The 57,671-nt window shown below is 37.2% G+C and carries 54 protein-coding genes (2 of these 54 cut by a window edge); 22 read left to right on the forward strand and 32 right to left on the reverse strand.

What is annotated here, in order from left to right:
• From KO521_RS09245 to KO521_RS09260, 4 genes are all read right to left on the reverse strand, one after another.
• Nucleotides 1-230 carry the 5' portion of a DUF6428 family protein gene (locus KO521_RS09245; protein WP_215939643.1) on the reverse strand. 238 nt of this gene lie to the left of the window's left edge, so 230 of the gene's 468 nt are visible here — the first part of the coding sequence; the start codon lies at nt 228-230; its stop codon lies off the left edge, out of view.
• 46 nt (nt 231-276) lie between these two features.
• A complete protein-coding gene (locus KO521_RS09250) occupies nt 277-606 on the reverse strand; it encodes an ArsR/SmtB family transcription factor (RefSeq protein ID WP_215939644.1) in 330 nt (109 codons plus the stop codon).
• A gap of 106 nt (nt 607-712) precedes the next feature.
• Nucleotides 713-1,642, reverse strand: a complete 930-nt coding sequence (locus KO521_RS09255; protein ID WP_215939645.1) for a DUF6929 family protein — start codon at nt 1,640-1,642, stop codon at nt 713-715.
• A 146-nt stretch (nt 1,643-1,788) separates the two neighbouring features.
• Nucleotides 1,789-2,319, reverse strand: coding sequence for a GNAT family N-acetyltransferase (locus KO521_RS09260; RefSeq protein ID WP_215939646.1), 531 nt, complete (start codon nt 2,317-2,319; stop codon nt 1,789-1,791).
• A gap of 213 nt (nt 2,320-2,532) precedes the next feature.
• On the opposite strand from KO521_RS09260, the gene KO521_RS09265 reads away from it, so the two are divergent.
• Entirely contained in the window at nt 2,533-3,138 is a 606-nt protein-coding gene (locus KO521_RS09265; protein ID WP_215939647.1) for a DUF4337 family protein, read from the forward strand.
• A gap of 49 nt (nt 3,139-3,187) precedes the next feature.
• Here the strand turns inward: KO521_RS09265 and KO521_RS09270 are convergent, their stop codons facing one another.
• Complete coding sequence (locus KO521_RS09270) at nt 3,188-4,222, reverse strand: MBL fold metallo-hydrolase (protein WP_215939648.1); 1,035 nt, start codon at nt 4,220-4,222, stop codon at nt 3,188-3,190.
• 57 nt (nt 4,223-4,279) lie between these two features.
• The gene (locus KO521_RS09275; protein ID WP_215939649.1) at nt 4,280-6,739 is read right to left on the reverse strand and encodes a M14 family zinc carboxypeptidase; all 2,460 of its coding nucleotides are present in this window, start codon (nt 6,737-6,739) and stop codon (nt 4,280-4,282) included.
• A gap of 151 nt (nt 6,740-6,890) precedes the next feature.
• On the opposite strand from KO521_RS09275, the gene bshC reads away from it, so the two are divergent.
• Entirely contained in the window at nt 6,891-8,492 is a 1,602-nt protein-coding gene (gene bshC / locus KO521_RS09280) for a bacillithiol biosynthesis cysteine-adding enzyme BshC (protein WP_215939650.1), read from the forward strand.
• Between the two features lie 10 nt (nt 8,493-8,502).
• Here the strand turns inward: bshC and KO521_RS09285 are convergent, their stop codons facing one another.
• The 3 genes from KO521_RS09285 to KO521_RS09295 form a co-directional block, all read right to left on the reverse strand.
• Nucleotides 8,503-9,048, reverse strand: a complete 546-nt coding sequence (locus tag KO521_RS09285) for a pyridoxamine 5'-phosphate oxidase family protein (protein ID WP_215939651.1) — start codon at nt 9,046-9,048, stop codon at nt 8,503-8,505.
• A gap of 192 nt (nt 9,049-9,240) precedes the next feature.
• Complete coding sequence (locus KO521_RS09290) at nt 9,241-10,122, reverse strand: DUF4249 family protein (RefSeq protein ID WP_215939652.1); 882 nt, start codon at nt 10,120-10,122, stop codon at nt 9,241-9,243.
• Between the two features lie 3 nt (nt 10,123-10,125).
• Nucleotides 10,126-12,597, reverse strand: a complete 2,472-nt coding sequence (locus KO521_RS09295) for a TonB-dependent receptor (RefSeq protein ID WP_252729996.1) — start codon at nt 12,595-12,597, stop codon at nt 10,126-10,128.
• 597 nt (nt 12,598-13,194) lie between these two features.
• Here KO521_RS09295 and guaA point away from each other — a divergent pair.
• The 4 genes from guaA (at nt 13,195) to KO521_RS09315 (ending at nt 17,932) form a co-directional block, all read left to right on the forward strand.
• The gene (guaA, locus tag KO521_RS09300; protein ID WP_215939653.1) at nt 13,195-14,727 is read left to right on the forward strand and encodes a glutamine-hydrolyzing GMP synthase; all 1,533 of its coding nucleotides are present in this window, start codon (nt 13,195-13,197) and stop codon (nt 14,725-14,727) included.
• Nucleotides 14,718-16,916, forward strand: a complete 2,199-nt coding sequence (locus KO521_RS09305; RefSeq protein WP_215939654.1) for a LysM peptidoglycan-binding domain-containing protein — start codon at nt 14,718-14,720, stop codon at nt 16,914-16,916. The genes guaA and KO521_RS09305 overlap by 10 nt, the downstream gene beginning before the upstream one ends.
• Nucleotides 16,917-17,009: 93 nt before the next feature.
• Nucleotides 17,010-17,414 (forward strand): OsmC family protein, encoded by a 405-nt coding sequence (locus KO521_RS09310; RefSeq protein WP_215939655.1) that lies wholly within the window; start codon nt 17,010-17,012, stop codon nt 17,412-17,414.
• Nucleotides 17,402-17,932, forward strand: a complete 531-nt coding sequence (locus tag KO521_RS09315; protein ID WP_215939656.1) for a DUF922 domain-containing protein — start codon at nt 17,402-17,404, stop codon at nt 17,930-17,932. Before KO521_RS09310 ends, KO521_RS09315 begins: the two co-directional genes overlap by 13 nt.
• 55 nt (nt 17,933-17,987) lie before the next feature.
• On the opposite strand, the gene KO521_RS09320 is transcribed toward KO521_RS09315, so the two are convergent.
• Nucleotides 17,988-18,518: a hypothetical protein gene (locus KO521_RS09320; protein ID WP_215939657.1), complete on the reverse strand. Its 531-nt coding sequence runs from the start codon at nt 18,516-18,518 to the stop codon at nt 17,988-17,990.
• A 346-nt stretch (nt 18,519-18,864) separates the two neighbouring features.
• Nucleotides 18,865-19,734, reverse strand: a complete 870-nt coding sequence (locus tag KO521_RS09325) for a hydroxypyruvate isomerase family protein (RefSeq protein WP_215939658.1) — start codon at nt 19,732-19,734, stop codon at nt 18,865-18,867.
• 48 nt (nt 19,735-19,782) lie between these two features.
• Here KO521_RS09325 and KO521_RS09330 point away from each other — a divergent pair, with 48 nt between their 5' ends.
• The 3 genes from KO521_RS09330 to yidC all read left to right on the forward strand — a co-directional run bounded on the left by KO521_RS09330 (nt 19,783) and on the right by yidC (nt 23,664).
• Nucleotides 19,783-20,016, forward strand: coding sequence for a DUF3820 family protein (locus KO521_RS09330; protein ID WP_215939659.1), 234 nt, complete (start codon nt 19,783-19,785; stop codon nt 20,014-20,016).
• A gap of 58 nt (nt 20,017-20,074) precedes the next feature.
• On the forward strand, nt 20,075-21,691 hold the full coding sequence (locus tag KO521_RS09335) for a CTP synthase (RefSeq protein WP_215939660.1): 1,617 nt from the start codon (nt 20,075-20,077) through the stop codon (nt 21,689-21,691).
• A gap of 119 nt (nt 21,692-21,810) precedes the next feature.
• Complete coding sequence (gene yidC, locus KO521_RS09340) at nt 21,811-23,664, forward strand: membrane protein insertase YidC (RefSeq protein WP_215939661.1); 1,854 nt, start codon at nt 21,811-21,813, stop codon at nt 23,662-23,664.
• A gap of 392 nt (nt 23,665-24,056) precedes the next feature.
• Here yidC and KO521_RS09345 read toward each other — a convergent pair whose 3' ends face one another.
• On the reverse strand, nt 24,057-25,418 hold the full coding sequence (locus KO521_RS09345; protein WP_215939662.1) for a fasciclin domain-containing protein: 1,362 nt from the start codon (nt 25,416-25,418) through the stop codon (nt 24,057-24,059).
• A 228-nt stretch (nt 25,419-25,646) separates the two neighbouring features.
• On the opposite strand from KO521_RS09345, the gene mnmA reads away from it, so the two are divergent.
• The gene (gene mnmA / locus KO521_RS09350; protein WP_215939703.1) at nt 25,647-26,837 is read left to right on the forward strand and encodes a tRNA 2-thiouridine(34) synthase MnmA; all 1,191 of its coding nucleotides are present in this window, start codon (nt 25,647-25,649) and stop codon (nt 26,835-26,837) included.
• A 27-nt stretch (nt 26,838-26,864) separates the two neighbouring features.
• Nucleotides 26,865-27,806: an NAD(P)H-dependent flavin oxidoreductase gene (locus KO521_RS09355; protein WP_215939663.1), complete on the forward strand. Its 942-nt coding sequence runs from the start codon at nt 26,865-26,867 to the stop codon at nt 27,804-27,806.
• A 64-nt stretch (nt 27,807-27,870) separates the two neighbouring features.
• On the opposite strand, the gene KO521_RS09360 is transcribed toward KO521_RS09355, so the two are convergent.
• The 10 genes from KO521_RS09360 to KO521_RS09405 all read right to left on the reverse strand — a co-directional run bounded on the left by KO521_RS09360 (nt 27,871) and on the right by KO521_RS09405 (nt 39,684).
• Nucleotides 27,871-31,281 (reverse strand): HEAT repeat domain-containing protein, encoded by a 3,411-nt coding sequence (locus KO521_RS09360; RefSeq protein WP_215939664.1) that lies wholly within the window; start codon nt 31,279-31,281, stop codon nt 27,871-27,873.
• 69 nt (nt 31,282-31,350) lie between these two features.
• Nucleotides 31,351-31,584: a putative signal transducing protein gene (locus KO521_RS09365; RefSeq protein ID WP_215939665.1), complete on the reverse strand. Its 234-nt coding sequence runs from the start codon at nt 31,582-31,584 to the stop codon at nt 31,351-31,353.
• Between the two features lie 98 nt (nt 31,585-31,682).
• The gene (locus tag KO521_RS09370; protein ID WP_215939666.1) at nt 31,683-32,198 is read right to left on the reverse strand and encodes a DinB family protein; all 516 of its coding nucleotides are present in this window, start codon (nt 32,196-32,198) and stop codon (nt 31,683-31,685) included.
• A gap of 547 nt (nt 32,199-32,745) precedes the next feature.
• Complete coding sequence (locus KO521_RS09375; protein ID WP_215939667.1) at nt 32,746-33,279, reverse strand: hypothetical protein; 534 nt, start codon at nt 33,277-33,279, stop codon at nt 32,746-32,748.
• A gap of 298 nt (nt 33,280-33,577) precedes the next feature.
• Complete coding sequence (locus KO521_RS09380; protein WP_215939668.1) at nt 33,578-34,909, reverse strand: DUF58 domain-containing protein; 1,332 nt, start codon at nt 34,907-34,909, stop codon at nt 33,578-33,580.
• A 2-nt stretch (nt 34,910-34,911) separates the two neighbouring features.
• Entirely contained in the window at nt 34,912-35,910 is a 999-nt protein-coding gene (locus KO521_RS09385; protein ID WP_215939669.1) for an AAA family ATPase, read from the reverse strand.
• On the reverse strand, nt 35,900-37,123 hold the full coding sequence (locus tag KO521_RS09390) for a DUF4350 domain-containing protein (protein WP_215939670.1): 1,224 nt from the start codon (nt 37,121-37,123) through the stop codon (nt 35,900-35,902). Before KO521_RS09390 ends, KO521_RS09385 begins: the two co-directional genes overlap by 11 nt.
• Nucleotides 37,116-37,856, reverse strand: a complete 741-nt coding sequence (locus KO521_RS09395; RefSeq protein ID WP_215939671.1) for a DUF4129 domain-containing protein — start codon at nt 37,854-37,856, stop codon at nt 37,116-37,118. The genes KO521_RS09390 and KO521_RS09395 overlap by 8 nt, the downstream gene beginning before the upstream one ends.
• 2 nt (nt 37,857-37,858) lie before the next feature.
• Entirely contained in the window at nt 37,859-38,728 is an 870-nt protein-coding gene (locus KO521_RS09400) for a hypothetical protein (protein ID WP_215939672.1), read from the reverse strand.
• Nucleotides 38,725-39,684 carry a stage II sporulation protein M gene (locus KO521_RS09405; RefSeq protein ID WP_215939673.1) on the reverse strand — a complete coding sequence of 320 codons (960 nt, stop codon included), beginning with the start codon at nt 39,682-39,684 and terminating at the stop codon, nt 38,725-38,727. The genes KO521_RS09400 and KO521_RS09405 overlap by 4 nt, the downstream gene beginning before the upstream one ends.
• Nucleotides 39,685-39,716: 32 nt before the next feature.
• On the opposite strand from KO521_RS09405, the gene KO521_RS09410 reads away from it, so the two are divergent.
• Nucleotides 39,717-40,433 carry an RDD family protein gene (locus KO521_RS09410; RefSeq protein WP_215939674.1) on the forward strand — a complete coding sequence of 239 codons (717 nt, stop codon included), beginning with the start codon at nt 39,717-39,719 and terminating at the stop codon, nt 40,431-40,433.
• A 69-nt stretch (nt 40,434-40,502) separates the two neighbouring features.
• Complete coding sequence (locus KO521_RS09415) at nt 40,503-41,114, forward strand: trimeric intracellular cation channel family protein (protein ID WP_215939675.1); 612 nt, start codon at nt 40,503-40,505, stop codon at nt 41,112-41,114.
• A gap of 19 nt (nt 41,115-41,133) precedes the next feature.
• Here KO521_RS09415 and KO521_RS09420 read toward each other — a convergent pair whose 3' ends face one another.
• Nucleotides 41,134-41,841: a peptidylprolyl isomerase gene (locus KO521_RS09420; protein ID WP_215939676.1), complete on the reverse strand. Its 708-nt coding sequence runs from the start codon at nt 41,839-41,841 to the stop codon at nt 41,134-41,136.
• On the opposite strand from KO521_RS09420, the gene KO521_RS09425 reads away from it, so the two are divergent.
• Together KO521_RS09425 and KO521_RS09430 are read left to right on the forward strand one after the other, a co-directional pair.
• Entirely contained in the window at nt 41,840-42,484 is a 645-nt protein-coding gene (locus tag KO521_RS09425) for an NUDIX hydrolase (RefSeq protein WP_215939677.1), read from the forward strand. The two genes, KO521_RS09420 and KO521_RS09425, sit on opposite strands and share 2 nt — an antisense overlap.
• 25 nt (nt 42,485-42,509) lie before the next feature.
• Nucleotides 42,510-43,325 carry a lysophospholipid acyltransferase family protein gene (locus KO521_RS09430; RefSeq protein ID WP_215939678.1) on the forward strand — a complete coding sequence of 272 codons (816 nt, stop codon included), beginning with the start codon at nt 42,510-42,512 and terminating at the stop codon, nt 43,323-43,325.
• Here KO521_RS09430 and KO521_RS09435 read toward each other — a convergent pair.
• Nucleotides 43,322-43,972 (reverse strand): hypothetical protein, encoded by a 651-nt coding sequence (locus KO521_RS09435; RefSeq protein ID WP_215939679.1) that lies wholly within the window; start codon nt 43,970-43,972, stop codon nt 43,322-43,324. The two genes, KO521_RS09430 and KO521_RS09435, sit on opposite strands and share 4 nt — an antisense overlap.
• Before the next feature lie 9 nt (nt 43,973-43,981).
• Nucleotides 43,982-44,476, reverse strand: coding sequence for an RNA polymerase sigma factor (locus KO521_RS09440; protein WP_215939680.1), 495 nt, complete (start codon nt 44,474-44,476; stop codon nt 43,982-43,984).
• Nucleotides 44,477-44,798: 322 nt separating this feature from the next.
• On the opposite strand from KO521_RS09440, the gene KO521_RS09445 reads away from it, so the two are divergent.
• Nucleotides 44,799-46,124: an NAD(P)/FAD-dependent oxidoreductase gene (locus KO521_RS09445; RefSeq protein ID WP_215939681.1), complete on the forward strand. Its 1,326-nt coding sequence runs from the start codon at nt 44,799-44,801 to the stop codon at nt 46,122-46,124.
• On the opposite strand, the gene KO521_RS09450 is transcribed toward KO521_RS09445, so the two are convergent.
• Nucleotides 46,109-47,803 (reverse strand): glycoside hydrolase family 13 protein, encoded by a 1,695-nt coding sequence (locus tag KO521_RS09450; RefSeq protein ID WP_215939682.1) that lies wholly within the window; start codon nt 47,801-47,803, stop codon nt 46,109-46,111. The two genes, KO521_RS09445 and KO521_RS09450, sit on opposite strands and share 16 nt — an antisense overlap.
• A gap of 221 nt (nt 47,804-48,024) precedes the next feature.
• Between KO521_RS09450 and KO521_RS09455 the strand changes: the two genes are divergently transcribed.
• On the forward strand, nt 48,025-48,528 hold the full coding sequence (locus tag KO521_RS09455) for a hypothetical protein (RefSeq protein WP_215939683.1): 504 nt from the start codon (nt 48,025-48,027) through the stop codon (nt 48,526-48,528).
• Between the two features lie 5 nt (nt 48,529-48,533).
• On the opposite strand, the gene xerD is transcribed toward KO521_RS09455, so the two are convergent.
• Entirely contained in the window at nt 48,534-49,430 is an 897-nt protein-coding gene (xerD, locus tag KO521_RS09460; protein ID WP_215939684.1) for a site-specific tyrosine recombinase XerD, read from the reverse strand.
• A 235-nt stretch (nt 49,431-49,665) separates the two neighbouring features.
• On the opposite strand from xerD, the gene KO521_RS09465 reads away from it, so the two are divergent.
• The 3 genes from KO521_RS09465 (at nt 49,666) to KO521_RS09475 (ending at nt 51,461) form a co-directional block, all read left to right on the forward strand.
• The gene (locus KO521_RS09465) at nt 49,666-50,253 is read left to right on the forward strand and encodes a porin family protein (protein WP_215939685.1); all 588 of its coding nucleotides are present in this window, start codon (nt 49,666-49,668) and stop codon (nt 50,251-50,253) included.
• A gap of 94 nt (nt 50,254-50,347) precedes the next feature.
• Nucleotides 50,348-50,764: a type II 3-dehydroquinate dehydratase gene (aroQ, locus tag KO521_RS09470; protein ID WP_215939686.1), complete on the forward strand. Its 417-nt coding sequence runs from the start codon at nt 50,348-50,350 to the stop codon at nt 50,762-50,764.
• 178 nt (nt 50,765-50,942) lie between these two features.
• Entirely contained in the window at nt 50,943-51,461 is a 519-nt protein-coding gene (locus KO521_RS09475) for an outer membrane beta-barrel protein (RefSeq protein WP_215939687.1), read from the forward strand.
• 17 nt (nt 51,462-51,478) lie between these two features.
• Here KO521_RS09475 and KO521_RS09480 read toward each other — a convergent pair whose 3' ends face one another.
• From KO521_RS09480 to KO521_RS09500, 5 genes are all read right to left on the reverse strand, one after another.
• On the reverse strand, nt 51,479-51,769 hold the full coding sequence (locus KO521_RS09480) for a DUF3817 domain-containing protein (RefSeq protein WP_215939688.1): 291 nt from the start codon (nt 51,767-51,769) through the stop codon (nt 51,479-51,481).
• Between the two features lie 110 nt (nt 51,770-51,879).
• Entirely contained in the window at nt 51,880-53,271 is a 1,392-nt protein-coding gene (lpdA, locus tag KO521_RS09485) for a dihydrolipoyl dehydrogenase (RefSeq protein ID WP_215939689.1), read from the reverse strand.
• A 164-nt stretch (nt 53,272-53,435) separates the two neighbouring features.
• Nucleotides 53,436-53,963, reverse strand: coding sequence for a DUF1572 family protein (locus KO521_RS09490; RefSeq protein ID WP_215939690.1), 528 nt, complete (start codon nt 53,961-53,963; stop codon nt 53,436-53,438).
• A gap of 51 nt (nt 53,964-54,014) precedes the next feature.
• The gene (gene msrB, locus KO521_RS09495) at nt 54,015-54,512 is read right to left on the reverse strand and encodes a peptide-methionine (R)-S-oxide reductase MsrB (RefSeq protein ID WP_215939691.1); all 498 of its coding nucleotides are present in this window, start codon (nt 54,510-54,512) and stop codon (nt 54,015-54,017) included.
• A 170-nt stretch (nt 54,513-54,682) separates the two neighbouring features.
• Complete coding sequence (locus KO521_RS09500) at nt 54,683-55,246, reverse strand: collagen-like triple helix repeat-containing protein (RefSeq protein WP_215939692.1); 564 nt, start codon at nt 55,244-55,246, stop codon at nt 54,683-54,685.
• A 190-nt stretch (nt 55,247-55,436) separates the two neighbouring features.
• Here KO521_RS09500 and glgB point away from each other — a divergent pair, with 190 nt between their 5' ends.
• Both glgB and KO521_RS09510 read left to right on the forward strand, forming a co-directional pair.
• The gene (gene glgB, locus KO521_RS09505) at nt 55,437-57,335 is read left to right on the forward strand and encodes a 1,4-alpha-glucan branching protein GlgB (RefSeq protein ID WP_215939693.1); all 1,899 of its coding nucleotides are present in this window, start codon (nt 55,437-55,439) and stop codon (nt 57,333-57,335) included.
• A 101-nt stretch (nt 57,336-57,436) separates the two neighbouring features.
• Nucleotides 57,437-57,671, forward strand: partial view of a glycoside hydrolase family 31 protein gene (locus tag KO521_RS09510; protein WP_215939694.1) — the 5' end (the start) only. 2,165 nt of this gene lie beyond the right edge of the window; 235 of the gene's 2,400 nt are visible here — the first part of the coding sequence; its start codon is at nt 57,437-57,439; its stop codon lies off the right edge, out of view.

Here is a 57,671-nt window from a genome sequence, read left to right on the forward strand (position 1 = left end):
ATATGGACTAATTTCTCTGGGTGTAATCTATGATCGTAGTCATCTGCATTCCAAAGTTGAAAATTCACCACCTCTTCATTACGGACAGTACCACCACAATCAATAAAATTCTTGGTAATCTTACCTACTTCCGTTACATGAAAGTGATTTGGGACTAACTCTCCGTTTGGCAACTGGAAGGCTATTTTATCTAATTTAGAAAGTTCGGATTTAATTTCTGATAATCTCATAACAGTTTATTTATTGTATTTTTACGATTAAATAACATAAATTTTTTTAACAACAGTCGGATTTAGGTAGGTCTTGATTTAAAAATTTAGACATTACCTCCTTCATGTTTGTCCAGTTTTCTTTGTGAATGCAGTAGCAAACACTAGTACCATCAACCGTACCTTTAATAAGGCCCAAATTCTTAAGTTCTTTTAAATGTTGGGAAATTGTAGGTTGGGCAAGGCCAATTTCATTTACCAGATCACCACATATACAAGCATCAATTTTAAATAAATACTCTAAAATGGCGACTCTTGCCGGGTGACCAAAGGCTTTGGCAAAAAGTGCGATTTCATTTTGTAAATCGGTAAATATTTCAGTTTTTGCTAATCCCATTTATTTGTCATGATAAGTACATTGCAATATTACGATTAATATTTTAATTGAAGAGTGTTTCTTAAATATTTTTAAAGCTACCCAGAATAGTTAAGAAGTAACTAAACTATAATTTCAATAAGCAGCTCAACCGCAGGGAGTTTCCCTGGTCATCGTCAGTAACTAGAGCTATTCTTATTTTGTTACTAGATAATTTTTCGGTAACTGTAACAGATTCAACTTTTAACGGTGTATCTATGTTGGGTATAGCTACAACGCTATATTTTTTAGAAAAGGCGTTATTTATGATAGGAATAGTGCCAATAAAACTTCCTGCTATTTCCCCGTCATTATAAGCAGTGCCGGTTTTTTCTACGGATGCGGTAAAGATGACTAGATTTTCTTCTTCAAGAATTGTAGCTCCTGAAAATCCGGATTGAAATCCATCTATTTCAGGTAATGTATATGCTATGGTTTTAGATTTTTTAAAAGGTTTTTTTCCTTCTAAATAATCCATGAGGTCTGAGTAATCAAAACTGAAAATTACATTTTTTCCTCTATTAAAAAGATATATCGTGTTGTGATACAATGCAACGCCCTCTATGTTTAGATGTTCCCCGTTAAGGATATTATCTTTCCTTAAATTTTCATAAAACTTAGTAATTTGACAGGTTTTTATACTCATACTATCTTTTGTAGAAATATGAAGAAAGATATCTCTTTCTGGAGATTTTGCTCCAGAACCAAAGGCAATAATTTCGTTGCTATTTATAGTTTCTAAAGCTTCAAAATCGGGTTTTTTTATTTTGTCCAACCTATTTCCACTTAATGAAACTGTGGAGTAAATGGTAGTTTCATTAACTACTTGTCCGTTTTCAGTCACTTTAAAAAGGTATGGAGAATCGTCTCCCACTATATAAAAATAGTTGTCTACTTTTGTTATACCAGAAGCACTTGGAACATTTTCTAGCAATACAGTGTCTATAACTTCAAGTTCTAGTTGTTTGTTACAAGTAGTTGCTAGCGTGGTTAATAGGAATAGAACAACAATTTTCATCAGAATAATAGCTTAAATTTAAGGAAGTACATTAGTGCTAAAAGACTCTAAGAACCTATTTAAGAGGTTCTTTTAAATTTTGGATTGCAAATTTAACGAGTCTTGCTGAAAGAGTTTTCTTCTTTTTAAAGTTTAACGTCTTGGTTTTAATTTTCTGAGCTTCTAAGACTGGGATCGGTCATTGTAAAGCACATTAGAACGTTGGTCTCACCAGGCAAAACAATCGTTCCGTTATAGTGAAAACCCAATTTCAGTAGTAATTTTTGTGATAGTTTATTATCTGTGGTGGTAATACCGCAAAGTTCTTTAAGCTTAAATTGGTTAAAAGCCACCTCTTTTAATTTATTTGCAGCTTCATGAGCATACCCTTTTCGGCCATATTCAGGAAGAAATGCAAAGCCAATATCGGTACACGGAAGACCTTTTCGGTCAGATAAACCACATGTGCCCATTTTTACATTATCTGATTTACGGATTATGGTATAATTTCCATACCCTAAATTTTCAAATTGAGGTGTCATTTTGGTTTTTATATACTGTTCGGCTTCAGTGGGGCTATATACTTTTCTTTCACCAATAAATTTTAGCCAAGCTGGAGAGTTAAATAATTTACAAATGAAGCGAGCATCATCTTCAGAAGTTGGTTTTAATAATAATCTTTTGGTTTCATAAATCATCAAAAACAATTTAGTAAGAAATGATTGTTAATTTTTGTAGGTCTTAATAACTAATAACTATCTAATTTCCTATGAATTAGGAGGTTTCATTAAAAGTGTTGAAGATAACCTTTGCTCGCCAACTTTAATGGCCTTTTTTACGTATAATAAATGGGATTAGTCTTTTACGAGAATAATTCTGACCGAAACCAAATCAGTCTTTAATACAAAGTAATGTCTAAAACTAGCAAAATAGAGAATAGAGGGGGCGTAATAATTATAGTTCTTGTAGCGTTGTTGGCCGTTATGAAAGTTGTCAATAGTAAGTTGGAAGAAAAGATTGCCAGGGCCAACTACAAACATGTAAGTTACTCCAGCTGGTACAATGCCAAGAGTATTAAGCAAATTATGAAAGAGAACCAGCGCGATTATTTAGAATCATTGCGGGGTACAGGGCTGGTAGCTGAAGAAAAGTTGGAGCAATTGGATTTTAGAATAGAAATGACTGACGACCTTATCAAAAAATACGAAGAGGAAAAAACCGAAATCTTACTTGGGTCCAATAATATACCTCGTGCCGGATGGTCTCAAGATCTTGATGGGGAAATGGGAAAAATCATTGGTTTGCGAACATGGGAAGAAATAGGCCTTTCCACAAGAAGCTTGGTGTCACAAATAGAAATAGGTATTTTATTTCTTCAGATTAGCATATTGTTTGGAGTATTAGGCCTTATTATTAATGAAAATAGACGCCTTCAAGAAGCTTTTACGGCATTTATGATTGGTGTAGCCTTTATAGGTCTTGGAGTCTGTTTCTACGGATACTACTCAACTCTGTAACATTTAAACATCACTTACGGGAATATAAAAGATGTGATTGAAGTTGAAGTTACCACCATGGGCCATTGGTATCTGCAATAGTGTGTAGTTCTCCTAATTTAGGGAAAGTTGCTTCCAACTGTTTTCTTTTTGCCTCTTCTTTGAATTGTTCCGCAGGTTCAGTCCAGTCGTGTTGTGCCAAAGCAAAACCTGCCCAATGAACGGGCATAGACTTTTTGACTCTACCGTCAATAGCAGCTTGGATACTCTCATTGGGAAACATATGTATCTGATGCCACTTTTCATTATACTGGCCATTTTCTATAAAACCAAAATTAAATGGCCCCAATTTTTTTCCAATTTCTTTAAAGTGATTACCATAGCCACTGTCACCACTAAACCAGATATTAGCAGTGTCGGTTTTAAAGGCCCAGCCTCCCCAAAGAGATTTGGAACGGTCTGTTAATCCTCTTCCTGAGAAGTGTCTGCTAGGAGTAAAGGTAATGTTGATATCTGAAATTACACTTTCATTCCACCAATCGAATTCCGTGATTAATTCTGCGTCTATTCCCCAACTTACCAAATGACGTTTAACGCCCAAAGCCACAAAATACTGTTTCGTTTTACTTTTTAATTTTTGAATACTATCATAATCAAGATGGTCATAGTGGTCATGACTCATTAACAACAGGTCTATTTCAGGAAAATCATCAATTAAGTCCAATGTATTTTCTGAAAAGCGTTTGGTTTTAAAAGGTGCTATAGGAGATGCATTTGGACCAAGCATAGGGTCTATTAAAATGGTTTTGCCATTCATACGCATTAATAAAACGGAATGCCCATACCAAATGTATTTGAAGCTTACATCATCCAATAAGAATGCGGCTTTATCAAATGATGCAATAGGTAGGGGTTTTGCGGGTTCTCTCTTTTCTTTGTCCGTAAACTGTTTGTACAGCAGTTTGGGAATATCCCAAAAATTGACGGACATGCTGGTTTCTTCAAGATTAAGAAACTTGTCTTTTTTCCAGTTTTTGGATTGATTGTATCGTTCGGTAAGTTCGTTTGTTAATTTACCTCCAAACTGCTTTTTTAACTTTTTCATTTTGATTATCTGCCATGAGATGTAAAGGTAAGTGTTTGGCAGTGATGAGGGGTGAAATTAGTTTACCATAAATAGGGCATTGGCAAAGAATAGTTTGCCATTCTCCCAAAAACCTCTGAATAAAGGATTGTCAACAAAGTAAATTAGCTGACCCTTTCCATATTCTTCAACACCGAATACTAAGGTCTCCCCAATTTTATCTTGGGCATCAACCCCTGCAAAACCTGCGGCAGGAACCGTACTGTTAGCATCCAGATAGGCTACCGTGCCGTTTTCCAGGTAGTTGTATGCGGCACCACCTAATTTTAAGCTAAAATAAGAATCACCATAACCGTATGCTAATGGATGAGTAGGGTCTACCTTGGTCTTGAAAATAGCACCGGTGATTTCGTTTCTGATTTGCTCGCGCTGGTTGTGGTCATAAATAGGAACCAGGGCAAAGCTATCTGCTTCAACGGTTTTTGGCTTCAGCTTAAATTTTTCTTCTTTGGAAAGTGGTTTTAGGGCACCACCAATGGCTATTAGTTTTCCGCCGTTTTTAATCCAATCTTTAAGGTCATTCATTCTATTGGGGTTGAAAAGCTTGTCATAATTATTCCCGTTCGGTAGAATAAGTATATCGTAATTGGAAAGGTTTACGTTTTTGTAGTATTCTGTATCCAGTATAGTAACAGGATAATTTAATTGTTGTTCAAAATAGTGCCAGATTTCACCAAAATTTAGCGTAGCGGTAGGTTTCCCGGAAAGTACAGCGACTTTTACCTGTTTTAATGGTTGTACAGAATGAGAACCAAAATCTTTACCATCTTCCACAAAGCCAGTATTGCTTGCTTTTAATGTCTTCTTATGTTTTGCGGCTATTTTTGAAAGCGTATTTAGGAAATCCGGAGCATTTTTGTTATCCGCTTTTGTAATAATAAGTGTTCCACGATCATACTGGATACCATCCAAAGAAAATGGAGCTTTTGCATGTCGTGTTTTTATATTGTTCTGTACTAGTTCCGCTAAAAATTGAGCGTCGCTAAAACTATTCCATTCCGCTATAAAAGCATAGGCCTTTTGATTAATCTGCTCTGGTTTTTGGACAGTTGCTTTATGCGTATCTAAAGTGGCATTCACCTTACTTTCCGATGCTACTGCTTCAAGTCCGTAAGCATACGGTAAGGACCATGCCGTAATATCATAGGTTAGTGAATCACTTAGTTTTGTACTTGGTTCAAAAAGGACTTTTACCAGAGTTGCTTTTTTCTGGTCGGTACCAACTACAAGTGTATGATTGGAAGTTTTAACGAGGCTGTTTTTTCCCGTGCTAAAGTTAAAGCCTTTTGCAGTTTTACCAGTAGCCCAACCGTATTCAATCTCGTGTTGCGCCAATAGATTGGTAAGAGCTTCAATTTTATTGGGGTTGCCATTTAGAACATAGCTTTTATACTTGTAATTTTTAGGTAAATAGAATTTTTTGAATTCCTTGTTCAGTTGAACAGCATTTTGTGATGCAATCTCTAGTGTAGAGAGTCCGGTGGTATGATGATGAAGTATTCTGTCCTTTAAGGTTAGTGTATCTCCTAAACTTGTAATTACACCCAGACCGGCACGGCCGCTGCCACCTTGTTCGTAGGTCATGCCAATACTTCCGTTATAAGTAGGGTAGGTATCTCCGTAACTTGGGTAAAGTAAATCAAAAACCTCTTTTGTAAAATAGAACCATCCGTTGGCATCAAAATACTTGGCGTGGTTTTTCCCCACTGTGGTTTGGAACTCTCTTTGAAAATCAGTTATCACCTCGTGAAAAGGTTCTGCTGCAGGAGCAAAATAATAAGGATTATCAACACCTTGCTCATGAAAATCCACATGTACGTGTGGTAGCCATTTGTTATAGACTTTTATGCGTTGTTGGCTTTCCGTTTGCGTTAGCCATGCCCAATCTCGGTTTAAGTCGAACATATAATGATTGGCTCTGCCGTTTAACCAAGGCTCATGATGTTCTTTGCTATTAGGGTCAACCGTATTAGGGGTGTTTTTGAATTGATAGTACCAGTTTACATAGCGTTCGCGACCATCAGGGTTTACACATGGGTCTATAATTACCACTGTATTTTTTAGGTATTCGGATTTTTTCGTTAGAAGTTCGTACACCGTCTTCATGGAAGCTTCTGTGCTAACACTCTCGTTTCCATGTACGTTATAGCTCATCCATACAATAGCAGTAGATGGGTTGCCTACACCTTCCGTATTTTTTATATGTTCTTGTTGTATAGTATCAAGATTTTTAATATTCTCGGATGATGAGATATAGGCTAAAACTAGAGGTCTTCCTTCATTTGTTTGCCCATAATTTTTTAACTGCAGTTTGGTAGGGTCGGACTTTGCTAGGTATTCATAATAATCTACTACGCGATGATGCCGGGTAAATTGAGACCCCAACTCATAGCCTAAAAATTCTGAAGGAGATTGTAGTTCTTGCGCCTTAAGATTTAGGCAGATAAATAAAATAACTAAAGATGTAAAAAACTTCATATGTAAGGTATTTCCTTGGGATGCTACCAAAGCTACTGAATTATGGCTAATAAAAGAGCGGATAATCCATTACTGGTGCGAAAATCAGGTTGAAGTAATTAACGTATTTTTAGGAAGCCGCATTGGCGAAGAGTTTTATATTTACACCCTTATGGAGATTGATTGTATACCCTTTTACAAAACCGGCTATTTTTCAGAATTTATTTGCGATTATCTTGCTGAAGAACCGCAGGTAGATAACTTTTATAACCGGTTTCCAAACCTTAAGAATTTTGAAGCTCAAATAGCCGAAAAGGCTACAAATTTTCCTGATGCGAACAGAGAAGTTCTATACGAGGCACTACAAAAACAATACAAAGGTTTTAATGTTACCAAGGAAACCCAGACGCACCTTAAAAAATTAAAGGAGCCCATTACTTTTACCGTAGTAACGGGGCATCAATTAAACCTTTTTACTGGACCACTATACTTTTTATATAAGATAGTTTCCACTATAAATCTTACCAAAGAACTTAAAAAAGCATATCCAAAATACAATTTTGTCCCTATATATTGGATGGCTACGGAGGACCATGATTTTGAAGAAATCAATTATTTTAATTTTAAGGGAAAGAAGCTAAGATGGAACAGGCCTGCGTCTGGAGCGGTCGGGCATTTGAACACTAAAGGGCTTGAAGAGATTTTTGAAGCCTTTTCCAATCAAATAGGAAATAGTACTAATGCTATAGCTCTAAAAGAGCTATTTAAGAAAGCATATTTAGAACATAATAATTTAACAGACGCTACACGTTATTTGGCAAATGAACTTTTTGGCAAGGAAGGTTTGGTTATTGTAGATGGTGATGACAAGAGCTTAAAAAGTCTTTTAGTGCCTTATGCCGAGAAGGATATTTTTGAACAATTAGCATATAAGAAAGTTTCCGAAACCATAGCGGAATTGGGTACGCTTGACGAGAAGTATAATGTACAGGTTAATCCTCGTGAAATAAATTACTTCTATTTAAAAGACGGACTTCGCGAACGCATTATAGAACAGAATGGGGCTTATTATGTGAATGATACGGAGATTAGTTTTACAAAAGAAGAACTTAAAAAGGAGCTAAGGGCATATCCGGAGCGGTTTTCACCAAATGTAATTGCCAGACCATTATATCAGGAAATTATACTGCCAAATCTGTGTTATATAGGTGGAGGCGGAGAAATAGCATATTGGTTGGAGCTCAAAACCATGTTTGAAGCCATGGAGGTGCCGTTTCCAGTCTTATTACTTAGAAATTCGGCCTTGATCAGTACGGAAAAGCAAACGGATAAGTTGGCTAAAATGAACCTTTCCGTGAAGGATTTGTTTTTGAAACAAAGTAGTTTCATCAATAAAAAGATAAGGGAAATATCTAACATCGATATTGATTTTTCGCGTCAGAAACATCTTTTGGAAGAGCAGTTCAAAGTTATGTACGAATTGGCAGAGCAAACTGATGCTTCGTTCCTGGGAGCTGTAAAGGCACAAGAAGTTAAACAAAAAAAAGGTCTAGACAATCTTGAAAAAAGATTGCTACAAGCACAAAAACGCAAACTAAAAGACCATGTCTTGCGCATGACCGAAATTCAGAACGAATTGTTTCCTAACAAATCACTGCAAGAACGAAATGTAAACTTCTCTGAACTTTATTTGGAGTTAGGTAAGGACTTGGTTCCTATACTTCTAGAAACCTTAAAGCCATTGCAACAGGAGTTTACAATAGTAAAAATGTAGTGAGCCGTTTTCAAGGAGCTAAAAACTGACTTTCCCAAGAATCTTTTGTTTTAGAAAAAAGTACTCTAATATGATTAGGGCGCTTTAGTTTTAGATATTCTATTGATAAAGGTTCTATTTGTATAGCGCAAAAATGATGGTTTTCGTTTAAATATTCCAAAGCATCAGGATTGTTCATGGGTGTGCCGGGTGCTGTTTGAGTGGTGTAATCTTTTTTATTGCCATCAGGTATATTACCCCAATATCGATCTAAAACCTCAGAATCTGTAATAACGGATGCTTTTCCTTTAACCGTAATCTGTAAAAGATTTTCTGGATGATAGAAAAGTAAACTAACGTCTGCATTTTTTTCAATTTCCTTTACTTTTTGGGAACGCGCATCTGTATAGAATACTAGATTTAAATTATCATTAAAGTGCCTAAAGACCACCGTGCGTAGGCTAGGGGTTCCTAATGCACTAATAGAAGCTAGTGTAAAAAGGCGAAACGGATGTCCTCTTTTAGTTATTCCTTTTTTTATTTCCGTGAGGGTTTCATCCCAAAAAGTAGAAGTCATTTGTATGCTTTTAAATAAAAGTAGAAAAAACTTTTAAAAGTGGGTAGGGTATTTTACAAGTAGGGTGTTATTAATAAAAATGCTATGAAAACGATTTTTAATTAAACCGTTTCATGTGTTTAGGTTGGTTTTTTTGATTTTGATGAAAAGTCCGGGTTTGGTATCCCGGACTTTTACTTTTTAGAGAGGTGTTTATTTTTTTATTTCATATTCAATTACCTTTTCAGTAAGCTGATAGCCAGCAAAGACACCCACTGCGTTTTCGCCTTCAATATTATTAGCAGCAATACTGTACTCCACAAATGGGTTTCCGTCATTGTAATCATTTAAAAAAGCAGCACGGCGGTTTAGATAGAGGTTTTCTTCAACATTGGTTACTTGCAGCGTTATTTTAGCTGTAATTCCTTCTTCCGGCTGCCAGAACGAAAAAAACGAATTCTGACTTAAAATTTCTCCATCTCCAATTGCATCGGTCAAAAAACTGTCCAATTCAAAATTCAATGGCCATTCATAAGGTTGACCCTGCTCTTCTGTTTCTATTTTACCGCCAATGAGGTAAAAGTTGTCTTTTCCTATGATATCTTGAAAAGCGATATCCAATATATATTTTAAAGAATATTCATCTTCATACTCCGGCGTTATCACTTCGGTAATCGAGTCTACCTTTTGCGGGATGGTACAGCTAGAGGTATATTCTTTATCATCCGTAGAAACCTTTAGAAAGTAGGTGTTACCTTCAATAATATCAAATTCTGACGCTGGTGCTTGGTAATTTCTTCGTTCAGCATTGTAAATCAATTGAACCTGGTTATCTTCTTCATCACTTATGATGACCAGAGCATCTTTAATAATAAACTTTTCAATGTCGGCCATCGGGTCATTACTATCGATTTGAGTACCTATTGCTGGTACTGCAGTTGAAACATGAACTGAAAGCAGTGTATCCGAAGGTGATAGATAGCCAACTATATAGGTACGGTCATCAATATTAAGGAGTTCATCAGGATCTACAGGGTCTTGACAAGCACTACACAGTAAAACGAACAATAAACTTATCTGAAGGTATTTATTCATGGACTAAAATTTAAAAGTGTAATTAACGGATGGTATCAGCATAAGTACAGAAGTTCGAATCAATTCCTTTTCATCGGGAGCATCAGGAGTACTGGGGTCATAATCTTTGTTTTCTACCGTGTATATAAACGGGTTTCTTCTGGCGTAAGAGTTGTAAAGAGAAACACCCCAAATACGTTCTCTATTCTTTTTTTTCTTTTTATGAAATTGGACTCCCAAGTCTAATCTGTGGCTTGTTTCCCCTCTAAAATTATTCCGTTGGGTGGTAAAATCTTCCATACCAGAATAGCTGCTGTACAAGTCGTTATTAAAAATCGGAAAATCTACAGGATTGTCTATACGCTGTTGGTTGGGCAAAGTATAGTTGTTGCCTGTGGATAGCACCCAAGTACCGGATAAGGTAATTTTCTCATTTGGTTTATAGATACCCACTAAAGATATATCGTGCCTACGATCATAACGGTCGTAAAACTTTTTGCCTAAGTTCAATTCATCAAACTGGCGTTCAGACCATGAAAGTGTATAGCCTAGCCAACCGGTAAACGGTCCGGTCTGCTTTCTAAATAGAAGTTCTGCACCATAAGCCCACCCTTGTCCTGAGGTAATATTCTCTTCCCAATTGGTGTTTTTTCCGGTTTCAAGGTCATCAATGGCCAAGAAGGAAGCCCCTTCTTTATAGGCAATAACGTCATCTAAGGTCTTGTAATAGCCTTCAAGCGTTACGGAATAGTCTTTGTCAAAGAAATCTTTGGCCACTCCAACGGCAAATTGTTGGGAGGTCTGTGGTTTTATATTATCTGTTGATGAAACCCATAAATCCGTTGGCAAACCAATTCCCGAGCTAGATAGCAGGTGAATGTACTGGTTCATTCTGGAATATGAAGCCTTAAAAGCAAGGTCCGGTTTTAAATTATAGGATAATGCTAATCTAGGTTCTGGGTTGATGTAATGTTTGTCCTTGTAATTAAAATAACTGAGTCTAAGCCCGGGAGATAAACTTAGTTTATCGGTTAGCTTCCAATCATCCTCTATATAGACGGCGCTTTCAAAAGAATTGAGTTCTTGTTCTTTGTTTATGTCCGAACTAAATTCATCCTTCACTAGTAGACGCTGGGGAGTAAAATTATGCCGAGTTGCATTGGCGCCAAATCTAACAGTGTGCTTATTATTAGGGTAATAATCAAAATCGGTCTTTAAGGTGTAATCATTAATACCAGAGCTACTTTTAAAGCGGTTTTGTTGGTCTTTGAAATCTTCTTCTATAAGCAGTTTAAATTTGTAGTTACTGAAAATAAGCGAAGTATTAGAGAAAAGCTTGTTGTTGAATTGATGGTTCCAGCGAAGGGTAGAGGTGATGTTTCCCCATTGCAATCGGGATTTATCTTTATCACCATCGCTATAAACACTGTTCTCATAGAATTTGTCCTGCCCCAAGTAGTTGCTCCAGAACAATTTATCCTTGGGACTAAAAATATGATGGATCTTAAAATTAAAATCCGTAAAATAATACCCGCTTCTGTTCCCTTTTTCACTATCTACAAAAGGCCGCACCATAATATCCGCATAAGTACGCCGTCCGCTGGCAATGAAAGAGGTTTTTCCTTTGTTTATAGGGCCTTCAAGTAAAGCGGAAGAGGATATAAGACCAATATTGACCTTTCCGGATAGCTTTTCTTTGTTGCCGTCTTTCATATCCAATTTAATAACAGAGGACAACCGTCCGCCAAACCTAGCCGGAAAACCACCTTTGAACGCTTCTACGGATTTAATGGCATCACCATTGAAAACCGAGAAAAAACCAAAAAGGTGGTTGGAGTTGTAAACGACCGCATCATCAAGTATAATAAGATTTTGGTCGGGAGTGCCGCCACGAACAAAGAAACCGGAACTACCTTCTGATCCACCTTGTATGCCAGGCATAAGTTGTAGGGTCTTTAAAACATCCTTTTCACCTAGTAAGGCGGGTATGTCTTGAATGTCTGCAGGTTTTATTTGAACGGTACTCATCTGGGTAATCTTGCTTTCTCGTATTCTTTCATCTGCAGTAACAACTACTTCTTCAAGGTTCTCGGTAGAAGGTTTTAATTCTACGGATAGAATTTTGTCTTCTGTCAAATTCAACTTCCGCTTTTCGTTACCATAACCAATGTATGAAATAACGACCTCGTGATTTCCTTGCGGAAGAGTCAAAGAGAAAAATCCGTAATCATTAGTTGTGGTTCCTAATTTTAATTCGGGAACATAAACCGAAACTCCCAAGAGATGTTCGCCACTTCCACTTTCCGTAATGTACCCACTAATGGTAAATTTATTTTCGGCTTGATCAAGACTTTGATGATTGTCTTTTAAAATTAAAAGTGCTCCAAGCTTTTTGTGAATTTCACTTTTAGGCTTGCAAGGAGGTCTGCTCAATTTTGCTTGACCTTGATGAAAAAGTACAAGAAAAAATGACGTGCAATAGATAGTTTTTTTCAAGATATGTTCGTTTTTTGATTGATGTAGATACTGCTTTTAAACACTGATGAAATGCTGATGCAACAGTAAATTCTTACGCAAGAAAGTCATAATCTTTAGAGGAAGCTGTTAACGAAAAGATAAATAAAAACGAGTCTAAAATAAGCTTTCGATTATAATTACTTTTTTGGAAGTTCAAAACTTTAAATCTCTTTTTTAAGAGCAAAATATGCCTTTTCAGGTTCAAATTAACATATTTTAACACTTTGTAGGAATCAAATTAAATAATTAAAAACCAGATTTTTATGATATTCTATATAATGTAATTATTTACATTTCGTGTTTTTCGGTTAAATCGCCTGTTTTAAGGTGATTTCCTTACGTAATCCTTGAAAAAAAATTTTCAAAATGGAATCTTGACTCTTTTTAAAATTAGAAAAAGTGATGGTTAAAGTTTTCATAACCGAACTATATTTTAAGGAATTTGTAGGAATTGGGCATTCATTTTGCCTTGTCCTCTATTTGTCTATATGTGTCATTTTGGAGTATTGTTAAAAACCTGATTATAAATATGTACAAAGAGTCTTTTTGAGAGAGTGGAATTTGCTATTTTTGGCCATGCAAAACAACGTCCTAATATTAGATTTCGGTTCTCAGTACACGCAACTCATCGCTAGAAGGGTTAGAGAACTCAATATTTTCTGTGAAATAAAGCCATATAACAAGCTACCAGAGGATTTATCGTCCTACAAAGCGGTAATTCTATCCGGTTCTCCGTTCTCGGTACGTGCAGATGATGCGCCGCATCCAGACCTGTCTGAGATTAGAGGAAAGAAGCCTTTATTGGCTGTTTGTTATGGTGCACAATATCTGGCTCATTTTGGAGGTGGTAATGTTGCGCCATCCAATACTAGGGAATATGGTCGTGCAAATCTATCCTATATCAAGTCAGATGAAGCATTTTTTGAAGGTGTTTCAGAGGGTAGCCAAGTGTGGATGAGTCATAGCGATACCATTCAGAAATTACCTGAAAAGGGAGTGGTTTTAGCTAGTACGCATGACGTTAAACACGCAGCATATAAAATTGAAGACGAGAGTACTTACGCTATTCAATTTCATCCAGAGGTTTATCATTCAAAAGATGGTAAGAAAATACTAGAAAACTTCTTGGTAAACATTGCTGGATTGGATCAATCTTGGACTCCGGACGCATTTGTGGACATGACGGTTTCTGACCTTAAGGAAAAGATAGGAAACGATAAAGTGGTACTTGGTCTGTCCGGTGGAGTTGATTCTACCGTTGCGGCGGTACTTCTTCATAAGGCTATAGGAAAAAACCTCTATTGTATTTTTGTGAACAATGGTCTTCTTAGAAAGAATGAGTTTCAAGACGTTTTAGATCAATACGAGCACATGGGGCTTAATGTTAAGGGTGTGGATGCTTCGGCACGCTTTTTGGATGAGCTTGCGGGGGAAAGTGACCCAGAAAAGAAACGTAAGATCATTGGCAAGGTGTTCATTGATGTTTTTGATGATGAAGCCCATTTGGTGCAGGATGTTAAGTGGCTGGCGCAAGGAACAATATATCCAGATGTAATTGAGTCGGTTTCGGCAACAGGTGGCCCTTCTGCTACTATTAAGAGTCACCATAATGTAGGTGGTTTACCAGATTACATGAAGCTCAAAGTAGTAGAGCCTCTAAAAATGTTGTTTAAAGATGAGGTAAGGCGCGTAGGCAAGAGTATGGATGTGGGAGATGAGCGCTTGGGAAGGCACCCATTTCCGGGTCCTGGGCTAGCAATTCGGATTTTGGGTGACATTACGCAAGAAAAGGTGTCTATATTACAGGAGGTAGATCATATTTTCATTCAAGGATTACGCGATTGGGGTCTTTATGACAAGGTTTGGCAGGCAGGAGCTATGCTTTTACCCGTTAATAGTGTAGGAGTAATGGGAGACGAGCGCACTTATGAAAAATGTGTAGCTTTACGGGCTGTAGAGAGTACAGACGGTATGACTGCTGACTGGGTGAATTTACCCTATGAATTTTTGCAAAAAACATCAAACGATATTATCAACAAAGTACCTGGGGTGAATAGAGTTGTTTATGACATAAGCTCAAAACCACCAGCAACCATTGAATGGGAATAAATATGAATCAGTTTTTTAAAGTTAGCCTAACACTTTTATTATTCATTTTTGTAGCAGGTAAAGTTTCTGCTCAGAAGTTTACAACGCATGCTGTAAAGAAGGGGGAAACCCTAGAAGGTATTGCAAAACAGTACCGAGTAGATGCCAAGACCATCCTTAAACTAAATAAAGAGGTAAAACGTAGTGATGACCTGAAAGTTAATACTATACTGGTTATACCAAAGGATAATAAAGCTAAGGCAGTGGCGGCGCAGTCTACTAGAAAAGTGGAGGGGTCTACTACTGCTGTTAGAACGGTTAAATATGAGGACGATGAAGAACAAGAGGAGCCTATTGGCTTTACTTCGTACCGCGTAAAGAAGAAGGAAACTTTATATAGTATTGCTAAGCGATTTCATATTACCGAAGAAGCCATTAAAAAATACAATCCCGAATTATACTCTTCGCAGCTGAAGAGAAAGATGACATTGAAAATTCCTAAGTACCGCAGGGTTAAACCAGATGAGGAAGTTGTGGTTGATGAAAATGATTTTGATACCTATACGGTTGCTCCCAAGGAAACAAGATGGAGTATTGCCTATAAATATGGGATAACCGTAGATAGTATGGTTGCCTTAAATCCTGAGCTTTCTAAATCCAATGATTACTTGGCAGTTGGTCAAGAATTGAAGTTGCCTAAGATTGCAGGTAGTTCTGTAGATAACCAAGAAACACAATTATTTAATTCATATACCGTTCCGGCAAAAATGAATTTCTTTCAATTGGAACAGAAGTTTGGTGTAAAATCAGATGAAATCGTTCGTTTAAATCCTGAAATTACCGAAAGGGGTGGGTTGAAAGAAGGTATGATAATTAGAATTCCAGAGAAAAAAGCGAATAGCGGAGTTATTAATACGGACAATTACAACTTTTATGAGGTAAAACCAAAGCAAACGGAATTCGCTCTAACTCGTAAATTCGGTATTACCTACAAAGAGCTTTTGGCACTGAATCCAGATTTGGCTCAAGGGTTAAAAGCAGGAATGATTCTAAAATTACCAAAAGAACAGGAAGGTAATTTTGAAGTTCGCAATTCGTTGGTTCTCGATAAAATTAATCTTTTAGATAGTATCAATGTAGGGAATAGACCAAAATTAATGTTCCTGTTACCTTTTAGATTGGATAAGCTAGATTTAAGTGATAAAGACCGTGTAGCCAATATCATTGATAAACGAAATAGTTTAAAATATAGCCTAGGCCTTTACTCCGGTGCTTTAGTGGCAATAGATTCAATAGCGGATTTAGGAATTTCTGTAGATGTCAAGACTTTTGATAATCAGTTGAATCTTGAAAAAACCAAAGAGATTTTGGGTAAAGAGAATCTTTCTGGTTATGGCGCTATTATTGGACCGTTAGATATGCCGTCTATGAAAGAAACTGCATTGAGGGCAAGCGGTAAGCAAGTATCACTTGTGGCTCCTATTCCTGCTAAGAGCGATTTAAGTCTTTCAAATGTATTCTACTCGTATACTTCTGATGAGGTGCTTCGTAATCGTATGATCGATTACGTGCAGAGTAAGCGTAATGCAGAACAGCATATCATCATAATTGCAGATGCCAAGCATAAAAATGTGAAAGAGCAATTGTTATTGAGTTTTCCGGGAGCGGATACTTTAAAAGTAACTCAGGAAGAGAAAAATATAGGTATCAATATTGAGATGCTGACGGAACTTCTTTCTCTTGAAACTGATAACTGGGTTTTTGTAGAGACGGATAATTTTAAATTGGTGTCTAGTGTTAGCTCTATTTTAAATTCAATGAATACAAAAGAGGTTAAGGTGCGTATGTTCACAACGAACAAGAATAATGCTTTTGACAATGACGTTATCAGTAATGCACATTTATCCAACATACACTTCACGTATCCGTCTGTTTATAAAGTAGCTGGTAATGATTCGTTTTCCAAGCGCTATGAAAAACGATTTGGTAGTACGCCGGATAGGTATGCGGTGCGTGGTTTTGATCTTACGTACGACCTATTGTTGAAGCTGGCTTACAAGAACAATCTTATTGAGGCTTCCAAAGTTATAGGAGAAACGGAATACTCTGGCAGTAAATTTGATTACGAGAAGGAAGGAGCTACGGGGTACTACAATCAGTCTTCGTATATTTTAACGTTTGAAGACTTGCGTATAAAAATGGCTGAGTAATTCTGCAAATCTTTAAAATTAATTTCTTTTTTGAATGAGGTAGTACTAACTTAGGGTTTCGAATAGAACTATTAATTCTAAACCCAATTTAGTATGACAGCAAAAGTAACCTACGACGGAGATTTAAGAACCACTTGTGAACATCTACGATCTGGTGATACTTTTATTACGGATGCTCCTGTAGATAATAATGGGCTTGGCCAAGCTTTCTCACCTACGGATACCGTAGCGACCGGATTGGGTAGTTGTATGATTACCATGATGGGAATCAAGGCCAAAGGTCTTGGGGTAAAACTAGATGGTTCTACAGTTGAAATCAAAAAACACATGGCCGCTGAGCCAAGACGCATCTCTAAAATCGAGGCAAAGTTAATTTTGCCTTCCAGTGCTTCAAGTAAGGAAAGAAAAATTTTAGAACATACCGCTATGACCTGCCCCGTGCATTATAGTCTACATCCAGATATAGAAAAAGTCATTACATTTCATTGGGAGCTTTAAAATACGTTCTCTGGGCATTTTGTCTGTGTATAATCAGTTCAGTTTCTTCGCAAGAGGAGGAGGTGATACTCTGGGATGCAGAGAGAAAGCTACAGTGGTCGGATTTTAAGGGGTCCTATTTTAAAACAGAATGGGCCGCAGCAACTACTGCAAGCGGTATAAGTTATTCATTCACCTCTTTTGAAAAAGAGGGTAGGTTGTACTTGGACTTTGTAGTACGGAGTGAGTTTTACCCTAATAAGTCCTGGTATCGTCCAGAACTCTGCAATACAAACATTCTTAGCCACGAACAATTGCATTTTGATATATCTGAGGTCTACGCCAGAAAAATGCGAGAGCGACTTGCTGAAGCCCAATTTACAATGAATGCGAAGGCAGAGGTTAGAGCTATATACAAGGGTATTCTAAAAGAGCTGAGTAACTTCCAGAACAAATATGATAGGGAAACCAATTTTTCTCAAGATCTACACCAGCAACAGCTTTGGAATAAAGAGATTGAGGAAATTTTAAAATATTAAAAAGCCTTCTTGGAATTAATTCCAAGAAGGCTTTTTAATATTTTAATCTGTTGTTCTAAAATCTGAAAGAAGCTCCCAGTGTTAGAAAAGCAACGCCATAACCAGCTTCTGCAAAACCGGCTATACTATCCGTAAAGTACCAACGTCCTCCAACAAAGGCAGTACCGCCTGGTCTGCTACTTATATCTCCAAATTCATCTCCTCCTAAAATTCTCATAGAAAGCATAGCTCCACCATACACATCAAGGTTGTCTATATCCAAACCGGTATAATGGTATGCGCCTCGAACTCCTATTGTGGTATATGACCAGCTGTAATCTGCATTTGCAAAAGCATAATCATAGGTAAAACGTTTGTATCCAATATAACCTCCTAAACTTACTACACCAGGACCTGGAACATCCCAAATACCTCTTTCGTAGCTGGCGCTAAATACAGGGCTAGCGGTAGAGGTGCTATATCCTCCATAATAGCCACCTAGGCCAATACCGGCGTTAATTACATTTGTTCCTGCTTCAAACTCTTGGGCGGAAGCAAATTGTATTAGGAACACAAAAGCCGCTAATAATGTAATTGGTTTTTTCATTTTAATAATGTTTAGTGTAAAGTCATTAATTTAAAAAATTGCTGGGGTAAAAATACACACATATTTTAAATAATATTCTTTATATCTCTCTTTTTTGATTTAGAAACTGTTTGCATTTCAAAGTGCCGTTCATGGTTAAAATATCATATGTTTTAGTATTTATAACCGTGGTTTCCTAAAAAATATAAAACTTAAATATGTAGAAATTTAAATTAAGGGAAAAGGTGGGTACGCACTCATGAACGATGGTTCACATATAGAAGTAGCTGTGCGTAGAAAAGAAGACTTTCTAAAAAAACTAATGGGATAAAAAAACCTCCCCGAAGGGAGGTCGGTATAAGTATTGTTATACATCACAAATGGTGACGCCCTCTTTTAAGGCTGCTATTTGATCGTCCCATGTGGGTATGAATTCTTGGGCAACATAGCCTTCGTAGCCAGTGGCAAGAATTGCTTTCATAATGGCAGGATAAAATAGCTCTTGTGTATCGTTGATTTCGTTTCTGCCGGGGTTTCCTCCGGTATGGTAGTGGCCAAAGTATTGGTGGTAGTCTTGAATGTTACGGATAATATCACCTTCCATAATCTGCATATGGTAGATGTCATAAAGTAATTTAAAGTTCTCGGAACCTATAGCTTTACATAGTTCAACTCCCCACGCGCTAGTATCGCACATATAATCTGGGTGGTTTACTTTGGAGTTCAAAAGTTCCATTTGTATTACAACTCCATGCTTTTCTGCAATAGGCATAATTTTTTTAAGGCCTTCAGCACAGTTTTTTAACCCTTCGGCATCATCCATTCCATTTCGGTTTCCGCTAAAACAGATAAGGTTGGTATAGCCTGCTTCAGCCACTTTAGGAATGTGTTGCGAATAATCTGCTATCAATTCCTCATGTAATGAAAGGTCGTTCCATCCTTTTTCGATACCAAAACCAGCACCCCAGCACATAGAGGCATGAATACCATATTTTTTCATCAAAGGCCAATCTTCCGGTCCGGTAAGATCCATTGCTTTAATACCAAGTTCGTTTAGGCTTTTAAGGAAGTCTTCCATTGGAATATCCTTGTAGCACCAACGGCAAACGCTATGGTGAATATTTTCTTTTAATTTTACGCTTTCAGTATTAGAAGGTGCCATGGCATTCGTAGTTTTGCAGGCAACCAATCCAACCGAGGCGGCGGCAGAGGTACCGATAAATTTTCTTCTTTTCATAATTTTTGGCTATTAAGCGAAATAAAGATAAAATATTTAGATTTAAAAATGAATATGGCACCAGATAAAGAAAAACTGATAGAATTGGCACATTATAGAATGCCCTTCGGAAAATTTAAAGGGCGGTATTTGGTGAATCTTCCCGAACCATATCTTATCTGGTATCAACAGAAAGGTTTTCCTGATGGAAAATTAGGAATCCTCCTTAAATCTATGCTAGAAATTAAGATAAATGGACTAGAGCCGTTAATTCATAAGATCCAAAAAGATTTTCCTAGGTAAAACCTATGATTTCCAAGGGGGATTTATATCTTTGTGCCCCGTAACAAAGAACACCAATATGTCGCAGACAAAGTATATTTTCGTTACGGGAGGTGTTACTTCTTCTCTAGGGAAAGGAATCATAGCCGCATCGCTTGCCAAATTGCTACAGGCACGTGGCTATAAGACAACGATACAGAAATTAGACCCGTATATTAACGTAGATCCAGGTACACTGAATCCGTATGAACATGGCGAATGCTATGTAACTGATGATGGTGCAGAGACCGATTTGGATCTTGGGCATTACGAACGATTCTTAAATGTGCGTACTTCTCAAGCCAATAACGTTACTACAGGACGTATTTATCAAAGTGTCATTGAAAAAGAACGCCGAGGAGAGTTTTTGGGGAAAACCGTACAAGTAGTACCTCATATAACAAATGAAATTAAGCGACGTGTTCAATTGTTGGGCAACAGTGGCGAATATGATATTGTAATTACTGAAATAGGAGGTACCGTAGGAGATATTGAGTCTCTACCTTATATAGAGGCTGTAAGACAATTACTATGGGAACTTGGAGATAACAACGGTATTGTTATTCATTTAACTCTGGTGCCTTACCTTTCTGCTGCAGGTGAACTGAAAACGAAGCCAACTCAGCACTCCGTTAAGACTTTAATGGAAAGTGGAATAAAGGCAGATGTACTGGTTTGCCGCACAGAACATGAAATTTCAGATGATATAAAGGATAAATTGGCGCTTTTCTGTAATGTTAGGCGTGAGGCGGTTATACAGTCTATTGATGCTTCTACTATTTATGATGTTCCTTTGTTGATGCAAGAAGAAGGTTTGGATACCGTTGTGCTTAAAAAATTGGCGTTGGAAGATAAGGTAGAGCCAGATTTAATCCAATGGAAAGAATTTCTGGATCAGCACAAAAATCCTCAAAACGAAGTAAATATTGGCCTCATAGGTAAATATGTAGAACTTCAGGATTCATACAAATCCATTTTAGAGGCTTTTATACATGCTGGTGCGGTTAATGAAGTTCGTGTAAATGTAAAATCCATTCACTCTGAACATTTATTAGGTAAAAGCCTTGAAAAACAATTGAAAGATTTAGATGGTATTCTTGTGGCACCAGGTTTTGGTGAAAGAGGTATTGAAGGAAAAATTCAAGCTGTACAATATGCACGTGAAAACGGAATTCCATTTTTGGGTATTTGTTTAGGTATGCAAATGGCCGTAATTGAATACGCACGTAATGTATTGGGTCTTAAGGATGCCAATTCTACTGAAATGGACGAGAGTAGTCCAAACCCGGTTATAAACCTTATGGAGGAGCAAAAGACCGTTACCAATAAAGGGGGCACCATGAGATTAGGTGCTTGGGATTGCGAGCTTCTAGAGGGTAGTTTGGTAAAACAAGTCTATAAAGGAGCTGATAATATTTCTGAAAGACACCGTCACCGTTATGAATTTAATAGTGACTATAAAGAGCAATTGGAAGCAAGTGGTTTAAAAGCAACAGGAGTAAATAAAGAGACCGGCCTTGTAGAAATTGTTGAGATTCCGGAGCACCCTTGGTTCATAGGAGTACAATATCATCCAGAATACAAAAGTACGGTGGTAAGTCCACATCCTTTATTTATAGGCTTTGTAAAGGCGGCATTAAAACATAAAAAGCAATAAACTAATGCCATTCTGGCATAATCTGCTCAATTGGGCATATATTTGCTAATTGACTGAACCAAACCCCTGTACATAATCAATCTCTTTTTAAAGCGATTGGTCTAATAACAATTATTTAGATGGAAGAAAAGAAAGTAGATATAAATTCCATAATCGGTTTTGTGCTGATTTTTGGAATATTGATATTTATGTTTTACCAGAATAGGCCCACTCCGGAAGAGGAAGCAGCTGAAAAGGCAAAACAAGAGCAAATTGCTAACGAAGAAAGCAAAGAAGACTTACCAGTAGCAAATGTGGAGCAATCTCCAGCGGTAAATCTTCAAGATTCTACTGCTGTTGCCAATTATCAAGGTAAAATAGGTGCTTTTGGCTACACTCAACCATCTGATAAGATTACCAAACTTGAAAATAGCCTGGTATCTTTGGAAATAAGTAACAAAGGGGGGCAGATAGTAGAGGCGCGTATGAAGCAGTATCATACTTATGATTCTATCCCTGTGTATTTAGTGCATGACGGAAATGCTTCTTTTGGAGTTACTTTCACTACTTCTGATAACAGAGTGTTAAACTCAAAAGACCTTTATTTTGAGCCATCCCTAACTGAAAGTAATGGCAATACCGTGCTTTCAATGAAAGCCAAAGCGGGGCCAAATAACTTTTTGGAGTACCGTTATGAAATGAAAGAAGGAGATTACCTTGTAGATTTTACCATTCGCTCGCAAGGTTTAAGTGGTATAATAGACAGTAGCAGGCCCATAGATTTGGAATGGGAGCTAAAAGGAATCAGACATAATAAAAGTGTAGAGTACGAGAATAAATATACAGAGTTGACCTATAGCCATGAGGATGGTAAAATTAGTTACCTTTCTCTTGCCAGTGATGATGAAGAGACCGAAGAAGACGTAAAGTGGTTATCATATAGACAGCACTTTTTCAGTTCTATTCTAGCCGGAAAGAACAGTTTTAAGAATGCTGAGCTGACTTCTAAGAATTTGGTTGAAGAAGAGAGCAAGGATACAAAGTTTACTAAAATGTTTGGAGCAAAAGTGCCTTTGGAGTTAAGCGGAGGAGAACTAGCTCAGAATATGCATTGGTATTATGGACCAACGGATATTAAGGTCTTAAGCCAATACAAAGAATTGGGTTTAGATGATTCTATTCCTTTTGGGTGGGGTATATTCGGTTGGTTGAACCGATACTTGTTCAATCCTTTCTATTCTTTTTTAAGTTCTTTCTTGCCGTTTGGTGTGGCGATTGTAGCAATGACCGTTTTGGTACGTTTAGCTATGTCTCCTGTTACGTACAAATCTTACCTGTCTCAAGCTAAAATGAAGGTGTTGAAACCCGAGTTGGCAGAATTAGGGGAAAAGTATAAGGATAATGCAATGAAGAAACAGCAAGAAACCATGAAACTTTATGGTAAAGCTGGCGTAAGCCCAATGAGTGGTTGCGTACCTGCGTTATTGCAAATGCCTATTTTCTATGCATTGTTCATGTTTTTCCCAACTTCTTTTGCCTTACGACAGAAATCGTTTTTATGGGCAGATGATTTATCATCGTATGATGTGGTAGCTCAATTACCGTTTAATATTCCGTTTTATGGAGATCACGTTAGTTTATTTCCAATATTAGCTTCTATTGCTATATTCTTTTATATGACAATGACTACTGGCCAAAATATGCCTCAGCAGCCAGGTATGCCCAATATGAAGTTCATAATGTACCTAATGCCACTTATGATGTTGTTTTTCTTTAACAACTATGCAAGTGGATTGAGTTTGTACTATTTCGTATCGAATATGATTACTATCGGTATAATGTTGGTTATTAAGAATTTCATTTTGGACGACAAAAAAATTCATGCTCAGATACAAGAGAACAAAAAGAAGCCTAAGAAAGAAAATAAGTTCCAGAAAAAAATGCGTGAGATGATGGAACAGGCGGAAGAACAGAAAAAAACCGGTAAGAGATAAGAGAACTAATTGAATAGGACTCATAGTAATAAAAAACCCTGACAACATCTGTCAGGGTTTTTTTGCATTAAGTTAGGTTGGTTTGGTAAGATTTGGGATTATAAAGATGCAGATAAACCAAGCTTTAAAAAAAAGAGAGTTGTAAAGAGCTCTATTTTGTATGCTAACTTACTCAGCTATGTTGTTAGGTTTTTTTGATGCTAAGTAAAACGCAAACAAAATTAGGTCAGCAGCATAGAGAATATGAGGTGCAAATATTTTAAAATGAGAATTTTAGGAGAATTTTTTAATGATGGATTACAGCAAATCGATTAGGGAAATTGTAAAGAATTAAAAAAGCCGCTTATAAAAGCGGCTTCTCTATTTGGGGGAACTTATTTAAAGTTATCTGATTATGAACCAGGAATAAGAACCGTATCTATAGCGTGTATTACACCATTTATTGCTTGAACGTCTGCTTTTACAATATTGATTCCCATATTGCCAGCTCCATCGGTAATTACAAATGTTTCTTCAGATGCCGTAAAAGTTAAAGCATCTCCCTGCAGGGTTGCAGGAGAAACTAATCCATCACTTAGATCTCCGGAAACTATATTAGCTTCGGCAATGACGTGATGTGTAAGAACGGCGGTTAAATCTTCCCCGGTAGGTACTTCCGCCAACGCTTCAAAAGCACTATTTAAAGGGGCAAAAACTGTAAAAGGATTATTTTCGGTAGTGGAGCTTAATATAGATACAAAGTCAGGTTGTCCGTCTGCGGTAAGAGCGCCAACTAAAGAAGAGAAATTTTCACTGTCTGCAGTTGCAAATGTAACTACCGTAGGCAAGTCTATTACCGTTTCAACAGCATGAATTATACCGTTGGTGGTAACCACGTCTGCAATGATTACTTTACTTATACCATTTAAGGTAACTCCATCATCAGTATTTACGTAAATACTTAGATTATCTCCGTCTTCGTTAACAGCGGCAGTATTTGCATAACTATTACTTAGGTCACCTGCAGCTAAAGCAGCACCAACAATTACATGATTAGAAAGAATAGTATTTAAATCATTTTCGCTTGGATTTTCAAAAGCGGTAAAAGCATCGTTGGTAGGAGCAAAAACAGTAAATTTTTGCTCGGTACTACTTAATAAATCCGTAAATACGGTGTTTCCATCTGTGGTTAAAGCACCTACCAATTCCGTAAAAGCACTATTATAAGTAGCGTGGTTTACTACGTTTGGTAAACCTATAACCTTGTCCACAACATGAATGGTTCCGTTGGAAGCTTCAATATCTGCCGTAGCTACAGAAGAACCGTTAATAGTTACCCCATCCATAGTATTTACATATAAACTTAGGTTTTTCCCATCAACACCAGCGGTTGAAGAAGAAGAGTAGTATGTGGTTTCTAAATCCGCTGCTTTCACGTCTCCAGCAACAACATGATTTAAAAGTACCTGTTTTAAGGTTTCCTCTGGAATATCGTCTAATGAAGCAAAATTATTATCGGCTAAAAAAGCTTCAAAAGCAGCGTTGGTGGGAGCAAAAACGGTAAAAGGACCATTTCCTTGTAGTGTTGCCACTAATTCTGCTTCGGTAAGCGCTTCTACCAAAATGGATAAGTTAGAATCCGTAATGGCGACGTCTACAATATCGGTTTCTGTTTCCATCGGAATTTCAGGAGCATTGTCATCATCACTACAGGATACAAAAAATACTGCTGCTAGCGCAAGGGGTAATACGTTTTTAAATTTGTTGAGATTCATAATACATATACAATTAATTGTTAATAATGTCTGGATCGAATAGAGTAAATGAGTGCTATTCATATCCATTTTTAATTTTATTCTGACGCAATTTAGTATAAAATTTAATTTTTGTTTAACTCTTTTAATAAAAAATTAAACACTATTGAATTTACTGGAATGCTAAAATTGTCTCAAAAAAGTCAAATTCCGTGTTTATTGATTAATTTTGCAATCTTATTTTTGATGATGAAAAAAGTAGTTGTAGGCCTCTCAGGAGGAGTAGATTCAAGTGTAACCGCATACCTTTTAAAAGAACAAGGGTATGAGGTAATAGGCTTGTTTATGAAGAATTGGCATGATGACTCGGTAACTATCTCTGAAGAATGTCCGTGGTTAGAAGATAGCAATGATGCTTTAATTGTAGCTGAAAAATTAGGAATACCATTTCAGACGGTAGATTTAAGCGTTCAGTACAAAGAGCGGATCGTAGATTATATGTTCGCAGAATACGAAAAAGGCCGTACGCCTAATCCGGATGTTCTATGTAATCGTGAAATTAAGTTTGATGTTTTTATGGACATCGCTTTGCAACTGGGTGCGGATTATGTAGCAACCGGACACTACTGTAGAAAAGGAATAATTAAAAATGAAGACGGAAAGGAAACGTATCAACTTCTGGCAGGTGTGGACGGGAACAAAGATCAATCTTATTTTCTTTGTCAGTTGTCGCAAGAGCAACTATCAAAAACCTTATTTCCTATTGGTCACTTAAATAAACCGGAAGTACGACAGATTGCAGCGGATAATGATTTGATTACTGCGGACAAAAAGGATTCTCAAGGACTCTGCTTTATTGGAAAAGTGCGTTTGCCAGAGTTTCTTCAGCAAAAGTTGAAACCAAAAAAAGGAGTAATTGTTGAGGTGCCTTCTGATGTATCTCAATATCAAAGAGAATTGCCACAGTTTGAAAACAAACAAGCGGAGCTTTCTTTTTATTCCGAAAAACCTGTGTATCAAATTGCGGACGGAAAAGTTGTGGGTGACCACCAAGGAGCTCATTATTTTACAAAAGGACAACGTAAAGGACTGGATGTAGGGGGTACAAAAGAACCATTGTTCGTAATTGAAACTGATGTTAATGAGAATGTAATTTACACCGGTCAGGGTAAATCACATCCAGGTTTGTACCGTAGAACATTGTTTATTACGGATGCGGAACTACATTGGGTACGAACTGATTTAGCTTTAAAAGAAGATGAAACGTTGGAGGTAATGGCGCGTATTAGATATCGCCAACCGCTGGAAAAAGCCACTATATATAAAGTAGAAGGTGGCTTATATGTAGATTTTGAAGAAAAACAATCTGCGATTATGGAAGGACAGTTTGCGGCATGGTACATTGGCGATGAGCTCATTGGCTCTGGTGTAATTTCGTAGCGCATAGTTTATCAATATAGGAAGTACATGCAAAATAGAATTACAGAACTTTTTGGAATAAAATACCCGATTATTCAGGCGGGTATGATATGGACAAGCGGTTGGCGTTTAGCTTCAGCTGTGTCAAATGCAGGTGGTTTAGGACTGATAGGTGCCGGTAGTATGTATCCACAAGTTTTGCGTGAACATATTCAAAAGTGCCAACAGGCCACGGATAAACCTTTTGGAGTAAACGTTCCTATGCTTTATCCTGATTTGGACAAGTTGATGGAAATCATTGTTGAGCTAGGAGTGAAAATTGTTTTTACTTCCGCTGGAAATCCAAAAACCTGGACACCCTATTTACAAGAAAATGGAATTACCGTAGTTCACGTGGTCAGTAGTCTTAAGTTTGCATTAAAATCTCAAGAAGCAGGAGTAGATGCTATTGTTGCCGAAGGTTTTGAAGCTGGAGGTCATAACGGAAGGGACGAAACCACTACACTAACGCTTATTCCTGCAGTAAAAGAAAAAATAGACATTCCCGTAATCGCCGCAGGCGGAATTGCAACAGGTGCTGCAATGCTCGCTACGATGGTTTTAGGTGCTGATGGAGTTCAGGTAGGTAGTCGTTTTGTGGCTAGTGATGAAGCATCATCTCATCCATTATTTAAACAGAAAGTAGTAGAAGCAGGTGAGGGCGATACTCATCTTACTCTAAAAGAATTGGCGCCAGTTCGGCTCATAAAGAACAAATTTTATAATGATGTGCAACAGGCGTATGCCAATGGAGCCACTAAAGAAGATTTGATTTCTCTGCTTGGAAGAGCACGTGCTAAAAGAGGGATTTTTGAAGGTGATATGGAGGAAGGCGAGTTGGAAATAGGCCAAGTAGCTTCGCTTATTAAGAGCATAAAACCTGCTGCAACTATTTTAAATGACATGATAACTGAATTTGAGGAGGCTAAAAAGTTTATAGCTTCCTTATAACATATAGGATTCATAAAAGTAAAAATCCCTCCAGATCGGAGGGATTTTTTTGTTGGGATTCTATTTAACCTTCTTTGAGGTTGGCTAGATACTCTATTAAGTTCCGCAGTTCTCTTTTGGATATCATACGTCCCATCGGTGGCATGGCAGATGGCATATTTTCTCGTTTCTCTATTCTTGAAATATGAATGTCCAAAGGTTCTGCTTCCCCGGTTTTTAGGGTTAGTTCCTCATCGGTTTCAGCTTCTAGTATACCGCTTACTTTAGAACCGTCTTTTAAAGTAAGGGTTACGCTTCCGTAACCAGGTGCCAAACGAGCTCCAGGCTCAATAAGTGCTTCAAGAATCTGTTCGCGGCTTAAAATGTTTCCTATATTTTCCAATGAAGGACCAACGTCTCCTCCAGCACTGCCTATGGCGTGGCAACGGGTACACTGAGCGGTTGGGTTTTTATTGAATACATTACGACCATCTCTGAAGTTTCCACCTACTAAGGTTTCTTTAAAAGCCTCTACGGAGTTTCCGTTTTCTTTAAGTGTTTTAAGTTGCGCTATTAAATCTTCGTTTTCCGTCGATTCTACAGCCTCGATTAAATCTAGAATAACACTTTGATTCAAGCGGTCTGCAGTAGCTTGCTTAATTAAACTTCCCAGTAACTCTCCACTTTTTACAATTGGTAATTCACCCAAAACACTCAATAATTGTTGTTGCTCTCGTACTGAACCATTTTTGAAAATGGGGTTTACAATGTTAGGTAGATTCTCTTTTGAAATATCCATTTTGGGCATTAGGCTGATAGCTGTGGTACGAACATCTTTATCGCCATCCTTCATGCCGTACTGCATAGCTATTTCAATCTTTTCAAAATTAAGTGTTCCTAGGGCTTTCAACATTTCAGACCGTACCTTAGGCGACTTATGTTTTTTCATAACCGCAAAAAGAGCATCATTATGGGAATCTATTCCTAAATTGGCCAGTGTGTTGGAAATACCAATAAGAATGTCCGTATCCGTATCTTCAATGAAACTTGGAATGTCTTTCTCTATTTTCTGTTTAACTACATTTGGGTCTCTTTTAATTTCTCCTCTAAAACGCCCATCAACACGATCCAGTACGGAAGGTTCTGCCCAAGTACCAATAGTGGCAAGAGCTTCGCCCCGTAGTACGTTAGACCTATTTTTGTCCTTTGCGAATGCAATAAGGTTTTCCAATTCTTTATCTCCGCCAACTCGTAACGCTGCATTTATAGCACGCCGCAGCAAAGGTTCTGAATTGAATTTTTCTACCGTAAGCATATTGGCCAATGCAGGTAAAGCGGCTTCAATAGACCAATCATCATTAATGGCTCTTGCGGCTTCCGTAACAATATATTCATCCTCATCATTTAAGAATTCGGCAACGGTAGGGTCTTGAAGTCTGCGTAAAACCAGCACCGCGGCAATTCTAAGACTTCGGTTTGGGTTATGGGCCAAAGTAGTTATAGACTCGGTATTGCCAATTCGAGACAGGGCCAATACAGCGGCATGTCTTAAATAAACATCTTCATCATTGTTCGCTACAATCATGTCCAATAACGGCTGAACCGCAGCTTCGGTCTTAAATCTACCCAATGCTTGGGCGGCAAAAAACTTAACTCTTGCGTTGTCGTGGTTTAAAAGTGGAATCAATTTTGAGCCTGCTTTGGTATATTTTACATCGCCTAAAACCTTAGCAGCCTGGGAAATTATCTCGGCGTCGCTATCGGCTAATAGAGTAACAAGGGGTTCTGCTTTGGATGCTTCTTTATCGGCAACCTGACCAATACCCCAAATGGCATGGATTCGTGCAAACTGGCTTTCGCTATTTGCGGATACTTCCTTTAAAGCTTTATATCCTTTGGAACCATTTTTAACCAACTGAAATTGTGCTTTTTTTCTAATACGCATATCGCCATAGGAAAGTAACTTCACCAATTCCTCGGTAGATTGCTCTTTATAGTCCAGTGTCATTAAACGTTTGGTTTCCTGACGTTCTTTTTCCAAATCATTTTTAGAATCGCTAACATCTAACTTCCAAACGCGACCGTAGTTCTTTGTTCCCCAACCAGTAATCCAATCGGCAAGGTACATGGCTCCATCAGGTCCAAATTGAATCCCCGTGGGAAGTACACCACTCAAAACACTGGTGTCGGTTTTTAAATCGAAAGAAGCCCCTTTGGGCGTAAGATCAAAAGACCAGATATTGGAACGATCAGGATTGCCTACAAATTCCACCAAAAAGAATTTGTTCAACCAATCTTTACCCAAAGCCGTACCTGGGTTATAAGTCATTCCCGTTGGTCCGTTATGAAAATTTTTGATGGGAGGAACAATATACGCGGCTTGACCTTCCCAACGCGGGGTGAATAATTTTTCATCCATCCACACCTTGTAGCCATTGTTCTTTGGGTCTGTATATTTACCATATTGCCAGTTGGAGCGCCATCCAGAATCGGAACCTTCTACCAAGTGTACCAATCTTTCGCTTTCGCCTGCATGGTCTCCATCGTTATCGGAAGAAATAATATTTCCGTAGGCATCAAAAACAAATTCATGGGTATTACGCAAACCTCTTGCAAACACTTCAAAATTGCTTCCATCCGGATTAGACCGCACAATGACACCCTGATTAGGATATTTTAGTTTCTGACCGTCCACAGTTGTAAGGTTGGCGCCAATGTCTCCTATGCCCCAATATATTTTGCCATCCGGGCCTTCAATGGCACCGGACATTCCGTGGGCGGCAAAACCAATATGCACGGCAAAACCATGCGCAAGCGATGTTTTTTCGTCAAGAATTAAATCATCGTTTGTATCGGTCATTCGCCACATATCTGGGCCTACGCCAACAAATACATCGTTCTCGCGGACTAAAAGTGCACCGGCAACATCTGTGATTTCATCATTAAAATCTTCAAGTATTCGGGTAGATTTATCTGCAACACCATTGTTATTGGTGTCTTCTAGCATCCAAATTTCATCTTTTTCTACGGTAAGGTCTTTCCAGTCATGGCTGCCATCTTCGTTTAAATCAGGAAACCATTCGTTTTCTTCACTGTTTTCCGGCGCAAAGGTTTCATGTAAAAATTTCCGACGATCTTCAACGGATTGCAAAGAGATAGAACGCGTCATCCAATCTTGGTGTCCGCGGATGTCAAATTCCGAATTTTTTTGGCGGTTGGTACGCGTTAAATAGACTCTACCTTTATTATCTACTTGCATAGCAATAGGATCGGGAGCCAAAGAATCCGAAGCCCATAGCGTTAATTTTAGTCCGTCTGCAATTGTAGGACTAATGCTTTCGCGTATTTCTTTTGCCCTGCTGACTTCCGTAAGTGAATCTTCAGTGATGACCAAAGGGGTCTCCTTTGGTTTTTTAGGCTTTGATTCGCAAGAGATTAAAAGGGAGAAAACTAGTGAGAATGTTAAAAATTGGGTGAGTTTGGTGTTGATTGTCATTGTTGTTCCGTATTCATTGGTAAGTAATTGCTAAAAATAGCAAAATATGAATACAAGAGGTAGTACTACTTAGTCTTTTTGTTGAGCTGCTATGGCCCGAACAATAATCATGGCTTTTTCTTTTTCATCTTCACGAACATATATTTCCAATTCACCAGTTATATTAGCCGCAAAGCCAGCCAAGCGAGCAGATTCAGACTCGTCTTTGATGATGGGTGCTATGCCAACTTCGTTTAGTTTTTCTTCAATACGTTGAGCGGTGAAACGATTTCCTGAGTATATTTTTGTGTAGTTAGATTCCATAGTGTGAATTTTTATAACCATATAAATTTAGGGTGTTATTTAAAATTCAAGAACCTTAAAACATTAATTATTGATAAAATAAATATTCGGCTCTGCCACTAATCTTCGGAATACGTCAGGACGCTTTTAGTCACTAACAATTGCCCTACATGCCGTTGACTATGTTCTGCGGCATGAAACAATAATCCTAAGGTTGTAGAGGGAAGTTTTTTTCGTCCTACGGTTCGGGATTCTTTTAAAGTACTTTCACTAAGGGTCTTGAAATATACTAATGCATCTTCTACCTTATGTTGAAAGGCACTAACAAGCTCATTTGTACTAATATCTTCGTTGCTTTTACCTTCTTTGGCAAGATACTTAAATTGTAATTCGGATAATTGCTCAGATTTAGCGTAGGTCATCATGCGATCTAGAACACCTGTTATATGCTGTAAATGAAACCCTACTGAAGCCCGTCCTACTGTTTTCGTCCATAGTTTGTCATCGGGAAAATCAGCCAAATACCGTTCTATTTCTTCCGAAGATTGTATTAGGGCATGGGCTGCGGGTTGCAATAACAAAAGAATGTTAGGTAGCGGACCACGTAGCCAAACTTCAGGTTTTGATTCTTTCATAATGTAAGGCTAATGAATGATGGTGCTTGTAATGTTGTACTCAAATATTCTCCCCAAAAATAGTAAAGTAATAGTTAAGAGTATATCTCGTAGAAGTCCCAGTGGGCATTATCTTTTCATTATTTTCTAAACTCATAAGAACCTTATTCCAATACCAAATATTATAAAAACCCTCTTGGTTCAATGAAACTATTAACTAATTGGTAGCTGCTACTTTCTGTTCTTCGTTAAAATCTTTATACGTCGATCCTCTTCTAGCCAGGAATCATAATTAAAAATAAGACTTTTCTTATCATCTACTTTAACTTATACCTTTTTAAAAGGTCTCTATCCAAGAGATTTAGAAATCTTTGCGCAAAGGTGTGTAATTCTCGAGTCTGTGCACTCGTAAAAAATAAAATGCAAAAAGGTAGGAATACAGCTCTTGGAGTTTCATTGTTTTGGCTTCTTATATAGTAGTGCTACCAACTACTATATTTAATAAAAGGCAGCTTAACTATAGTAGGGTCAGAACAAATCCAAAATATGTTAAAATGAAATTTAAAAATTAGGAAACGCCAAGGTTCAATAGATTTAAAGCTGGTTTTCTGGTAAGACCTAATAATTCAGAATATCCGGATTTTTTAAACGTACGTAACAGGCTTGTAAAATTTGTACCGTTGGTAATTATTTTTAGTTCATACTCTTCGCACCTAATGATAATTTTTGTTTCCGATATTCTGTACTCTGAAGGGTAGAATTTGAACAAACGGGAAATACGGTTTGGAATACCCATTTTCATCATAAAGTGCATAGGAGATAATTGAAAGGTATCTATAGTTTCCTTGCCTTTTACTAAACTAATAGATTTTATTTCATTTTTTACTATAGGAATGATGCTTTCGTGGTCATCAAAATTACCCGTAACCATAATACCCTTAGGTAAAATTTCTAAATCACATCTTGTCTGAGATAAAAGTAAATCCGTTTTGTAATCCTTGTTTTTAAAATCTACAAGAAGAAATTTATATTTTGGATTAGGCCTTAAAGAATTGAAAAAGGTCGGGGACGTTTTAGCAACTAACGGAGATGTATTTTTCATTCCTGTTCTTGAGGTTTGGTTCGTAATTCAGATTTTAAAATGGGGCGGTATTGTTCATACCTGGCAGGGATTGCAAGTTACAGAATTATGGTGATATTTTGGATTGGCTTAGCCTATCTGAGGCTTAAAATAGGAGTTATCACAAATGCCTTGTAACTACCATCAGGTGGGATTAACAGGCTGGTCTATTCTGAAGTAAACCATTCAGAAGTTATTAACATAAACAATATTGATAACTTGTTAATAACTTTTATTCATTTAATTCGCCATGGATTGCTTTTGTATTTATGAAGAAGGTTTAAAGTAGTCCCCGAGCCTTGATTTCCAAGTACTTGTTGATGGTATTTATAGTTAGTTTTTCTGGTTTGGTGAGAATGGTCTGTATACCGTATTTCTGAAGTTCTTTCTGCATAAGACGTTTTTCTAACGTAAATTTTTCAGCTATAGTTTTGTGGTAAACGGCCTGCAGGTCTTCGGCATCCTTTGAAATTAATGTATCCAATTCCGTGTTTTCAAAAAATATAATTACCAGCACATGCTTTTTGGAGATGGCACTTAAAAAAGGGAGTTGTCTTTTAAGAGCGGATATGTGCTCAAAGTTAGTGTACAGTAAAAGCAGACTACGTTGGTTGACTTTTCTTTTAATGTGTGCGTAGAGCATACCAAAATCAGAATCTGTAAACTCCGTATTAACGTTGTAAAGTTTTTCTAAAATGGTATTTAAGTGTGTGATTTTTTGAATCGCGGGAACAAAGGATTCTATTTTTTTTGAGAATGTAACAAGGCCCGTTTTGTCATTTCGCTTTAAAGCAACATTGGAAAAAGCTAAAGCGGAATTTATAGCATAATCTAGTAGTTTAAGTCCGTTAAAGGGCATTTTCATAACTCGGCCTGTATCTATAATAGAATAAACGGGCTGCGACCGCTCATCTTGATATTGGTTGACCATCAATTGGTTTTGCTTGGCCGTGGCTTTCCAATTCACTGTCCTAAAATCATCGCCTTGAACATATTCTTTGATTTGTTCAAATTCTTGCGTATGTCCGATACGGCGTATTTTTTTTAGACCAATCTCTGTAAGTCGGTTATTGATAGCCAAAAAATCATACTGCTGCATCTGTATGATACTCGGGTATACCGGAACCATCTGGTCTTTTTGAAAAACAAACTTTCGTTTTACTATTTTTAAGGGTGAAGAAGCAAAAACAATAAGATTTCCAAAGACATATGCCCCGCGGTCTACCGGCCTAACGGTATAGCTAAAATCTTTTTTATCCCCTTTTGATAGAGTGGTTTTATGTTCAAAATCCCGCTTTTGAAATTGTATAGGAAGTTCGTCTATAATGGAAAGATGGGCTAGAAACGCATAATAACTTTCATATTTGATGACGATAGGGTTCAAATCGCTATTGGACAATTTTTTTGGCAACACTCTAGAAGCTACAATTCCTTTTTTTGCGGTGTATAAGAGATAGGTGTCAAATAGAAATAAAGCAATCAAAAGTAAGCTTAAAAGCCATGCAATAGGATAGAGTACGGGTACCCAATAGCTAAGAATAAAGCTTGCGGAAAGTATAGCGATATACCTAAAAAAAACATTGTGTATGTAGAACGATCTTAGAAACTGCATACTTACCTAGGTATCTCTACCGATTCTGTTATCATTTGAATTACACTTTCTGTGGTCATTCCCTCCATTTCGCGTTCTGGAGTTAGGATAATCCTGTGATTAAGTACCGGCACTAACGTTTTCTTAATGTCTTCGGGGGTGACAAAATCTCTTCCATTTATGGCCGCATAAGCTTTGGCCGCATTTAGTGTGGCAATGGAAGCTCGTGGTGAGCCACCTAAATATAGATGTGGATGGTTTCTTGTTTTTGAAATGATTTCGGCAATATATTTTATAATTTTTTCTTCAACGATTACCTCTTGAATATTTGCTTTAAAACCTTTTAAGTGTTCGGGTTTCAATATGCCGTTAATCATTTCCTTTACGATAGCACCTTTACGTTCATGATGTGTCTTTATGATTAAAACCTCTTCTTCCAGTGAAGGATATTCTACTTTTATTTTAAAAAGAAAACGGTCTAGTTGAGCTTCCGGTAAGGCATAGGTTCCTTCTTGTTCAATGGGGTTTTGGGTGGCCAATACCATAAAGGGGGATTCCATTTTATAGGTGTTTCCATCCATAGTTACTTGGCGTTCCTCCATGGTTTCGAACATAGCAGCTTGTGTTTTTGCGGGAGCCCGGTTTATTTCGTCTATCAAAACAATATTAGAGAAAATAGGGCCTTTCTTATATTCAAACTCAGAAGTTTTAACATTAAAAATAGAGGTCCCAAGAATATCACTGGGCATTAAATCCGGGGTAAACTGTATTCTACTAAAATCGGTTTCAAGGGTTTTCGCAAATAGTTTGGCGGTTATAGTCTTGGCAATACCTGGTACACCTTCAATTAGCACATGGCCATCAACCAATAATGACACTATGAGAAGTTCAATAAAGTTTTCTTGCCCTATAATGACTTTAGAAAGTTCTCTTTTAATTCCATCAACGGCATTCTTTAAATCTTCTAAGGGAATACGATTGTTGAAGTTGAGGCCTTCGTTTTGAATCTCATTATTTTCCATGTGATTTCTTTTTAAAGTTTTCTATCGCCGAATTCAGTTTTTGTAACTCTGCATCGGTCAAATTATTTTTTGCTTCTACTTGTGCTATAAGTGAAAAAAGTTTTTTGATTTCTTCAGTCCTATGACTGCTTCGAGAAGCAAGATTGGTGAAAAATTCATTGTCTTTCTTTAAAGTATTCATATAAAATCCAGAACGGATGTGCTCCAAAAAGTGAGCGATTTTGTGTTCTGCTATTTGTTTTTGTTCCCCTTTTAGAAAATACATATCTGCAATGGTACGGGTAAATGCCAGCGTTTGATTTTTTAGAGGGGTTATTACCGGAATAGCACGTTGCTTCCGTTTTCCTTCAAAAAACACATAAATGACTACACCAATTAAAGCTAGGTAGTAGGCCCATTTAAATTCTTTGGTATTCAAAAAAACATACATAGGAGACGTATAAACAGATTTTCCACTTTTATAATGATTATCCATGTATATTGTTCGCGAGTCGTTAAGGTAAGAGAGGAGACCCGCTGTGTATTGTTTGTTGTTGTCCTTTAAAATAAAATAATTGGTAAAGGCTTTTGGAAAAGTACTTAAAATGATTTCTCCTTTACCAAATGAAGTTTTGACTACGTTGTTTACTTGCTCTTTTTCTATTTCCGTATTATCATTATTCATGTTGGTGACGGTTCCCAAGATGGTTACAGCATCAGTTTTAAACTCTTGGAAATAGGTGGCATAGTCTTCCTTATTAAAAAAGTAACCGTCTTTAGAAGCGAGTTGGGGGTTGACCAATCTGTGTTTGTGAGAACGTATGTTGTCCAGTCCGCTGAATAGGCTGGCCGTACTTATTTTTAACGTATCTAGAAGTTGCTCTTCGTAATTTTCTGATGCAATAAAAAGAGTATTTCCGTCTTCAACCCAATCTAGAAGGGAAGCTAGCTCTGTATCTCCAAAACTTATATTGTTGTTTACAAAAAAGTAGGTTCCCGAAATGTTTTTATTTTCTTTTAGAAACTCAAAAGGAGGAATGTTTACTTGTTGAATCTTGTCTTTAAACAGGTTTTGCATAACATCGTTCAAAACAAAAGTGCCGTAGGGTATTTTGTGTTTGGCAACATAGGAGTTGGTCCAGTTTATTTCTTTGGGACCACTGTATTGTATTACCATTAGCAAAGCGACTGTAGCAATGGCGCCAATTATATATTTCAGCCCTTTTTTATCCATTTGCCCCTATGGTTTTTGCTATGGATAAAAATGTTTTCTTAGCTTTTTGATATTCTATTTCACTAATGGGGAAATCTCCATACCAGGTAAAATCATACAAGCGGGTAATGGTGGAAAATGGGTTCTGAAGCTCGGCTTTGGAAATTTCCTTTAAGTAATCATGATTGGTTTTTTGAGGTTCCCACGCAATCAGTTCTTTTTCGCTCATTAACTTAAGTATCTGCAAATAGGAATACCGTACCGCTAAGCGAAAGTCATTTTTAGCAAGTGCTTGCTCAATTAATTCTTGTATATTCTCATTCTTGATAATATGCTCCTCCTCGGATAATGAAACAAGAGCTTTGTTGGTTTTAGTTTGTTTTAGGGCACTTGCATTGATATTCAGGAAAAACCGGATAAGAATATAAATCAATACGCCCAAAAGAATATAGGGGACGAGCCGGAAAAAAACGGCAAGGAATCCAGAAGCTTTCTCTACGCCAAAAATACCTTCAAATATTCTCAGCATAAGATTGCTTAGCCAACTTAAAAAATCATCCCACCAAGTACGCTCCGCTACTGAAACTTCATATTTAAAAGCATCGTCTTGATAAAATTTGCTCAGATCCTCTTCGCCTATGGTCTTTACCTGAAGTGGAACGGAGTCATAGGCAATTCCCAAGGAATCTTTTTGAGCAGATAAAATTCCATAATAACACAAGACTAATAATAAAGAGAAATGCAGTTTACGCATATTTATTCTTCGGTTCCTCCAAGATTTTTTATGCGTTCAAAAGTGCCTGTAAAGTTCTTTTTCTCGTTCAGATCAAAGTAAATCAGAACACTTGCAACAACAGATATAATATGTAATAGAAACTGTGCAAGAGTACTGATTATTCCTAAAATGATGGAGATAGGGTCTGCAATCGTAAAATTTTCAGCATCCATTTCTCCTGAAAGGATACCCATTTTTGCATAGGAGTATATTGTACCGGGCAATGCAAAAGCATAGCCTGCTACCATAACAATAATTCCTACTACAAATAAGGAGGCAAAGGTTACCCACCAATAATCCTTTACCAGCGTAAAACTATCACTAAAAGCGTCTGAAATACTTTTTCCGTCAAAAGCTAAAATGCTAAAAGATAGCACCAAGGGTACATAAAGGTATATTCCAGGCAGAAAGCAAAAAAGAAAACCTACTCCCACACAAATGGCCACTAAAAAACCTAAACCTATAAACTTCCAAAAAGAGTCGTATACATTTTCCTTAATTTCCGTAAAATCTATAACACCGTTATTTTTAATGTACGATTTAATATAGAAGAGTGTAGTGGCCTGCGCCATGACGTAAGTGGTAACGGTAGCCAGTATAAAAACAAGAGCGACCATAAAAACTGCAAAGCCGTTTATAAGTGAGGTAGACCCCCCCATAGTTAGACTCATAACATCTCCTATTTGAAACATGTAAAACCCATAGCTGATCAGCATAACCGCCAAAAAAGGAGCAATAATTCTAAAAAATACTCCAAAAAATGTTTTGAATTCGTTGCGTAAAAAGCCAAAGGTATCGGAAAGAATCTGGCTCATTTCCCGTTGTTTCTTAAACTGTATGTGTTCTTTCATGAGGCTGGTTTTTTGTTAAGTCGTTTAGGGTATATAACGTAGTAAAATAGGATAAGTGCCAAGGAGGATAAAATTATGAGAATGGCCAAAACGTCCGGCATTTCTGTATGGCGGGTGACAAAACCTTCTAAGAAACCGGCAATAATGAAAAAGGGTACGGTACTGAGCATAATTTTCAATCCGTTTTGAACGCCTCTTTTAAAAGATTCCAACCTAGTATATGTGCCCGGGAATAGAATGCCATTGGCCAGCACCAGCCCAGCACAACCCGCAATAATAATAACGGATATTTCTATGGTACCATGTATCCAAATGGTTCTAACGGATTCCCATAGCAATCCTTTTTCATAGAAGAAATATTGAAAACTACCCAACATAATGCCATTCTGCATCATTACGAACAAGGTGCCTATGCCAAGTAAAATACCATATGCGAAAGCCATTAAGGCCACACGAATATTATTAATAGTAATACCTAAGAACATGTTGAATTCACCCATTTGTTTATAAACGGCCATAGAGTCTCCCTTTTCAATATTTTCCAAAGTCATATTTACATAACCATCGCCTAAAATTGAACGAACAAACGTACCTTCGTTGGCCGCTGAAAAGGCACCTACTAAACTGAAAAAAAAGAACACCAAAAATGCGATCAATAATTCGCGTTGGTGTTGATAGAACATTGTAGGAAATTCCGTTTTCCAGAATTCTAGAATACGGTTCTTAGGTTCGCGTTTGGTTTTGTAGATTTTTTGGTGCGCCTGAGACGCTAGGGTATTAAGATAAAACTCCGTATTGCTGCCGGCATAAAAGGTCTTTGCATAGCTGAGATGGTCCGTAATTTCAATATAAAGATCGGACAATTTATCAGGGGTCAAAGCCGTTTTGTTGGTCAGGGCATTTTCAAAAGTAGCCCATTTGTCTTTATTTTGCTTTACAAAGGCGGCTTCGCGCATTAACTCTTGGTTTATACCAAAGAAACGAAACTATGGAACAATTTCAAATAGAAACAGCCCAAAATATCACTATTAATCAGCGTACAGCTCATTTAGGAGACCGTATGCTGGCCTACCTTTTGGATAGTTTAATCATTTTGGCCTACACCATAACCATGATTCTCTTGTTGGTTTCGTTGGATATAGATTTTGGGGATATGTGGGCACTTTATATGCTAATAAGTCTACCGGCATTTTTATATTATGTACTTCTAGAAACCTTTATGGATGGCCAAACCGTTGGAAAAACGGTTATGAAAATACGTGTAGTAAAATTAGACGGTTCAAAACCAGGTTTTTCTAATTATTTTGTACGATGGATTTTACGGATCATAGATGTAGTACTTACCTCCGGAGGTGTTGCCGTGTTAACTATTTTAATTCGAGGGAATGGACAACGAGTAGGGGATATAGCTGCTGGTACAACAGTGATCAGTGAAAAAAAACGGATTTCTTTAAAAGACACTTTACTTAGGGAATTACCTGAGGATTATAAGCCGCAATTTCCACAGGTTACAATATTTAAAGACCGTGAAATGCAGACTATAAAAGAATTTTACGATTCAGCAAAACGCAATGGAAATCACAATGTAATTGTATCTTTGAGCGATCAGATCAAAAAGGTTACAAGCATTGCAACTGAGATGAACCCTATTGATTTTGTAGACCGAATAATTAAAGATTATAGCTATTACACGCAACAACTCTAAAATTGTTCTGATTTTAAATCTTGTGTAGAAATACCACATTGTAGAACGCACTAATAATATCCCATACCCATGTTTTATTTTTTAATTGATATTCTAGGTACCATAGCCTTTGCTATTTCCGGGGTCTTGGTGGCAATGGATAAAAAATTGGACCTGTTCGGGATTTTTATTATTTCGTTCGTTACCGCAGTGGGTGGTGGTACGCTACGGGATATGCTTATAGGCAATACGCCCGTACTTTGGATGCGAGAACCAGTCTACATTACTGTAATTGCTGTTGCTGTAGTCTTTTCAGTAATTTTTGCAAGGCATTTAAAACATTTGCGGAGAACATTGTTTTTATTTGACACCATAGGTATTGGTCTATTTACCATGTTGGGGATTGAGAAAGGTTTAACAGCAAACTTGTTACCTGTAATGTGTATTGCTTTGGGTACAATTACAGCTTGTTTTGGAGGCGTTATCCGCGATATGCTCTGTAATGAGATTCCCGTAATTTTCAGAACTAAGGAAATCTATGCAACGGCATGTATCTTGGGGGGTACCAGTTATTTTATATTGGTACTGTTACCAATAGATGGTGCCTACGCCTATGTGGCGGCCATTCTTATAATCATAATTGCTCGTTTATTGGCAGTGAAATTGGGAATAGCGCTGCCAAATATATATATGGAAAAATAGAGGACTGATATTCAGTTTTTTACTCTATAACTTCCGCTTTTTGGATATAAATATTTTGAGAAGGCCAGTCGCCCTTTTCGGTTTTTACACTGTTTATTTTATCAACTACATCCATACCTTCAATGACTTTTCCAAAGGGTGTGAATTCTCCGTCTAAGTGATAAGAACCAGGCTTTGTTACGACGATAAAAAATTCATAAGGCGATGCTAACATATGCGGATTGTTTATTTCGCTACTTGGCATTGAGATTACACCTCTGTGGTGTTTATGACCTTTTCGGGTGTCCGGAGGCAAAAGGTATCTGCCAATTTCACTTCGTTTTTTCCCTGTTTTTATATCGTCTGAATTTCCTCCCTGAATGATGAAATTCTTTACGATTCGGTGAAACTGAGTATCATTAAAATATCCTTTTCTGGTGAGATAGATAAAGTTTGCTTTGTGGTAGGGAACATTATCAAATAACTGAACCGTAAAACTCCCCAAGCGTGTGGTGATTTTAACTTTGTCTACTTTTAAGTCTTTTTGGTATTCAAAGAAAAAGTCAATGGCGTTTTCTTCGGTCAGTACAAATTTTTCTTTTTTTATTTCCGCAGAGTCTATTGTAACGGTATCTTTTTTTACTTCGGCTTCTACCTTGGGTTTTTGCTTTTCTTTAGGACTTTCACCACATGAAGCAAGAAAAATAAGTGGTAATATTGCTATTATAAAAGAATTTCTGATTGTCATGAATTTTGATGATTTCTCTATTCGAATTCCAAAAATAAAGAATCTGCCTTTACCTGGAGAGGCATCGCATTTAAAAATGGCTCCCCAATTTAGATTAGAGGAGCTACAGACTGCACGTGAAAAACCCCAAATAACCAAAAAAGCTGCGGTTATGGCCCTTTTTTATCCAGATGAGGCAAATATCACCCGGCTTTTGCTCATTTTACGAAAAAGTCATCCAAAAGATGTGCACTCTAATCAGATTGGTTTTCCCGGGGGGCAAGTTGAAGCTGAAGATATAGATATGATGGCTACGGCACTTAGGGAAACGCATGAGGAGGTAGGGGTAGAGCCAAACCATATTAAGGTCATAAAATCCTTAACGGAAATATATATTCCGCCCAGTAATTTTAATGTTCACCCTTTTATGGGAATATATACTAATCCAAAACCATTCTTGCTACAAGAGGCTGAAGTAGAGGAATTGGTGGAAGTTCCTTTGGTTGATTTTATGGATGATGCCAATATTTTTATTGAAGAAATGACTACTTCATATGCAACAAATGTACCTGTACCTGCCTTTAAATTAAATGGTTATACCGTTTGGGGTGCTACCGGAATGATGCTGAGTGAAATCAGAATCTTATTACAACAGGTTTTATAGGGGTAAATTCGTATTTTTGCTGCCTATGAGCTTATTTAAGGAAAATCCTTTCGGACATATCTTGTTTCTAAAAAAGTGGCTTATCCGCCTAATAGGGATAGTTACGCATTCTAGATACAAGCGGTTTAATAGTCTAGAAATAGAAGGGTCGGACATTATCAGATCCCTACCGGAGAAAAATGTTCTTTTTGTTAGTAACCATCAGACCTATTTTGCAGATGTTGTTGCTATGTTTCACGTATTCAATGCAAGTTTAAAAGGACGCGACAATAATATTAAGAACGTTGGATATATCTGGAATCCCAAACTGAACATGTATTACGTGGCGGCAGCGGAAACTATGAAAAAGAGCCTTCTGACCAAAATATTCGCGTATGCTGGTTCTGTGAGTGTTGAAAGAACATGGCGGGCCGAAGGGAAGGACATTAACCGTCAAGTAAAAATGAGCGATATTTCTAGTATTGGAAAAGCGCTTAATGATGGTTGGGTGATTACTTTTCCACAAGGAACGACCACACCTTGGAAACCTTTACGAAAAGGTACGGCACATATTATAAAAAAGTACAAGCCCGTTGTAGTTCCCGTCGTTATTGATGGTTTTAGACGTTCTTTTGATAAAAAGGGACTTCGTATAAAGAAAAAAGGCATTCTACAGTCTATAGTGATCAAAGAACCTTTAGAGATAGATTATGAGAATGAGTCTTTTGATGCTATCATAGAAAAACTAGAATACGCTATAGAGCAGCACCCATCTTTCTTAAAGGTTATTTCTAAAAAAGACCTTATGGCTTACGAAGAGGAAAATGAATTGAGAAGGTACCGCAACAGACATAAAATCTAGACTTCAAGCTTTTTTAGTTCTTTATAATTACTTTTTAGTTTCCTAAGAAGTAACCCATAGAGAAGAAAATAAATACCCCCAAAAAAGGCGGTCAAAACAACTCCTAAAATTGCCATTGAGACCATTAAGGTAGTTTTGAGCTTTTCTGGAGAAACTTCTTTTGAATCACCAGCTAATTCCGTAAAATTATCCATAAAACTATCATTTAGGTAAATACCTATAATGACTATAGCTATAAAGACCAATATAGTTGATAGTGAAAATATTACATAATATTTTACCGTCCTTCTTGTTCTGATTATTTTACGCATTAGCCCCTTGGCACTATCCAATACCGAGATTTCTTTATACCTTTTATAGAAGAGGTAGATAAAATAAAATACCACAAGATAATAGACAACGGTCATGCCCATAAAGTATTGATCTACTACGGTATTTTCGTAGATACTCATGCTTTGTCTAAAAGAGGGAATCAAGTAGAGGAGGTTGGGTATAATTATCTCTAATATACTGATAATCAATATCCATTTAACTATGGAAGAAGACTTCTTCCAAGTCATTCTATGAATATCGTCATAGGTCAATTTAGGAAGTTGTTCTCCCTTTTTTTGCCAATCTTTCTTTAAAAGTTCCAGTTCGTCCATCATCTCATCTCCTTAAGGATTCAATACGGTTCGTAATTTTTTCTTGACCCTGTTCATCTTCACACGTGCATTAACTTCACTAATACCAAGAGTTTCACTTATCTCACGATAATCTTTATCCTCTAGATATAAAAACACCAAAGCTTTATCAATGTCTCCCAATTGCTTAACCGCTTTGTACATGAGCTTTAATTGCTCTTCTTCGGTGGCATCATATTCGTCGGCTTTTATTTTAAATATTACCGATTCATAATCTTGTGTCCGGACCCGTCTTTTAGACTTTCGGTACAAAGTTATAGCCGTATTCAGCGCTACACGGTACATCCAAGTACTAAATTTAGATTCACCCCTAAACTTAGGATAAGCCTTCCATAGCTGAATTGTAATTTCCTGAAACAGGTCATTGTGCGAATCCCTATCATTGGTGTACAATGTACAGACCTTGTGAACAATGTTCTGATTGTTCTCAAGTTCCGTCACAAATTGATGTTCCAGTTCTTTATTCACGCTAGGGTAGGTAGGTTGTTAGACAATAAGTAGCTTAAAAGGATTAATTGTTACACTCAAAAGTGATAAAAATTAAGAATAAATTAAGATTTATGGATTGAACAAATTAAATTCTGTTGATTTTAAGTAGATTATAATTTTAAAGGTCGAAGAAATTTAATGGATTTTTTTCAGTTTTATATTTTTAGAAAAGTTGGAATTAAGAACGAATACCGAAAAATAATGAATTTTCTTACATTATTGATTGGTTGGAGTATAATAAAACCTTCGGTTAATCGGTTGGGTACATAATGAATGTTTAATTTTGCGCATATTTTAATCCATGTCAGATACAGATGCCCTTAATTTGCCCAAATCCAGTCTACCGCGAATAGTTATCGTAGGCGGTGGTTTTGGAGGCGTAGCATTAGCGAAAAAACTAAGTAAGAAAGAAGTACAGGTCGTACTTCTGGACAAGAATAATTACCATACGTTTCAGCCACTTTTATATCAAGTATCTACAGGTGGTCTTGAACCGGATTCCATTGCGTATCCCATTCGTAAAATCTTACAGGATTATAGTAACTTTTTTTTCCGTCTGGCGGAAGTACAGAATGTAGAGCCAAAATCAAAAACAATTACTACCAACATAGGTAATTTGGCATATGATTATTTAGTCATTGCAGCCGGTTCCACAACCAATTTTTTTGGAAATACGGAAATAGAGGCAAATGGAATGGCTATGAAAAGCATACCCCAATCCTTAAATTTAAGAAGTCTTATACTTGAAAATTTTGAACAAGCGCTGTTAACGGACGACCTTCACGAGCGTGATGCTTTAATGAACTTTATTATAGTTGGCGGAGGACCTACAGGTGTTGAGTTGGCGGGTGCATTGGCAGAAATTAAAAAGGGGATACTTCCTAAAGATTATCCAGATTTGGATACCCGTAGAGCTCAAATTAATTTGGTACAGTCCGGTGATAGGATTTTAAAGGGAATGAGTGACAATGCATCAAGAAAAGCCGAAGATTTTTTGGAAAGCCTAGGTGTTAATATCTGGAAAAATACCCGTGTTGTAAACTATGATGGGAAAACCGCACGTACTAAAACCGAATTAAAATTTGAAGCCGCAACTCTAGTATGGGCCGCAGGTGTAAAAGGTGTGCCCATTGGTGGCTTGGATGCTGAAGAGTTTTTAGTACGGGGTAACCGACTTAAAGTAAACGAGTTCAATCAGGTTTTGGGACAGGATTTTATTTTTGCTGTTGGAGATATCGCATGTATGCAAACCGCAGAAACACCCCATGGTCACCCAATGATGGCGCAACCTGCCATTCAGCAAGGTAGGAACTTGGGAGATAACTTATTGCGATTGGTACGTAATGAACCAATGAAGCCTTTTGAATATAAAGATAAAGGAAGTATGGCTACCGTGGGCCGTAACAAGGCTGTGGTGGATTTAAAAAATTACCGGTTCCAAGGTGTTTTTGCTTGGTTCGTTTGGATGTTCGTTCACCTCTTTTTTCTAATAGGATTTAGAAATAGAGTAGTGGTGTTCGTAAACTGGGTATATAATTATGTGCGTTTTGATAGGGAAGCACGATTGATCATACGTCCCTACCAACGCGATTATTCTTTATTTAAAGACAATCAGAAAACTTCATAAACTACTGACTGATATGGCGTAAGTTCAAAACTAGTATCGGTTTTGTTGTTTTCCGCATCATCATTTGAAATTATAAGATGGGCTTTCTCAAAACTGATTTCATCAATAGTAACTGTATTTCTTTTGGTAGAAAAGTTCAAAAGTACTAGAAAGCGTTTTTCTTCATAGGAACGTAAATACGCGTAAATCTCGGAATCATCCGCCAATAACAACTGATAAGTTCCGTATACAAGAGCAAGGTTCTTTTTACGTACTTGAACCATATATCTAAAGTAATTAAGAACAGAGTCTTTTTCAGGCTCTTGTTCAGCAACATTAATACCCTCCTTAAAATTTTCATTTACTTTAAGCCAAGGTTTTTCTTGTGAAAACCCAGAATTTACTTGGGTGTCCCACTGCATAGGAGTTCTGGCATTATCTCTACCGGCTTTTTTTTCATCCTCAATAAAGGCATTTAAATCTCCACCGGCTTTTTTTATACCTTCATATCGAGTGCGGGTATTGATATCTTGGTAGTCCGTTATGCTGTTGAATTTAATATTGGTCATACCAATTTCTTCCCCATAAAGAAAATAGGGAGTACCGCGCATAGTAAGTAAAAAGGTCTGTAATAAAGTGGCAGAATTTTGCCAGTGTATTTTAGAGTCATTACCCCAACGGCTCACGCTTCGCGGAAAATCATGATTGTTTAAATATAGGCTTCCCCAACCTTTTTTGGAAAAAGCATCATCCCAATCCGAGAATATTTTTTTGAATTCGGTTAACTTCCAAGCTTCTTTACTCATCTTAAAAGTTTCTCCAGGTTCACGATCTAGGCCCATAAGGTCAAAGTGGAAAAACATATTAAGCTCATTGCGGTCCTCATCAACAAAATCTAAGGCTTGTTCCTTCTGAACACCAGGAGCTTCACCAACGGTCATTACATCATACTTGCTAAGGACTTTTATATTCATTTCATTTAAATACTCATGCAAGTGCGGTCCTTCTGCATAATAAGGTATAAAATCACCATTGTATTTCTTTGGGAGCTCAGGATAATTAACATCTTTTGATATAGTTGAGATAACATCCATACGGAAACCGTCTATGCCCTTGTCAAACCAAAAGGTCATAAGGTCATACACTTCTTGGCGCACTTTAGGATTCTCCCATTTTAGGTCTGGTTGCTTTTCTGAATAATAGTGAAGATAGTATGCATCTGTAGGCTTATCATATTTCCAAGCATTGCTATCTACGTCAAAATAGCTAAAGCGCTTTGGAGGTGTTCCTTTTTCCGCAGGCCACCAATGGTAGTAATCCCTGTATTTATTGTCTCGTGATTTTCTGGATTCTACAAACCATTGGTGCTCATCACTACTATGGTTTACAACAAGGTCCATCACCAAACGAAGATTTCTTTTCTTCATTTCGGTCATTAGTTCATCTATATCGGCCATTGTACCAAACTCTGCCATAATATCTCTATAGTCAGAAATGTCATAACCGTTATCATCGTTAGGGGAGGTGTAAACGGGGTTGAGCCAAATGATATCTATGCCAAGACTTTTTATATAATCCAACCTTTTGATGATGCCCTGTAAATCTCCTATGCCATTACCCGTAGTATCTTGAAAACTTCTTGGGTATATCTGATAGACAACACCTTCTTTCCACCATTTTCTTTCGGTACTCTTGCTCATTTTCAACTATTTGGGATTAAATATAGAACTAGTAAATGAAAGAAAATATGTTTTATATATATGGGTTAGTACTACAACGTTTTCGGTTCATAATTTTTTTAGAAAAAAGGTTTTTAGAGTTATATAGTCAAATTTTGACTTTGTATTGAAAGGTTAAATTTGTCAGAAATAACTTCAATTTTAAAGAGGGATGGTTATATTTAGCACAGCAAAACCAATCTATGATTACTCTTGTTAGAATTGTATTTCTTTTTCTTTGTATGGTAATAGGAAGAGCACAGAACCCAAATCCGAATCAGGATTTTGAACAGACTACGGAAACTTCCAATTTTTATACAGACAGCTTTGCTTATCCGGTGTTTATGGATAATGAAATGCATTCCCAATACACAATAGGGTACAAACTGGATGATAAATTTATGGTAGAACTCAAGAACTTTTATGATACGTATAGAACGTTTGATGTGCATCGTATAGAACTTAAACTAAAAAAATATGTTGGCGATAAGCTATATTTCGTAAACGGGGTTGCGATGGAGCGAGAGTTGGATAAACATGGATTTAAGGCGGCCAAACCACGCTATATAATGACCAACGGCGTTGGTTATGACCTTAACAAAAATGTTATGATGGAGGTCAATCACGATTTAAATTTTAACAAATCCAACATAGGCACTTATGGAATGCCAAGCCTATTCTCTGTAAAGAGTAAAATAAAATTTTAATCCCTCTAATTTCTTGGATGAAACTTGTTCATGACCTCGGTAAGGTGCGTGCGGTCTATATGAACATACACTTCGGTAGTTGTAATGCTCTCATGACCCAACATTTGTTGAATGGCTCTTAAATCGGCACCATTCTGTAATAGATGCGTTGCAAAAGAATGTCTAAAAGTATGCGGACTGATATTTTTTTTCAAACCGATTTCTACCGCTAACCTCTTAATGATTGTGAAGATCATGGCACGGGTTAATTGTCTTCCTCGTCTGTTTAAAAATAGAATATCTTCAAAACCTTTTTTAATGTCTTGGTGTACCCGTATCTCTTTTCGGTAAAGGGTAATATACTTTTTATTCACCTCACTAATGGGAACAAAGCGCTGTTTGTCTCCTTTGCCGGTTACTTTGATAAAATCCTCTTCAAAAAATAAATCCGAAATTTTTAAACCTACTAGTTCTGAAACACGCAGACCACATCCATATAAAGTTTCAAGCATAGCTCGGTTACGCTCACCTTCAGCTTTTGAAAGGTCTATGGCTTCAATAATTTGGTTTATTTCATCTTCGGATAATGTGTCCGGTAGTTTACGGCCAATTTTTGGGGAATCTATTAGATCCATAGGGTTATCCTCTCTATAATCCTCAAATACCAAATAGTTGAAAAAACTTTTTAGTCCAGATATAATTCTTGCTTGAGACCTGGGATTCATAGTCTTGGCAACCTCATAGACAAATTTTTGAAGTGTTTCTTTTGGTATTCGTTTAGGGTTGTCGTCTAAAGAGTTGTTATTTAAAAATTCCATGAGCTTCAGAATGTCCCAACGGTAATTTTTTATAGAATTATCCGAGAGTCCCCGTTCAATTCTTAAATAATGTCCATAGTCTTGAAGCGCTTGGTCCCAATTCATATTGTAAAGTTAACCATTGCAAAGTTCTTTACAATTCAATTTTAGCTAGGCGTAAAAAAACCAGCTTAATTTTGTGCTAAAGAATTGACGCTAAGTAAAGTTTTCTATCTTTGAATGTGATATAACTACGGACCTATTCTAATTTCGTTTGTTGTCTCCTCATCCTTATCTCTGTTTGTAATGGAAACTAAGGTCTGACAGCAACTTAAAGTAGGGTTCATAAACAACTGTAATCATGAAAATTAAGTTTTGCGCTTTTGTAGCGTTAGTTTTTTTTGGAGTTCAAAGTAGTAGTGCACAAACAGTAATACAGGGAACCGGTCCTTCCAGCGGAATTAATTCGGGTGATATTACATTGGGAGGAAAAACGGGAATAAGTTTTACTACACTGACCGGTAAGAATTTAGATGGAGTATCAACAAAAGTCGGGGCTTATGTTGGAGGTATTGTAGAAATACCTGTTATGGATAATTTTTATCTACAACCCGAGTTGTTGTTCGCTTTCAAAGGGGCGGATTTAGGTCCTTCAAACCTTAATCTATTGTATTTGCAAATACCGGTTATGGCAAAATATCATATTACAGATGAGATAGCTGTTGAACTTGGTCCACAGGCGGGATTTCTCATAGCGGATAACTGGGACGAGGATTTGGAGTTGCGGGACACAAATTCTATAGATATTGGGCTTAACGTAGGTGGTGGATACCGAATGGACGAGAATTTTTATTTTCAGTTACGAGTAGAGCTGGGTCTTTCAAAAGTATTGGAAATACCTGAAACACATAATACAGCTGTATCCGTAGGCGCGGTTTACTTTTTGTAGCAATAAAATATAGTATAGCATTAAACGACCGCCTAGTGCGGTCGTTTTTCTTTAGCCTGGCTTAATATCGCGGTAAAAAGTTTATTTTTGAAATATGAAATTAATTATCATCAATGGTCCTAACCTTAATCTGTTGGGTAAGCGCGAGCCAGAAGTGTATGGGAATAAAACTTTTGAAGACTATTTTGCAGATTTGCAGTTTAGGTTCAAAGATGTGCAATTAGAATATTTTCAATCTAATATTGAGGGAGAGCTTATAGGTAAGATTCAAGAGGTAGGTTTTTCATATGAGGGTATTATTCTGAACGCTGCGGCCTATACCCATACTTCTGTAGGTATTGGCGATGCTATAAAGGCAGTTAGTACTCCTGTAGTTGAGGTTCATATTTCCAATACGCACAAACGTGAGGAGTTTAGGCATGTATCTTATATTTCTCCCGTTGCCAAAGGGGTTATTCTTGGCTTTGGTCTTCAGAGCTATGATTTGGCCATTCAGAGTTTTTTGCCATAGTTTTTCTGATATTTAAAATTTGTTTTTAGGAGTTTTCCAATTAATAAAACTTTTTTTGGGGCGATTAGGTTATTCGTCACATAATGTTTTTTGATTTGTAGCTACAACAAAAAGGCAATGAATTTCGTTTAGCCTTTAGTTTATAAAGAAACCAGCACAAACCAAATTTCAAATTGCCATGATCAAATCTTTCTGTTTATTCCTGACCCTTACCTTTTCATGTATTTCAATGTTTGCCCAAGAAGGCTTTAAAATTGGCGCGCACGCCGGTATGCCTATTGGTGAGTATAATGATTATGTTAGTGTGGTTATAGGAGCTGATGTGGGCTATATGTGGGCTCCTAACAAAGTATTTGATTTAGGAATAAAAGCAGGTATAATTCACGGTTTTGCCGAAACATATACTGGTCAGAATGTTACTGTTGACTATCCCAGCGTTCAGTTTTTGCCTTTGGCTGCCTCAGTTAGATTGTGGCCATCAAAAACATTTTCTATAGGAGGAGACATCGGAAACGCTTTTGGCCTAAACGAAGGAAACGATGGTGGTCTATATTACCGTCCTCAATTAGGGTTTCAAGTAGGTCCAAAATCTGAGCTTAATTTTTCGTACACTGGGATCACCATTAACGATAGCACGTGGTCTACAATTACCATGGGCTTTGTATATACATTTTTATCCGCAAGACATTTTAGATAATTCGGTCAAAATAGGTTTTACGCTAGAGTAGCGTCTTCTGTTAAGTATTTCTTTTCCACGTAAAATGTGGCAAAAGGCAAAAGAGACGCAATGAGTATAACGAACGCCTTTTTTATACTCCACTTTTGTTCCATCCACAGAACAACGGCTAATATGATATAAGCGATGAATAGTACACCATGCGCATATCCAACATACTTGTTAGGCAATGGCAAATCAGCCAAATATTTCAATGGCATGGTAACGGCAAAAAGGGCCAAATAAGAAATACCTTCTAAAATAGCAGTAACCCTAAAAAGACTTAGCATACGGTAAGGATTTTAATATAATCTTTCTGAGATAAAATAAAGGGCCTATGAGATGTGTTTTGAGAACAATCTTAATAGGCCCTTATATAATTTAATCCAATATTAATTTATTACAAGTGTATCACTTCGTCATAGGCAGCTGCTACAGCTTCCATAACGGCCTCACTCATAGTTGGGTGAGGATGAACCGCTTTTAGGATTTCGTGGCCTGTAGTTTCCAGTTTTCTAGCAACAACAGCTTCTGCAATCATATCTGTAACACCGGCTCCGATCATATGGCAACCTAACCACTCGCCGTATTTGGCATCAAAAATAACCTTAACAAAACCATCTGGAGTGCCAGCAGCTTTTGCTTTACCACTAGCAGAGAAAGGAAATTTACCAACTTTAATATCCAATCCTTTTTCTTTGGCTTGTTTTTCCGTAAGACCAACAGATGCAATTTCAGGTGTACAGTACGTACATCCTGGTATGTTTCCGTAATCTAACGGCTCAACATGCATACCCGCTATTTTTTCAACACAAAGTATACCTTCGGCAGAAGCAACGTGTGCAAGGGCCTGACCAGGAGTTACATCACCAATTGCGTAGTAACCTGGTATGTTGGTCTGATAGTAATTGTTCACCAAAATTTTATCTCTGTCCGTAGAAATACCAACATTTTCTAAACCTATATTTTCAATATTGGTTTTGATACCAACGGCAGAAAGTACAATATCAGCTTCTAGGATTTCTTCGCCTTTGGCAGTTTTTACGGTGGCTTTAATGCCTTCTCCAGAAGTATCAACAGAAGTAACTTCTGCAGAAGTTTTGATTTTTATACCGGCCTTCTTTAAGCTACGTTCTAATTGTTTGGAAATATCTTCATCTTCTACAGGTACAATACTAGGTAAGTACTCTACTACGGTTACTTCCGTACCCATAGCATTATAGAAATAAGCAAATTCAATACCAATAGCACCACTACCAACAACAACCATTTTCTTTGGTTGCTCTTTTAGGGTCATAGCTTCGCGATATCCAATAATCTTCTTACCATCTTGGGGCAGACTTGGTAACTCACGGCTACGTGCTCCAGTTGCAATGATAATGTGATCGGCACTGTATTCCGTTTCTTTACCATCGGCATCCTTAACAGAAACCTTTTTTCCTGCTTGTAGTGTACCGTATCCCTTAATAACTTCAATTTTGTTCTTTTTCATCAAAAACTGAACACCTTTGCTCATGCCATCCGCAACGCTTCGGCTTCTTTTGACTACGGCATCAAAATCCTTATCAACATTTTCAGCAGAAAGACCATAGTCCTCCGCATGTTGAAGATAATTAAAAACCTGAGCAGATTTCAGTAATGCCTTGGTAGGTATACAACCCCAATTCAAACATACACCGCCTAAATTTTCTTTCTCGATTATGGCCGTTTTAAAGCCTAATTGTGAGGCTCTAATAGCGGTAACATATCCTCCGGGTCCGCTACCCAAAACAATAACATCGAAATTGCTCATATTTTTTATTTTTTTACTGTTGTAAGTTTTAAAAGCCCGCCGTAGCTAAGCAGGTGCAAAAGTACAAAACCAAACGGAAAGATTAATACCAAAATTGAAGTCTGAAGCTAAAAAGGCAAGTTGAGTGTTGCTTAAAACTAAAATTTTGTGGTATTAGTAACAAATTACCTCTTAAAGAGGTCTTTATTAAAACGTTCAGACTCGCCTTTTGGAATGGAAAGAGACGTCCATTTGTCTGCTTTAATCATCTTTCCTAATAATACAATTTGCCCTACATGGCTACAATAGTGTGCCATTTGTCTGTGTACAGCTTGGACAATAGTGTGGTCTTCGTTTCTTATTTTCAATATGGTGTTGAAATTGTCTGGGGATACGGAGTTGAGTGCATTGAACAAACATTGCCAACCGGTTTCCCAAGCAACTAACATTTCTTCTTTGGTCGTATAGGGTTGCTCAAATTCGGTTTCGCGATTGCGCCATGGTTTCTCGCCGTCCTCGGTTAAAAAATTTGTCCAACGGCTAAGCATATTACCGGACATGTGCTTTACAATAAGATCAATAGAATTGTCGCATTCGTTCATTTTCCAGTGTATATCACTTTCGTTGAGCTGAACAAAAGTCCGATCGCCCATAGTTTTGTAACGACTAAATTCAAAAAGTACACTTGTAATAAACTCTTCAGGATATTCCATATTCGTGAATGATTTTGAATATAAAATTATTGAAATACCCAGGTAGTTGCACTATTCGGCAGGCACAAAATCTAATGCCACTCCGTTAATGCAATGTCTTAGTCCTGTAGGCTCAGGGCCATCTTCAAAAACATGACCTAAATGTCCTCCGCAAGTAGCGCAGTGTTCCTCGGTTCTTTTGTAGCCAATTTTATAATCAACATCATAGGCAACATTTCCTTCTATCTCTTCATAGAAACTTGGCCACCCCGTACCTGACTTAAATTTGGTATTGCTTTTAAAAAGTTCCGTGCCGCAGGCTGCACAGACATAGGTGCCTTCTTTTTTGTTTTCTAGTAACTCTGATGTAAAAGGGTTTTCCGTCGCTGCTTTGCGTAGCACATAAAACTCTTCAGGGGTAAGTTCCTTTTGCCATTCGGCTTCGGTTTTTACAACACTGAATTTTGTTTCTTTTTTCTCGGTTGTTTCCTGTACTATTTCCTTTTTTTGAGAATTTCCTTGGCAGCCTACAAGTGCAAATCCAATGGCAATAAATATATTTTTGTACATAGTTTTTTTAATTTTTTCAGGTTTTCAATTAGACGAAAGAGAAGCTTCTTCCTTTCAAATTTAACTGTATTTACGATACTTTTAAGAAACGGTTTTGAATCAGCCTAAAAAATAAACACCCCGCTCCATTAGGAGCGGGGTGTTTATTAAATTTATATGAAAAAATAGTATTATTTAAATGATGTTTTAACCACATCTTCTTCAGAAACACCTATGCTGCTCATTACGGCAGAAATATTACTTTTATCCATTTTAGATGCCGCAGCCACTCCTGGTAAAATCACAAACCTAAAAATTTGCCCTTGTGTTATACTAGCATCCAAGGCAGATAAATTAAAGTTACCTGTTATAAGAATTTCTACATCTCTGGTGGTATGACCAGGAACAAATTGAATGGTTCCTTCATCATAAAAGAATGTTTGTGGAATTAAATTCCAAATATCTTCTACATCATTTCCAAATTCTACTGATCTATCATATTGATAAACTAATACAGCATCGTTAGCTTCTACGGGAAAACTGGTGAAATCTTCAAAATTTAATATGGTTTCATATAAATTGTTTTCAGCTAGAAAAGTGAAGTCTACATCCTCAACTTCAAAAACTTGGCCTTGTATACCATCTTCTCCGTCAAAACCGTTCTCACCGGGAAACCCTGCAGGTCCAGTTGGACCTTCGCATGAAATAAAGAATAAAGTAAAAAACGTACCGAGTAAAAGAAGTGATTTTTTCATAATATTGATTTTATAGTTGAAAATTTAAAACATATTTTAGGATTCTTTTTTCAAAAAGCGTTCCATTTTTGAATAATTCGTATCTTTTATTTGTAACATTGATAAGCAGACCTAAAGTTAATTAACAAATATGTAATCTTTTTTGTAAAGTTGCTTAGATTTGTCTGTATTACCTAACTAATCGAACACTATGCCGCAAGTAACCGTTTTTAGTCTTTTTTCTGAATTTGATATTGATCTTTTTAAATCTGGAAAACATTTTAGATTATATGAAAAACTAGGTTCTCATCCTATGGAATTGAATGGGGTTAAAGGTACCTATTTTGCTGTTTGGGCACCGTCTGCGCGTGCAGTTTCCGTGATAGGAAACTTTAATTCATGGGATGATAATAGTCACATGCTTAATGTTAGATGGGATGGAAGTGGTATATGGGAAGGTTTCATTCCAGAGGTTGGAGTGGGGGAGATTTACAAATATAAAATCTACTCTAACAATCACGGGGCGGTTACGGAAAAGGCAGATCCGTTTGCTAGATATTGTGAGCATCCACCAAAAACCGCTTCTATTATTTGGGAGGCAGAATATAAATGGGAGGATAAAAATTGGATGGATACCCGAAAAGAAAAGAATGCTCTTGATGCACCATTTTCTGTGTACGAAGTGCATTTGGGTTCTTGGAAGCGAGATGATGAAGGCAATTTTCTTACCTATCAGCAATTGGCGGTAGATTTAGTAGCCTATGTAAAGGATATGGGCTTTACCCATGTGGAATTTATGCCTATAATGGAGTTTCCTTATGATCCTTCATGGGGCTATCAGCTTACGGGTTATTTTGCACCTACATCAAGGTTTGGTGATCCTGAAGGGTTTAAACTATTGGTAGATGCGTTACATCAAGCAGAAATAGGGGTAATTTTGGATTGGGTTCCTTCTCATTTTCCTGAAGATGCCCATGGACTTGGCTTTTTTGATGGATCACACCTATATGAACATCCAGATAGAAGACGAGGCTATCACCCAGATTGGAAAAGTTTGATTTTTAACTACGGAAGAAACGAGGTTCGTGCTTTCTTGATAAGTAATGCCATTTTTTGGCTAGATCAGTTTCATGCGGATGCCTTACGTGTAGATGCCGTTGCTTCCATGCTTTACCTAGATTATTCTAGAGAAGACGGGGAGTGGGAGCCTAATATGTATGGTAACAACGAAAATCTTGAGGCGCTATCTTTTATAAGGGAGTTTAATGAAGCTGTATATGGTAGTTTTCCAGATGTGCAGACTATTGCAGAAGAATCTACCGCATTTTCAGGTGTTTCAAAACCCGTTATGTATGGCGGTCTTGGTTTTGGAATGAAATGGATGATGGGCTGGATGCACGATACCTTACAATATTTCAAGAAAGAACCCGTATACAGAAAACATCATCAGAACGATCTTACTTTTAGCGCAACTTATGCCTTTACGGAGAACTTTATGTTACCGTTCTCTCATGATGAGGTAGTTTACGGAAAGCAATCGTTGGTATATCGTATGCCCGGCGATGAGTGGCAACAATTCGCCAACTTACGTTTAATGTTCGGATATATGTTTACACACCCAGGTACGAATCTGATTTTTATGGGAGGTGAGTTTGGTCAGACCAGTGAATGGAATTTCCAAAAAAGTCTGGATTGGCATCTTACCCAGTATGATGTGCACAGTGGGGTACAACAGCTAATTAGGGATTTGAATGCAGTATATAAAAATTTCCCGGCTTTATACCAGAAACAGTTTAGCCCAGATGGCTTCCAATGGATTGATTACGGTGATCACGAAAATTCTGTTTTAACTTATATCAGAAGAGGTAATAATACGGAAGATGATATATATGTTGCCTGCAACTTTACGCCCGTACCCAGGGAAAACTACAGAATTGGTATACCAAAGTCTTCAGGAAAGTTAAAGGTCATTTTAAATAGTGACGATAAAAAATATGGTGGGGCAGGTACAGATCCAAAAATTTCAGGAATTAAGGAAAAGCCGTGGCACGGTCGTGAACAATCAATAGAATTGACGATTCCGCCTTTAAGTATCGTCATTTTTCAATAGGTATGGTTCACTAATATGATAATAGTTTCTACTTCTAGTTAAATCATTTCATTATTAAGGCTTAAATTTGTTTTTTTGTTAGTACTACAAATACCGAACCTATGATAACCAATACCGAGTTAGAATACAAAGGAAATCTTTACCCCAACGAGATTATAAACTTTGTAAGGGATAAGGACAAGTTCTATTTTACTACAGAAAACGGAGTAGTTTTAGAATTAACGGTAATTCAAGATAGAACAATTCGGTTCCGGTATGGTACCGAACATGCTTTTCAACCGGATTTTTCCTATGCTATAGACCCTAATGCTAGTAGAGGTTACAGTCACTTAGATT

Origin of the sequence: Zobellia uliginosa (genome assembly GCF_018860745.1) — a bacterium.
GTDB lineage: Bacteria > Bacteroidota > Bacteroidia > Flavobacteriales > Flavobacteriaceae > Zobellia > Zobellia uliginosa_B.

Coding starts and splice junctions, on each gene's coding strand:
- bshC (WP_215939650.1), top strand. CDS start 6,891: ATGGAGATTGATTGTATACCCTTTTACAAAACCGGCTATTTTTCAGAA.
- KO521_RS09285 (WP_215939651.1), bottom strand. CDS start 9,048: ATGACTTCTACTTTTTGGGATGAAACCCTCACGGAAATAAAAAAAGGA.
- yidC (WP_215939661.1), top strand. CDS start 21,811: ATGGAAGAAAAGAAAGTAGATATAAATTCCATAATCGGTTTTGTGCTG.
- KO521_RS09400 (WP_215939672.1), bottom strand. CDS start 38,728: ATGAAAGAACACATACAGTTTAAGAAACAACGGGAAATGAGCCAGATT.
- KO521_RS09270 (WP_215939648.1), bottom strand. CDS start 4,222: ATGAAAAAGTTAAAAAAGCAGTTTGGAGGTAAATTAACAAACGAACTT.
- KO521_RS09500 (WP_215939692.1), bottom strand. CDS start 55,246: ATGAAAAAATCACTTCTTTTACTCGGTACGTTTTTTACTTTATTCTTT.
- KO521_RS09355 (WP_215939663.1), top strand. CDS start 26,865: ATGCAAAATAGAATTACAGAACTTTTTGGAATAAAATACCCGATTATT.
- KO521_RS09255 (WP_215939645.1), bottom strand. CDS start 1,642: ATGAAAATTGTTGTTCTATTCCTATTAACCACGCTAGCAACTACTTGT.
- aroQ (WP_215939686.1), top strand. CDS start 50,348: ATGAAATTAATTATCATCAATGGTCCTAACCTTAATCTGTTGGGTAAG.
- KO521_RS09405 (WP_215939673.1), bottom strand. CDS start 39,684: ATGCGCGAAGCCGCCTTTGTAAAGCAAAATAAAGACAAATGGGCTACT.
- KO521_RS09480 (WP_215939688.1), bottom strand. CDS start 51,769: ATGCTAAGTCTTTTTAGGGTTACTGCTATTTTAGAAGGTATTTCTTAT.
- KO521_RS09305 (WP_215939654.1), top strand. CDS start 14,718: ATGGGAATAAATATGAATCAGTTTTTTAAAGTTAGCCTAACACTTTTA.
- KO521_RS09380 (WP_215939668.1), bottom strand. CDS start 34,909: ATGCAGTTTCTAAGATCGTTCTACATACACAATGTTTTTTTTAGGTAT.
- KO521_RS09330 (WP_215939659.1), top strand. CDS start 19,783: ATGAATATGGCACCAGATAAAGAAAAACTGATAGAATTGGCACATTAT.
- glgB (WP_215939693.1), top strand. CDS start 55,437: ATGCCGCAAGTAACCGTTTTTAGTCTTTTTTCTGAATTTGATATTGAT.
- mnmA (WP_215939703.1), top strand. CDS start 25,647: ATGAAAAAAGTAGTTGTAGGCCTCTCAGGAGGAGTAGATTCAAGTGTA.
- xerD (WP_215939684.1), bottom strand. CDS start 49,430: ATGAATTGGGACCAAGCGCTTCAAGACTATGGACATTATTTAAGAATT.
- guaA (WP_215939653.1), top strand. CDS start 13,195: ATGCAAAACAACGTCCTAATATTAGATTTCGGTTCTCAGTACACGCAA.
- KO521_RS09290 (WP_215939652.1), bottom strand. CDS start 10,122: ATGAATAAATACCTTCAGATAAGTTTATTGTTCGTTTTACTGTGTAGT.
- KO521_RS09420 (WP_215939676.1), bottom strand. CDS start 41,841: ATGACAATCAGAAATTCTTTTATAATAGCAATATTACCACTTATTTTT.
- KO521_RS09345 (WP_215939662.1), bottom strand. CDS start 25,418: ATGAATCTCAACAAATTTAAAAACGTATTACCCCTTGCGCTAGCAGCA.
- KO521_RS09375 (WP_215939667.1), bottom strand. CDS start 33,279: ATGAAAAATACATCTCCGTTAGTTGCTAAAACGTCCCCGACCTTTTTC.
- KO521_RS09370 (WP_215939666.1), bottom strand. CDS start 32,198: ATGAAAGAATCAAAACCTGAAGTTTGGCTACGTGGTCCGCTACCTAAC.
- lpdA (WP_215939689.1), bottom strand. CDS start 53,271: ATGAGCAATTTCGATGTTATTGTTTTGGGTAGCGGACCCGGAGGATAT.
- KO521_RS09490 (WP_215939690.1), bottom strand. CDS start 53,963: ATGGAATATCCTGAAGAGTTTATTACAAGTGTACTTTTTGAATTTAGT.
- KO521_RS09250 (WP_215939644.1), bottom strand. CDS start 606: ATGGGATTAGCAAAAACTGAAATATTTACCGATTTACAAAATGAAATC.
- KO521_RS09430 (WP_215939678.1), top strand. CDS start 42,510: ATGAGCTTATTTAAGGAAAATCCTTTCGGACATATCTTGTTTCTAAAA.
- KO521_RS09415 (WP_215939675.1), top strand. CDS start 40,503: ATGTTTTATTTTTTAATTGATATTCTAGGTACCATAGCCTTTGCTATT.
- KO521_RS09360 (WP_215939664.1), bottom strand. CDS start 31,281: ATGACAATCAACACCAAACTCACCCAATTTTTAACATTCTCACTAGTT.
- KO521_RS09465 (WP_215939685.1), top strand. CDS start 49,666: ATGAAAATTAAGTTTTGCGCTTTTGTAGCGTTAGTTTTTTTTGGAGTT.
- KO521_RS09450 (WP_215939682.1), bottom strand. CDS start 47,803: ATGAGCAAGAGTACCGAAAGAAAATGGTGGAAAGAAGGTGTTGTCTAT.
- KO521_RS09435 (WP_215939679.1), bottom strand. CDS start 43,972: ATGATGGACGAACTGGAACTTTTAAAGAAAGATTGGCAAAAAAAGGGA.
- KO521_RS09275 (WP_215939649.1), bottom strand. CDS start 6,739: ATGAAGTTTTTTACATCTTTAGTTATTTTATTTATCTGCCTAAATCTT.
- KO521_RS09410 (WP_215939674.1), top strand. CDS start 39,717: ATGGAACAATTTCAAATAGAAACAGCCCAAAATATCACTATTAATCAG.
- KO521_RS09310 (WP_215939655.1), top strand. CDS start 17,010: ATGACAGCAAAAGTAACCTACGACGGAGATTTAAGAACCACTTGTGAA.
- KO521_RS09265 (WP_215939647.1), top strand. CDS start 2,533: ATGTCTAAAACTAGCAAAATAGAGAATAGAGGGGGCGTAATAATTATA.
- KO521_RS09335 (WP_215939660.1), top strand. CDS start 20,075: ATGTCGCAGACAAAGTATATTTTCGTTACGGGAGGTGTTACTTCTTCT.
- msrB (WP_215939691.1), bottom strand. CDS start 54,512: ATGTACAAAAATATATTTATTGCCATTGGATTTGCACTTGTAGGCTGC.
- KO521_RS09425 (WP_215939677.1), top strand. CDS start 41,840: ATGAATTTTGATGATTTCTCTATTCGAATTCCAAAAATAAAGAATCTG.
- KO521_RS09325 (WP_215939658.1), bottom strand. CDS start 19,734: ATGAAAAGAAGAAAATTTATCGGTACCTCTGCCGCCGCCTCGGTTGGA.
- KO521_RS09390 (WP_215939670.1), bottom strand. CDS start 37,123: ATGGATAAAAAAGGGCTGAAATATATAATTGGCGCCATTGCTACAGTC.
- KO521_RS09320 (WP_215939657.1), bottom strand. CDS start 18,518: ATGAAAAAACCAATTACATTATTAGCGGCTTTTGTGTTCCTAATACAA.
- KO521_RS09395 (WP_215939671.1), bottom strand. CDS start 37,856: ATGCGTAAACTGCATTTCTCTTTATTATTAGTCTTGTGTTATTATGGA.
- KO521_RS09445 (WP_215939681.1), top strand. CDS start 44,799: ATGTCAGATACAGATGCCCTTAATTTGCCCAAATCCAGTCTACCGCGA.
- KO521_RS09365 (WP_215939665.1), bottom strand. CDS start 31,584: ATGGAATCTAACTACACAAAAATATACTCAGGAAATCGTTTCACCGCT.
- KO521_RS09260 (WP_215939646.1), bottom strand. CDS start 2,319: ATGATTTATGAAACCAAAAGATTATTATTAAAACCAACTTCTGAAGAT.
- KO521_RS09385 (WP_215939669.1), bottom strand. CDS start 35,910: ATGGAAAATAATGAGATTCAAAACGAAGGCCTCAACTTCAACAATCGT.
- KO521_RS09455 (WP_215939683.1), top strand. CDS start 48,025: ATGATTACTCTTGTTAGAATTGTATTTCTTTTTCTTTGTATGGTAATA.
- KO521_RS09475 (WP_215939687.1), top strand. CDS start 50,943: ATGATCAAATCTTTCTGTTTATTCCTGACCCTTACCTTTTCATGTATT.